At 60.7% G+C, this 57671-nt stretch carries 42 protein-coding genes, 3 tRNA genes, 1 other RNA gene and 1 pseudogene (2 of these 47 running past the window's edge); 30 read left to right on the plus strand and 17 right to left on the minus strand.

Annotation, left to right across the window (positions count from 1 at the left end):
- A protein-coding gene (locus I6J26_RS06670; protein WP_070538445.1) for a CsbD family protein crosses the window boundary here: on the plus strand, positions 1-187 show its 3' portion. It extends 11 nt beyond the left edge of the window; 187 of the gene's 198 nt are visible here — the last part of the coding sequence; its start codon lies beyond the left edge, outside the window; the stop codon is at positions 185-187.
- A 91-nt stretch (positions 188-278) separates the two neighbouring features.
- Positions 279-369: transfer RNA gene (locus tag I6J26_RS06675), tRNA-Ser, on the plus strand.
- Positions 370-414: 45 nt separating this feature from the next.
- Here I6J26_RS06675 and I6J26_RS06680 read toward each other — a convergent pair.
- A complete protein-coding gene (locus tag I6J26_RS06680) occupies positions 415-582 on the minus strand; it encodes a hypothetical protein (protein WP_181815323.1) in 168 nt (55 codons plus the stop codon).
- Positions 583-763: 181 nt separating this feature from the next.
- Between I6J26_RS06680 and I6J26_RS06685 the strand changes: the two genes are divergently transcribed.
- Both I6J26_RS06685 and tgt read left to right on the plus strand, forming a co-directional pair.
- On the plus strand, positions 764-3196 hold the full coding sequence (locus I6J26_RS06685) for an MMPL family transporter (protein WP_115020995.1): 2433 nt from the start codon (positions 764-766) through the stop codon (positions 3194-3196).
- Positions 3197-3202: 6 nt separating this feature from the next.
- Entirely contained in the window at positions 3203-4486 is a 1284-nt protein-coding gene (tgt, locus tag I6J26_RS06690) for a tRNA guanosine(34) transglycosylase Tgt (protein WP_115020996.1), read from the plus strand.
- On the opposite strand, the gene I6J26_RS06695 is transcribed toward tgt, so the two are convergent.
- The 3 genes from I6J26_RS06695 to I6J26_RS06705 form a co-directional block, all read right to left on the minus strand.
- Complete coding sequence (locus I6J26_RS06695; protein ID WP_115020997.1) at positions 4474-5199, minus strand: sortase; 726 nt, start codon at positions 5197-5199, stop codon at positions 4474-4476. The genes tgt and I6J26_RS06695 overlap by 13 nt on opposite strands.
- Complete coding sequence (locus I6J26_RS06700; protein ID WP_181815324.1) at positions 5192-5356, minus strand: DUF6290 family protein; 165 nt, start codon at positions 5354-5356, stop codon at positions 5192-5194. The genes I6J26_RS06695 and I6J26_RS06700 overlap by 8 nt, the downstream gene beginning before the upstream one ends.
- 119 nt (positions 5357-5475) lie before the next feature.
- Positions 5476-6210 carry a queuosine precursor transporter gene (locus I6J26_RS06705; protein WP_115020998.1) on the minus strand — a complete coding sequence of 245 codons (735 nt, stop codon included), beginning with the start codon at positions 6208-6210 and terminating at the stop codon, positions 5476-5478.
- 436 nt (positions 6211-6646) lie between these two features.
- On the opposite strand from I6J26_RS06705, the gene I6J26_RS12905 reads away from it, so the two are divergent.
- From I6J26_RS12905 to I6J26_RS06750, 9 genes are read left to right on the plus strand one after another with little or no spacing between them, the layout of a single operon-like run.
- On the plus strand, positions 6647-7291 hold the full coding sequence (locus I6J26_RS12905; RefSeq protein WP_239121739.1) for a hypothetical protein: 645 nt from the start codon (positions 6647-6649) through the stop codon (positions 7289-7291).
- Positions 7291-10362, plus strand: a complete 3072-nt coding sequence (locus I6J26_RS06715) for a VWA domain-containing protein (RefSeq protein WP_239121740.1) — start codon at positions 7291-7293, stop codon at positions 10360-10362. The genes I6J26_RS12905 and I6J26_RS06715 overlap by 1 nt, the downstream gene beginning before the upstream one ends.
- Before the next feature lie 58 nt (positions 10363-10420).
- The gene (locus I6J26_RS06720) at positions 10421-14089 is read left to right on the plus strand and encodes a tubulin-like doman-containing protein (protein ID WP_115020999.1); all 3669 of its coding nucleotides are present in this window, start codon (positions 10421-10423) and stop codon (positions 14087-14089) included.
- A complete protein-coding gene (locus I6J26_RS06725) occupies positions 14089-16968 on the plus strand; it encodes a hypothetical protein (RefSeq protein WP_115021000.1) in 2880 nt (959 codons plus the stop codon). The genes I6J26_RS06720 and I6J26_RS06725 overlap by 1 nt, the downstream gene beginning before the upstream one ends.
- 9 nt (positions 16969-16977) lie before the next feature.
- Positions 16978-19359 (plus strand): hypothetical protein, encoded by a 2382-nt coding sequence (locus I6J26_RS06730; RefSeq protein WP_115021001.1) that lies wholly within the window; start codon positions 16978-16980, stop codon positions 19357-19359.
- Positions 19360-19361: 2 nt separating this feature from the next.
- Positions 19362-21041 (plus strand): hypothetical protein, encoded by a 1680-nt coding sequence (locus I6J26_RS06735; protein WP_220182054.1) that lies wholly within the window; start codon positions 19362-19364, stop codon positions 21039-21041.
- 57 nt (positions 21042-21098) lie between these two features.
- Positions 21099-22061 carry a hypothetical protein gene (locus tag I6J26_RS06740; protein ID WP_115021002.1) on the plus strand — a complete coding sequence of 321 codons (963 nt, stop codon included), beginning with the start codon at positions 21099-21101 and terminating at the stop codon, positions 22059-22061.
- Positions 22058-23068 carry a TRAFAC clade GTPase domain-containing protein gene (locus I6J26_RS06745; protein WP_115021003.1) on the plus strand — a complete coding sequence of 337 codons (1011 nt, stop codon included), beginning with the start codon at positions 22058-22060 and terminating at the stop codon, positions 23066-23068. Before I6J26_RS06740 ends, I6J26_RS06745 begins: the two co-directional genes overlap by 4 nt.
- Positions 23065-23589, plus strand: coding sequence for a hypothetical protein (locus tag I6J26_RS06750; protein WP_239121741.1), 525 nt, complete (start codon positions 23065-23067; stop codon positions 23587-23589). The genes I6J26_RS06745 and I6J26_RS06750 overlap by 4 nt, the downstream gene beginning before the upstream one ends.
- A 34-nt stretch (positions 23590-23623) precedes the next feature.
- Here I6J26_RS06750 and I6J26_RS06755 read toward each other — a convergent pair whose 3' ends face one another.
- Positions 23624-24967 carry a hypothetical protein gene (locus I6J26_RS06755; protein WP_115021004.1) on the minus strand — a complete coding sequence of 448 codons (1344 nt, stop codon included), beginning with the start codon at positions 24965-24967 and terminating at the stop codon, positions 23624-23626.
- A gap of 53 nt (positions 24968-25020) precedes the next feature.
- On the opposite strand from I6J26_RS06755, the gene gluQRS reads away from it, so the two are divergent.
- Both gluQRS and I6J26_RS06765 read left to right on the plus strand, forming a co-directional pair.
- Positions 25021-25962, plus strand: a complete 942-nt coding sequence (gene gluQRS / locus I6J26_RS06760) for a tRNA glutamyl-Q(34) synthetase GluQRS (protein ID WP_115021005.1) — start codon at positions 25021-25023, stop codon at positions 25960-25962.
- Between the two features lie 11 nt (positions 25963-25973).
- Positions 25974-26309 carry a hypothetical protein gene (locus tag I6J26_RS06765; protein WP_115021006.1) on the plus strand — a complete coding sequence of 112 codons (336 nt, stop codon included), beginning with the start codon at positions 25974-25976 and terminating at the stop codon, positions 26307-26309.
- 302 nt (positions 26310-26611) lie between these two features.
- On the opposite strand, the gene I6J26_RS06770 is transcribed toward I6J26_RS06765, so the two are convergent.
- Positions 26612-26700, minus strand: a tRNA-Ser gene (locus I6J26_RS06770).
- Between the two features lie 166 nt (positions 26701-26866).
- On the opposite strand from I6J26_RS06770, the gene ffs reads away from it, so the two are divergent.
- The 6 genes from ffs (at position 26867) to recR (ending at position 32596) form a co-directional block, all read left to right on the plus strand.
- An RNA gene (ffs, locus tag I6J26_RS06775) (signal recognition particle sRNA small type) lies at positions 26867-26965 on the plus strand.
- A gap of 86 nt (positions 26966-27051) precedes the next feature.
- Positions 27052-28323: an aminotransferase class I/II-fold pyridoxal phosphate-dependent enzyme gene (locus I6J26_RS06780; RefSeq protein ID WP_115021007.1), complete on the plus strand. Its 1272-nt coding sequence runs from the start codon at positions 27052-27054 to the stop codon at positions 28321-28323.
- Entirely contained in the window at positions 28286-28885 is a 600-nt protein-coding gene (locus I6J26_RS06785) for a suppressor of fused domain protein (RefSeq protein ID WP_115021008.1), read from the plus strand. Before I6J26_RS06780 ends, I6J26_RS06785 begins: the two co-directional genes overlap by 38 nt.
- Positions 28886-28959: 74 nt before the next feature.
- The gene (locus I6J26_RS06790; RefSeq protein ID WP_115021009.1) at positions 28960-31386 is read left to right on the plus strand and encodes a DNA polymerase III subunit gamma and tau; all 2427 of its coding nucleotides are present in this window, start codon (positions 28960-28962) and stop codon (positions 31384-31386) included.
- 57 nt (positions 31387-31443) lie between these two features.
- Positions 31444-31824: a YbaB/EbfC family nucleoid-associated protein gene (locus tag I6J26_RS06795; RefSeq protein WP_039673213.1), complete on the plus strand. Its 381-nt coding sequence runs from the start codon at positions 31444-31446 to the stop codon at positions 31822-31824.
- A 115-nt stretch (positions 31825-31939) separates the two neighbouring features.
- Positions 31940-32596: a recombination mediator RecR gene (recR, locus tag I6J26_RS06800; RefSeq protein ID WP_039673215.1), complete on the plus strand. Its 657-nt coding sequence runs from the start codon at positions 31940-31942 to the stop codon at positions 32594-32596.
- On the opposite strand, the gene I6J26_RS06805 is transcribed toward recR, so the two are convergent.
- The 5 genes and pseudogenes from I6J26_RS06805 to leuA form a co-directional block, all read right to left on the minus strand.
- The gene (locus tag I6J26_RS06805; protein WP_115021010.1) at positions 32593-33372 is read right to left on the minus strand and encodes a type 1 glutamine amidotransferase; all 780 of its coding nucleotides are present in this window, start codon (positions 33370-33372) and stop codon (positions 32593-32595) included. The genes recR and I6J26_RS06805 overlap by 4 nt on opposite strands.
- Positions 33365-34651 (minus strand): Mur ligase family protein, encoded by a 1287-nt coding sequence (locus I6J26_RS06810; protein WP_115021011.1) that lies wholly within the window; start codon positions 34649-34651, stop codon positions 33365-33367. The genes I6J26_RS06805 and I6J26_RS06810 overlap by 8 nt, the downstream gene beginning before the upstream one ends.
- A 404-nt stretch (positions 34652-35055) precedes the next feature.
- Positions 35056-36237 (minus strand): annotated as a pseudogene (locus I6J26_RS06815) (DNA polymerase III subunit epsilon); the annotation flags it as partial.
- Between the two features lie 112 nt (positions 36238-36349).
- Positions 36350-38560 carry a hypothetical protein gene (locus I6J26_RS06820; RefSeq protein ID WP_115021013.1) on the minus strand — a complete coding sequence of 737 codons (2211 nt, stop codon included), beginning with the start codon at positions 38558-38560 and terminating at the stop codon, positions 36350-36352.
- Between the two features lie 445 nt (positions 38561-39005).
- Positions 39006-40820 carry a 2-isopropylmalate synthase gene (leuA, locus tag I6J26_RS06825; RefSeq protein WP_115021014.1) on the minus strand — a complete coding sequence of 605 codons (1815 nt, stop codon included), beginning with the start codon at positions 40818-40820 and terminating at the stop codon, positions 39006-39008.
- A gap of 238 nt (positions 40821-41058) precedes the next feature.
- On the opposite strand from leuA, the gene I6J26_RS06830 reads away from it, so the two are divergent.
- Positions 41059-42240 (plus strand): mannosyltransferase family protein, encoded by a 1182-nt coding sequence (locus tag I6J26_RS06830; RefSeq protein WP_239107327.1) that lies wholly within the window; start codon positions 41059-41061, stop codon positions 42238-42240.
- 18 nt (positions 42241-42258) lie between these two features.
- On the opposite strand, the gene I6J26_RS06835 is transcribed toward I6J26_RS06830, so the two are convergent.
- Entirely contained in the window at positions 42259-43131 is an 873-nt protein-coding gene (locus I6J26_RS06835; RefSeq protein WP_115021016.1) for a DMT family transporter, read from the minus strand.
- A gap of 147 nt (positions 43132-43278) precedes the next feature.
- Here I6J26_RS06835 and I6J26_RS06840 point away from each other — a divergent pair, with 147 nt between their 5' ends.
- On the plus strand, positions 43279-44544 hold the full coding sequence (locus I6J26_RS06840) for an aspartate kinase (RefSeq protein ID WP_115021017.1): 1266 nt from the start codon (positions 43279-43281) through the stop codon (positions 44542-44544).
- Between the two features lie 19 nt (positions 44545-44563).
- Positions 44564-45601 carry an aspartate-semialdehyde dehydrogenase gene (locus I6J26_RS06845; protein WP_115021018.1) on the plus strand — a complete coding sequence of 346 codons (1038 nt, stop codon included), beginning with the start codon at positions 44564-44566 and terminating at the stop codon, positions 45599-45601.
- Positions 45602-45689: 88 nt separating this feature from the next.
- Here the strand turns inward: I6J26_RS06845 and I6J26_RS06850 are convergent, their stop codons facing one another.
- Both I6J26_RS06850 and I6J26_RS06855 read right to left on the minus strand, forming a co-directional pair.
- The gene (locus tag I6J26_RS06850) at positions 45690-47012 is read right to left on the minus strand and encodes a YkvI family membrane protein (RefSeq protein ID WP_115021019.1); all 1323 of its coding nucleotides are present in this window, start codon (positions 47010-47012) and stop codon (positions 45690-45692) included.
- A 260-nt stretch (positions 47013-47272) separates the two neighbouring features.
- Positions 47273-47821, minus strand: a complete 549-nt coding sequence (locus I6J26_RS06855) for an RNA polymerase sigma factor (protein ID WP_070671468.1) — start codon at positions 47819-47821, stop codon at positions 47273-47275.
- Between the two features lie 165 nt (positions 47822-47986).
- On the opposite strand from I6J26_RS06855, the gene I6J26_RS06860 reads away from it, so the two are divergent.
- The 3 genes from I6J26_RS06860 (at position 47987) to I6J26_RS06870 (ending at position 52890) form a co-directional block, all read left to right on the plus strand.
- Positions 47987-49543, plus strand: a complete 1557-nt coding sequence (locus tag I6J26_RS06860; RefSeq protein WP_115021020.1) for a catalase — start codon at positions 47987-47989, stop codon at positions 49541-49543.
- Between the two features lie 126 nt (positions 49544-49669).
- Positions 49670-51121: a hypothetical protein gene (locus I6J26_RS06865; protein ID WP_115021021.1), complete on the plus strand. Its 1452-nt coding sequence runs from the start codon at positions 49670-49672 to the stop codon at positions 51119-51121.
- A gap of 263 nt (positions 51122-51384) precedes the next feature.
- Positions 51385-52890, plus strand: coding sequence for a hypothetical protein (locus tag I6J26_RS06870; protein ID WP_115021022.1), 1506 nt, complete (start codon positions 51385-51387; stop codon positions 52888-52890).
- 47 nt (positions 52891-52937) lie between these two features.
- Here I6J26_RS06870 and I6J26_RS06875 read toward each other — a convergent pair.
- Positions 52938-53014 (minus strand) — tRNA-Pro (locus tag I6J26_RS06875).
- Between the two features lie 100 nt (positions 53015-53114).
- Positions 53115-54029, minus strand: a complete 915-nt coding sequence (locus tag I6J26_RS06880; protein ID WP_115021023.1) for a metallophosphoesterase — start codon at positions 54027-54029, stop codon at positions 53115-53117.
- Positions 54030-54071: 42 nt separating this feature from the next.
- Here I6J26_RS06880 and I6J26_RS06885 point away from each other — a divergent pair, with 42 nt between their 5' ends.
- Complete coding sequence (locus tag I6J26_RS06885; protein ID WP_115021024.1) at positions 54072-54536, plus strand: GatB/YqeY domain-containing protein; 465 nt, start codon at positions 54072-54074, stop codon at positions 54534-54536.
- A 13-nt stretch (positions 54537-54549) separates the two neighbouring features.
- Here the strand turns inward: I6J26_RS06885 and I6J26_RS06890 are convergent, their stop codons facing one another.
- Complete coding sequence (locus tag I6J26_RS06890; RefSeq protein WP_115021025.1) at positions 54550-56979, minus strand: transglycosylase domain-containing protein; 2430 nt, start codon at positions 56977-56979, stop codon at positions 54550-54552.
- Between the two features lie 174 nt (positions 56980-57153).
- On the opposite strand from I6J26_RS06890, the gene I6J26_RS06895 reads away from it, so the two are divergent.
- On the plus strand, positions 57154-57489 hold the full coding sequence (locus I6J26_RS06895) for a WhiB family transcriptional regulator (RefSeq protein WP_174519871.1): 336 nt from the start codon (positions 57154-57156) through the stop codon (positions 57487-57489).
- 27 nt (positions 57490-57516) lie between these two features.
- Positions 57517-57671: the 5' portion of a DUF4177 domain-containing protein gene (locus tag I6J26_RS06900; RefSeq protein ID WP_010189965.1), read on the plus strand. The gene runs 7 nt beyond the window's last position; only the first 155 of its 162 coding nucleotides appear in the window; its start codon is at positions 57517-57519; its stop codon lies off the right edge, out of view.

Below are 57671 nucleotides of genomic sequence, written 5' to 3' on the forward strand. Positions count from 1 at the left end.
CGAGAATAAGAAGGACGAGTTCGTCGGCAAGGCTAAGGAAGCCGCTGGCAACGTAAGCGACAACGAGAAGCTGGAGAACGAGGGCAAGGCCGACCAGGTCACCTCTGAGGCCAAGCAGAAGGCTTCCGACGCCGTTGAGGGCATCAAGGATAAGGCCAACGAGGTCATCGGAAACCTCAAGGACTAATTCCTCGCCTTTATATAGCTGAATCGCTGTCCCGCCGCCTGGCGTGGGCAGCGATTTTGTCGCTCGGGACGACTCCCGTAATCTGGAACGCGGTGGCGTGTCCGAGCGGCCGAAGGTGATCGCCTCGAAAGCGATTGTTGGGTAACCCCCAACCGCGGGTTCAAATCCCGCCGCCACCGCCAGATCCGGCACTCCAGTTTTTAGCTCTGGGGTGCCGGTTTTATGTTTTAGAAGCCAGCCCGCCCTCTATCAACATCTCTTTGGAAATCCAGCGCGGCTTGGCGTTCCTCGGGGTCGTGGTCTTCCGTACGCTTGTGAATCCGCCGGCTCATCATGCCTGCTGGGATGGCAATGAGAAGGATGGCCGCGACGACGACAATGACGAAAGTAGACATAGCAGAGCCTCCTATAGTGTTGAGTAATCGCGTATTGTAGCGTAGATCACATCGCGGAGGATTGTTCGAGCTCTTACGGGACCGTTAGGGCTTCGAAGCCCAACTGGTTAAACTGGTGCACATTCGTGTCCACCACCAAAGCTGCCGTGACTATTAATCACGCATGTGAAGGGGAATTTCCGTGGCAAAGCTGCTCTACCACCTAGGCCGCTGGTCTTACATCAATCGATGGAAGGTCATCATCGCCTGGATCTTCATCGTGGCGGCCGCGGGCGGAGCGACCTTGAGCTTGATGAAGCCGATGACCACGGAGTACTCCATCAGCGGCACGCCCGCAATTGACGCCACCCGGCGTGCGGTGGAGCTCTTCCCGGAAAACGGTAACCCGGCCAATGCGCCGACGGTCAACCTCGTCTTCAAGGCCCCGGAAGGGCAGAAGCTCAGTGACCCGCAGAATGAAGCGGCAGTCGGGGACGTGGTGCGCCACATCGCAGAGGGCTTGGATATCCCGGAGGGAAGCCAGCAGCGTTGGGGCAATCCGCTTGAGGTATCGCCGGCGTTGCAGCAGCAGGTCATCGAGCAATTCACCTCCATGGGATTGCCGGAGGAGACCGCGCGGGCGGATGCCGATAACCTGGCCATGGTCAATGCCGATGAGACGATTGCTTATACCACCTTCGACTTTGACGCGGAAAGCCCCTACTCGGTAGACCCCGCGGATAAAGATGTGGTCCACGAGGCCATGGATATTGGCCGTGCAGCTGGTCTGGAAGTAGAGGCCGGCGGCGCGGGCTTCGGTGATGAAATCCAGGTCAACTCGATTTCTGAGGTCATCGGCCTGGCAGTGGCGTTTATCGTCCTTATTATTACCTTCGGTTCCTTGGCCTCCGCGGGCATGCCGCTTATCTCCGCGGTCGTGGGTGTGGGGCTGGGCGCGATGGGCGTCATGATCGCCACCCACTGGATGGAGCTGAACAACCTCACCCCGGTGCTGGCCGTCATGATTGGCCTGGCCGTGGGCATCGACTACGCGCTGTTCATCATGTCGCGCTTCCGGCAGGAGCGCTCCCGCATGGACGGACCAGACGCCGCCGGCATGGCCGTCGGCACGGCGGGATCCTCCGTGGTCTTTGCCGGCGCGACGGTCTTCATCGCGCTCTTTGCTTTGCTCGTGGCGCGCATCAGCTTCCTCACTGCCATGGGCCTGGCGGCCGCGGGCACGGTCTTCATGGCCGTGCTTGTGGCGCTGACCTTGGTGCCCGCGATGCTGGGGCTGCTCGGTGATAAAGCCTTCGCCGGGCGCATCCCCGGCGTGGCCGGCAACCCCACGAAGCGCCGCCCGCGCCGCACGAAACCAACGATGGGTAACCGTTGGGTGCGCACGGTGCAGCGTGTCCCCGGTGTGGTTATGGCCTTGGTGGTGCTCGGCCTCGGAGCGTTAACCGCCCCGGTTCTGCACATGGAATTAGCGCTTCCGGCGGATACCACCTCCAACCCGGATACCACCCAGCGCAAGGCGGCGGATCTTCTGTCCGAAGGCTTTGGCCCCGGCATCAACGGCCCCTTCCTGGTGATCGTGGATGGCGCCAACGCCAACCCGGACTCTGCAGCCTTGCAGCCCTATATCCAGGGCCAGGAGGGTGAAGAGGACGAGCAGAAGAAGGCGGCCCTTTCTTCCTTCATCTATTCCGTGCAGCGCCTGAATCAAGTGGGCGGTGTCAAGCACGCCCAGCTGGTGGGGGTGAGCAAAGACATGAAGTCCGCGCAGATCATGGTCAGCCCTACCACGGCGCCGACGGATGATGCCACGGTTGGCACCGCCTCCGCCCTGCGTACTGCCGGTGCGGAGCTGGAGGATGCCACCGGTGCCGAGATCGGCATGACGGGCCTGACCGCGGTGCAGCTCGACATCACCGAGCGCCTCGAAGAAGCCATGGGGCCATACCTTGCCATCGTGGTGGGCCTGGCCATCTTCCTGCTGCTGGCGGTATTCCGCTCCATCTTGGTCCCGCTGGTGGCCGGCTTAGGCTTCCTGCTCTCCGTCGGCGGTGCCTTCGGTCTGACCGTGCTGGTGTGGCAGGACGGCTTCACCGGACTGGTGCCCGCGCCGGGCCCGCTGATTTCCTTCATGCCCATCTTCCTCATCGGCGTGACCTTCGGCCTAGCCATGGACTATCAGGTCTTCCTGGTCACCCGCATGCGCGAGCACTTCTCCCGCTTCCCGCAGGGCAGCGGTGGCAAGTACAGCAAGTACAACGCCAACGATGAGGCGACTATCGCTGGCTTTACCGCCGGTGCCCGCGTGGTCACCGCCGCGGCCATCATCATGATTTCCGTTTTCGTGGCCTTTATCAGCCAGCCGCTGCCCTTCATCCAGATCTTCGGCTTCGCGCTGGCGGCGGGCGTGCTTTTCGACGCCTTCCTAGTCCGCATGTCCCTCGTTCCCGCCACCATGTTCCTCATGGGGCACACCACCTGGTGGATGCCGAAGTGGCTGGACAAGCTGATCCCACAGCTGGATATCGAGGGCACCGCACTCGAGGAAGAATGGGAGCGCAAACACGCGGCAGCGTCTCGTGAGGCAGAGGATAAGGCAGCGCAGCCCGTAGAATAGTTCCCTATGACCCACCCTAAGCCGCAGCTTGAGACCGACCTGTCCTTCGATGTGAAGAAGGAGCTGGACCTAAGTGGTCCAGCACAACCGGGAAAGCACGGCCGCACCGGCGTTATCCATACGCCGCATGGAGATATCCAAACCCCGGCCTTCATCCCGGTGGCCACCAAGGCCACGGTAAAGACGCTGACCCCGGAACAGATCCGGGCCACCGGCGCGCAGGCCATCTTGTCCAACGCTTATCACCTCTACCTGCAGCCGGGCCACGACATCGTGGATGAGGCCGGTGGCGTGGCTACCTTCGAGAATTGGCATGGGCCGACGTACACCGACTCGGGCGGATTCCAGGTCATGTCGCTCGGCGTGGGTTTTAAGAAGGTCCTCGCCATGGACGTGGCGGACCTGACGGAGTCCGATATCCGTGCGGCCAAGAAAGAGCGCATGGCGCAGGTGGATGAGGACGGCGTGGACTTTAAATCCTTCATCGATGGCTCCACGCATCGCTTCACCCCGGAGGTCTCCATGCAGATCCAGCATGGCTTGGGCGCGGACATCATGTTTGCCTTCGACGAGCTCACCACGCTCGTGGATACCCGCACTTACCAGGAGGAATCCGTGGAGCGCACGCGCCGCTGGGCGCAGCGCTGCTTGGATGAGCATGACCGCCTTACCCTCGCCCGTGGCCCGCAGAAGCCACGCCAATCCCTGTGGGGTGTGGTGCAGGGCGCGCAATACGAGGACCTGCGCCGACAGGCTGCGCGCGGGCTCGTGGAGCTGTCTGATCGCGCCGAAGCGAATGGCCGGCGCGGCTTCGGAGGCTTCGGCATCGGTGGCGCATTGGAGAAGGAAAACCTGGGCACGATTGTGGGGTGGGTATGCGATGAGTTGCCCGTCGATAAGCCCCGGCACCTGCTGGGTATCTCTGAACCCGATGACATCTTTACCGCCGTTGAGGCTGGTGCCGATACCTTCGATTGCGTGGCGCCGACCCGTCTGGCGCGCCGCGGTGGCGTGTACACGCTGGATGGCCGCCTCAACCTCACCAATGCGCGCTTCAAGCGTGACTTTGTTGGTGTGGACGAGGAGTTCGGCGGTTACGTCTCGGAGAACTACTCCCGCGCTTATATCCACCACTTGCTCAAGGCCAAGGAATTCCTCGCCGGCACGCTGTGCACTATCCACAACCTGGAGTTCATGATTCGCCTGGTGGATAACATCCGGGAGTCCATCGATGGCGGCTATTACGAGGCTTACCGCGATGAGTTTATGGGGCGCTATTACGCCAAGTGACCGGTGACGATGACGTTGTACTCCAAGTCCGAGGCGCCGTCCACCGCACACGCAATGAGTACGATGCGCCCGGGAACCTCGGTATTCATGAGGTCGGCGTCGCTGCCGAGCTGATTCTTGGGGATGAGGAAGGCGTTATCCACGATCCACTCGCGGCCCTCACCACCCTCGGAGGTCATGCGGATGTGGGAGCCGTTCAGGGTGGACGTCGCAAAGCGCTGCACATCCACGCCGTCGAGGCCCTCCACGGAGGTGGGGTTGCTCAGATCGACGTTGGCTGTGACCACCTCGGAGAAGGGGTTGAATACCAGTTTCTGTTGGCCCCAGGCATGGCCCAAGACGTAGGTGGTGCCCTGTTCTGCCGTGGCGGGGGACTCACCCCAGTCTCGGACCCAGCGCACCATGGTCTCCTGCGGACCGGCCGGGTTGAGGGGCACGACGAAGGGCATCGAGTCATAGGTCGCGCCCGTGATTGCGGCCGGGCCATCCATCTCAAACGCACCGGTCAGGGCTGGCGCCGGGCCCTCATTGAGTGGGGGAGGAGTGGGCGCTGCGCTTGACGACGCCTCACTGCTCACCGCCGTCGTTTCCGGTGCCGCGTGGCTCGTCGTTTCAGGCGACGGGTCTTCTTTCGTCCCCGAGCATGCAGCAATACTCAGGACCGTGGCCAGGTTAAGGATAAGGAGGAAGGAGGCTCGAAGATGCTTATGCATCGTAGATGTCCTTTAAGACCTCATCGAGGTTAAAGCGCTCGCCGGAATCCTCTGCCATTGCTGCGCGCAGTTCCTGAAGGTCGTAGTAGTCTTCGACCCGTTCCAAAAGCGCTGCGCGGGCAGGATCAGATATCGGACGGCCTTCACATGCAGCCATTATTTCTCCTTTGTCACCGTGAATGCATCGTATTACGCAAGATGGGTGAAAGGAAGAGAGAAATAGACCCCCTCAGCACAGTGCGTGCCAAGGGGGTGAAAATTCGGGAGAGGTCGCTGCTACTTAGATGGCGTTGCCGTAGGGGTTTCGATCTCGTCGATAGGTACGTAGTCTTCGCGGCGCTTGACCCAGGAGATAACCAACGTGGTCAGCGGAAGCATGATGACCTCGCAGGCGGTCTTCCACAAGAAGCCCACGATGACGTAGTTCAGGAAGCCGCTGAAGGAATCGATACCGATGACGGGCGCTGCGATGGCGCAGAACAACAGGGTATCGCCGAACTCGCCAACGACGGTGGAAGCGACCAAGCGAGCAATGAGGCCCTTCTCGCCCGAGCGGGCCTTCATCTTCACCAAGGTGAAGGAGTTGAGCAGCTGGCCCACAACGTAGCCGACCAAGGAGGCAGCAAGAATTTGCGGAACCAGTCCGAGAGTTGCTTCGAAAGCTTCCTGGCCTTCATAGAAGTCCGCGGCAGGCAGCCAGATGGCGATGTAGAAGGAGAGCGCGGCAAGGATAGCCATGGCGAAGCCGATGTAGACAGCGCGGCGGGTGGACTTGAAGCCGTAGCACTCAGAGAGAACGTCGCCCACGATGTAGGCAAGAGGGAAGAGGAAGAAAGCACCATCGGTAATGAGCGGGCCCAGCTGGACGCCCTTCGTGGCATTGATGTTCGAGATGAGGAAGGTGACGACGAACACCGTGACCAGCCACGGGTACAAAGTGGAATGTACCGGGATGAATCGGATGCTCTCGCCACCGGGTTTGGTGGTTGCGGTTGCCGATTGAGTTGTCATAACACAGCATTTTTCCATGAAGATGGGGGAACTAGAAATGGGGTGGATCTAGCGCTACTACCGGGGAGTAATCCCTGTGGTGTCATTGTGAAACAAAACTGCAGATGAGCAGCTTGTTTTCGGGATCCATTAAGAGGATAGTAGCCAGAAAGTTATCTGAACTGGGCAGAAAAGGTGGCCATACTATGGCATTCTTTTGCTTGCAGTGTTGTCGTGTTCCCTGCACGTTTCTTGTCTGCTGTGCTTGCTGAGCGCTCGAAGAAATTCGGGCGCGTTCGAATTTTTAGGTCAGCACGAGAAGAACGTGTCCGAGACTGCGACTACCTTATATCTCAATGCTCTCAGCACTCCGGCTGATTCTTTGTCTTCCACGCACTTATGCAGGGAGGAGAGGGAGGTCGGTCGGGGCAAACACCGTTATAGAGAAGGTATCGCTATGACATTTGGTTCCCCAGGTTCGTCACCACAGTTTGGCGGGCGCCCTCCACAAGGTGCGCCCACGCCGAACCCCGGCGCAGGACACAACGCCGGCTCTGGGTTCGGTGCGCCCGGTGGATCCGGCGGATTTGGTGTTCCCAATCCGGCGCAGAACCCGAACCCTAACCCCAGTTCAGGACAGAGCGCAGACACGGGCCCAAGTTCCGGCTTTGGTTCCGGTTCGGGCTTTGGCGCGCCGGGCTCGTCGGATGGCTTTGGCCAGTCCTCCCCAACCCCAGATTTCCGCCGCCAGGTCGCCACGCCGAGCGAGCCGACGAAGGGGCCGTGGTCACTGCTCATCGCAGCAGGTGTCTCTGCAGTTATCGCGCTGATTCTGCTTATCGTGGCGCCCCTCGTTGCCTCCCCGACGCAGGGCCTGTACTTTGGCCTCGCGATTTTTGGCTGGCTGCTGGCGGGCATCGTTACCTTTGTTCTTTTGGGCCTATACACCTTGAAGAACACGCAGCGGCAAGCAGAAACCTTCTACATTGAGGACACCACACAAACCTTGCTCTACCGCGTCATTATGGGCGGTAGTTTCCTCCTCGTCATCGTCGCTGCGGTCGAAATCGCCTTCTATGTAGGAAAGGCGGTTGGCGCCTAATGAAGAAGTTCACTCGTGCACTAGCTTTGTCCGCAGCAGCGATGATTGCCGGTTTCGGCGGTAGCTTGGGAGCTGTAGCGCAAGAAGCCCCACCGGCTCCGGATGCACCAGCTCCTGAGGCGCCGCCGGCACCGGATGCACCCGCGCCGGATAATCCGGAAGGGAATCCGGACGATAAACCTGAAGACCACCCAGAGGACAACGGCGACCACAATCCTGACGAGCACCCAGAGGACAAGCCTGCTCCGGAGGAACACCGCGAAGGTATCGGTTCTGAGTCCAAGCTTTCTGAAGTCTCCCAAAAGAACCTGTCTGACTTCGGCTCGTGTATCGCGAGTGAGAAATCTGCGGACCTACTTTTTGTTCTGGACCAATCGGCGTCGCTCGTCGGCTACGAAGGCTCAACGCCTACGGATGCCGACTTTTTCCGCGTAGATGCTACGGCGGACATTGTGAAACAGCTGGCTAACCTCGGCGAGGATAACGGCGCCGACATCAACGTCAAGCTCGCTGGCTTTGGTTCCGAGTACTACAGCGATCCAGCCGAGTATGGTGGCTGGACCAACGTTTCCGGTAAGGAAGACGCCTTAGATGGGGAGCTGGAGAAATTCCGCCAGGATGACCGCGTTTCTGATCTAGAGACCAACTACGGTGCTGCGTACTCGGGTGCGCTCAAGGAATTCGCATCTCATGAAAGCAGTAATTGCCGTGCCATCGTGTTCTTTACCGATGGCAAGTACTACACCGATGCCGAAGCAAATAATCTGAAGGGCGCACAAGACAAGCTGTGTGAGGTCAACTCTTCAGTAACTGCTTTCCGCAACTCGAACATTCGCCTCTTTAACGTCGGCCTTGTTCCTGCTGCTGAGGCCCAGGACCAGATTAGCCAGCTGACTCGCATGGCAGAAGGTGAGGACTGTGGCCAAGGTGCCCCGAACGGTGCGTTCTTTGATGCTGGTGAGGACCCTGCGGCACTCTTCGCTGCCTTCCGAAATCTCATTCCGACCTCGGGTGGTGTGACTAAAGACGGCAACCTGAAGGACCAATTCGACTTCGTTCTGGATGACTCCGTCTCCCCAGTGCGCCTGTCCGCAGTACCGAAGAATTCGGTGGATGAAGGCACTCTTATTCCTACGTTGACCGGCCCCAATGGTGAGGTGGTTGAGCTCCACACTGATACCACCAAGGTGGCTGGCGCGAAGGTCTCCGTGACCGAAAACAATAAGCTGCCGGGCATGGTGGACATCGCTATGGAAAAGGATGGCGATGACTGGGCGGGCGCATGGACCTTCGGCTACAAGGTGGCGGAGGGCACTGATGGTGAGTACCTTGCGTCTGTCGTCATGGTCCCCGGTCTCACCCTTGACCTCAAGCGTGAGGATGGCACCAAGGTTGAGGGAGGCATTAACTCCGACCAGATACTCAAGGGCCAACTGGTGGACGGCAAAGGTGAGGCCCGCACGCTAGAAGGCGAGGGCACACTGCACGCAGAGTTCGTACCGGAGGAAGGTTCCCCGGTCACTCTCGTGGACAACGCCCCCATTACCGATGGGCAGCCTGTCGATATTCCGCTCGATCAAGTAGAAAACGCTGCCTCTGGTCAGCTGGTCACTCGCGTGGACATCACCACGAAGGGCACGGAGGATCGTCCGGGTTCCAAGCTGGATCCCATCAATGCCGAAACCCCGCTGACTATTACTCCGGTGAACATGCCCACTGTTGGCTCGGCGCAGACAATCACGATGACGGAAAAAGAAATTACCGTCGACGTCCCTGTGACCGGCCCGGGCAAGGTGTGGGTTGCAGACCAGACAGTGAATACCGAAGATGCCATGCTGCCTGCAGGAGTGTCCTCCATCGCTGTGTCCTCCAAGAATAACTCTGAGGACTCTGCACTGGAGCTGTCCAAGGACGAGAAAGCCACCATTCCGGTGACGTTGAGCGTGGAGAATATGGCTGACGGTCCGCTGCGCGTGGAGCCGGTAATTAATCTCCAGTCAGCAGAAGACAACCAGCAGATAGAGTTGCCGTTGACCTTGCAGGGCTCCATGAGTGCTCCTCTGAGCAAGTCTGCATTTGGTTTGGCATTTGTCCTTGCAGTGCTGCTTGCACTGCTCATTCCGCTGGCCATCCTGTACTTCATGAAGTGGTTCTCTGGCCGTATTCCAGAAAAGCCACGCATGTTCGTTAAGACGATCCCGGTCAAGCGCGACGGGGCCAACCTGGTTCGCACCGATAATGGCCGCCCATTTGCAGTCAGCAAGGATGAGTTCCAGGGCGCGGTACCGGTGGAGACCTCGGCACGCTCAGCTCAGCTGGGCCGCAATGAAGCCAAGGTGAAGATGGGGCTGAGCCCCTTTACCGCCGCGCACGTAGAGATTCAGCGTGACGGCACAATCTCCGGCAAGGGCAAGAAGTCCGGTTACCGCGCAGTGCTGCCGCTGGCCATTCAGAATGAGTGGTTCTTTGTTGGTAACCAGAAGGACCGTGATTCCGGTGAGATCGTTATGACCGTCGATACGCTGGCGCAGGCCAGCCAGTACGACGAAATGTCGAAGGAAATCAGCCGACAGGCACTGCCGCTCTTTGACCAGGTAGCGTTCCCTGCTGAGAAGGAGCCGACACCGCCGCCAGCAGGGCAGCAGACCCCACCTCAGCAACCGGGTGGTCCGTCTGGCCCCACCGGTCAACCAGGACCATCTGCTCCACAGGGCCCGTGGGGCCCGCAAGGTGGACCACAAGGAGCTCCGTACCAGGGCAGTCAACCACATACCCCGCAACGCGGTGGCTTTGGTTCCTCGCAACCTGCGGGACCGTCCCCGCAGACCCCGCCTCAGCACGGCCAGCCGGGCCGTCCGAATCAGCCTGGCCAATCTGGATTTGGTGGAGGGCCAGGATTCGGTGGTGGACAGGGCTTCGGCCAGCCACAGCGTCCGAATCAGCCAGGCGGTCCAGGACAGCCTGGTGGCTCCGGGTTCGGTCAACCGGGACAGCAACGTCCGAACAATCCTGGTACCCCTGGTAACAACGGCGGCTTTCCCCCGAACCCCGGGTTCGGACCCCGGAACTAAGTCGGTTTAGCACCACACAACAGCACAGAAGCGAAGCCCCTTCGAAAGGTAGTTAAAGATGAAGAAGTTCCTCGTCGTCGGTTGCGGTGGCTCCGGCGCCAAGACCCTGGCGTTCATGATGGACCAGCTCAAAGCAGAGCTGCGCAGCATTGACCCGGACATGACCGAACTGCCCAAGGCGTGGCAGTTCGTCAACATCGACGTGCCTCTTGAGGAGGAAGCCGGCCCGCAGAAGCTGCCCAACGTGACGCAAAACGGCGGACAGTACGTCGGCATTGGTTCGCGCCAGAACTACAACACCTTCGACGAGGGAGTCTCCAGCATCCTCGGCCGCTCCGGCAAGCTTGGTGAGATCGCCACTTGGGCTACTCGAAACCCGGCGTCCAATGATGTCAAGCTTGCTGATGGTGCCGGCCAGTACCGCGCTATTGGCCGCATGCTGACCCTGCCGCACCTTAAGGAGATTCGCCAGTCTCTCAAGGCAGCGGTGGATGAGATGTTCACCCAGGAAGCAATCCAAGAACTCAACCGCTTGAATTACAAGCAGACCAAGTTGGACTCCGATACTGGTGACTCCCAGCCGGTCGTCCTCGTGGTCTCCTCTATGGCGGGCGGTGCTGGTGCCTCGATGTTCCTTGATGTGTGCCGCGTGCTTACCACTATTCCGAATGTGAACCCACAGGGCACTCTCGTCTTCATGTACACCCCGGAGATCTTCTCCGATAACAAGGCCGATGACATGGCTGGCGCGTGGCCGAACTCCTTGGCCATGTTTGGTGAAGTCGTGGCAGCCCAGATGGGTAATTCCAGCAAGCATGACCGCGCCATCTTCGAAGCCTTCGATATGGGCAACCCGCCGGAGGGTCAGACTTTTGGCCGTATTTTCCCAATCGGCTCCAAGATGGGTACCACCAGCGCGCGCTTCGGTGACGGCTCTGCGATGTCCATTTATCGTGGACTTGGCCGCGCGCTGGCCGGTCTGATGGCCTCCACAAAGGCCAGCGATAACCTTGTCTCCTACGCGTTGACCAATACTCCTGCGGGTGACGGCGGCCGCCGCTTCTTCGGTTGGGATAGCCCTACCGGTGGTACTCCGTGGGGCCGCCTACCCTGGGGTTCTCTTGGTTATGCCCAGGTATCCATGGGCCGCGACCGTTTCGCCGAGTACTCCTCTCAGCGCCTTGCCCGCAGCGCCTTTGAGCGTCTCTTCAACGGTCACCTCGATCCGCAGAACCCCGAAGCCGGTGAGATGCAGATTGCCAAGAAGCTAGAGGAGCGCCTGCCCAATGCTTTTAGCTCCATTACTCTTGATCCGTCCTGGGCGCACGGCGGTCAGATTGATAGCGGCAGCGTCTGGAACTGGCTCAACAGCGTTTTCGGTGGCCAGGCTCAGCAGGCTGCGGATAGCGCAACGAAGTACCTGCAGAACTACATTCCGGTAGGCCAGGGCCGTAACGTCAACGAGTGGCGCGACGAGTTCGAAGGCAACATGGCTGACCCACGCAACGAACAGGCGATTGCCTCCGTGCTGAACAATGCTGCGTATGACATTGTCTACCGCTACGCCAACTTCTTCACTGACAGCGTGCTGGCTACCGTCGAGGGCGAGCTGGCGGCCGTGGGCGTGCCCTATGTGCGCGAGATGCTTTCGAAGATTACGGATGTGTTGACGAACTCCGACCGCCTCATGCCGGTCTTGGGAGAGTACTCGGGTTACTACCAAAACACCCGCGTGCTGACGAAGCCGGAGGGCGCGGATCCCATCCTGAGCCCGCTGACTGGTAAGGGTCAGATGACGGATCCGACGCCGACGGTTAATGCGCTCATGGGCTTGTACTACAACCAGTTCTACAGCTACGCGCTCATGGCCATCGCACACCTGCTCAAGGATGTTCTCCAAGATTATGCTGACGAGAACCTTTTCCACCTCAAGCGCGAGCTGGCAGATGCCCACGCCGTGCTAGAGAAGGCAGTGTCCAAGCGTGCTGAAACCAACAAGCTCGCGGATGTGCGCACCGATGAGGTCAATGCGTGGCCGACGGAAATTGATGAGGTTGTCGAAACCCGCTTCAAGGGTGCCGAGAACGAAATCATGCTCACGGACGTCAACTCCTTCATCGTTGACTACAAGGATCAGATGCTGCGCACGATCCAGGGCCAGCAATCCACGGCGGACGTCACGAACTATGAGCAGGCTTATCCTTTCGCAGTGCGCTCTGTCATCCGCGGTGAGTGGGAATCCCTCGACGCAGCCCAAGCACCGAATGACACGTTGGCACCGCAGAAGCGCACGAACGATGCTTATTCCAACCGCGCTGGCTGGGTTTCTAAGTACCTGTCACGTCACCCACAGACTGGTGAGTCCCGCGAATCCCAGCGTGCGCACTACCGTGCCAAGATTCGCCCAACGGATCTGCTGGAGCGCTCCCGCCAGTGGATTAACCGCCGCGATTATGAGTTCCAGAAGTTCAACTCGGTGGATCTTCGCCGCTACCTCACGCTGACCCCGGACATCAACGAGGTTGAGCACGCCGAGCGTCAGCGCCGCTTCGTCGAGGCCTTCCAGCTGGCACTAAGCTATGCCCGTCCGCTGGCGGCCGTCAACGACGACATGGTCCAGCGCATCCATGGCAAGTCAGTGCAGTACACCTACTCTTTCTCCGATATTCCGTTTGCTGAGCTCGGCTCCGCAGAGAGCGGTATCGCTGCGCAGTTGGAGTCCGTGCTCAACCGCCCGGAAATTGACGGCCCGTCCTCGGTTGCTCTCCGCAACTCCTTGAACATGTCGGATCATGTTCAGCACATCGAGATTTTCGGCTCCTACCCGAACTACTCGCCGATTGTCTTCTCCTCCATGTTCAACTACATCGCCAAGGACATTGAGAAGCAGGACAACTTCGATGGTTCCTGGTGGTCGGAGCGCCGAACCCGCCCGCTCCCGGCAGCGTTGCCGCTCACGGAGACCGAGCGCCAGGCCATGGTTGCCGGTTGGATCATTGGCCGCATCACCGGGCGCGTGTACATCTCTAACCCAGACACCAGCAACGCCGCGGCCCATATCTTTGATGACACTGATGGTGGCGTGAACAATTGGGTCGACTTCCCGAACCCCATGCTCATCTCGCCGCGCCGCATGATCAAGAAGTCGGACTGGATGTCCTCGGTACTGGAATCCATCTTCATCGCATACGCCAAGGTGCAGGAGAACGGTCCTCACGGCTTCGCATCATCGCTGTATCCGTACCAGTTGCTGCGTGGGCTTTTCGACGACGGACTCGACTTCGCTCACTCCGGCGCATCAACGCACCCGGTTGTCCACCGTTTGGCGCAGTTCCTTTCGTCCGGTGAAGTTCCGAACCGCGGCACGGTGGGCACGTCCATCCAGGATCGCTACGAAACCTTCGTCGCGGAGTTGGACAAGTTCGCACGCGGTGCTGATCACTTCGTTCCGGGCCACACCAACGCCTTGCCAGGCCAAGGCCGCGCGAACAAGCCATTCGCAGAGATTCGCTCCCGCGAGGTGGCGTCCATGACGCCGTACTACCGCGACTTGGCCGAGGACGTTATCGCTATGGTGCCGGTTATCCGCAACTACCTGGACCAAGCCAAGACCGTAGCCGAGAATCCCGTGGCGCAGCCGAGCCCGCAGGCACGCACCTCAGAGTCAGATTTCGGGCAGACCACTTCACCGGAATTCAACCTCAACGATCTGGATGACACCTTCTAATGACGAACGTAATTATCTTCGGGCACGGCGCGACTGCGGATGATATCCGCTCGCGGTTGAGCGATTTGCGTGCCGTCGGCCTCCTGCAAGACTTCGTATGGATCGACTACGCGCACCCCACCAACGGAGCGGTTGTGCGTTCCTTCACGGAGGACGGCACTGTGCGCTTGTCGACGCTTGATGATGCCCTCCGCGGCTTTTCCGGTGACGTCCTCCTCGCCACCATTGATCCGATGGATGCCGAACAACCGCAGGACGCCAACAAGCTCACGGAGTGGGTCAGTGCAGTCGACCAACGCCTGATTCAGGCCTCCAACCTGCGCGTTCGTCTGCTGCTGTCCGCCTTGCCGATGGACAACGTTGAGGTAATGCCGCTGCAGGGCTGGAGCAACCTCGTGCTTTCCCCGGAAGAAGGCGGAACCCCGGCCTCCTCACGGATTCGCCCCATTAAACGGACCAAAGATGGTTTCGAGCTCGCACAGTTTGCCGCCCCTGCCGTGGCCAGCATCTTCGGCCTGTGGCGCGGCATGCCGGAGCCGGCCGTGCTGGACCCCGATACACACCGAGTCATCGAAACCGGTGACCGCCAGCGCTTCCGGCTTGTGCGTGCCTTCCACCGCACGATCGACGCCAGTGACATTGAGGACAAGGTCAAGAAGGCCGTCTTTGACCCCACTCAGCGTCTTCCGCAACCGCAGGTCAACAACATTTCCCGTGCTGTGCACTACGCAAACCCGGAGCAACTCACGGATCAGTGCGCCAAGATGTTCATTGACCAGCAGATCTCCCCATTGGTGAGCGCGCCTACCGCTTATGAGGAACTACAGTCTCACAAGGTCAGTGGTTGGGCAGCACTTAAAGATAATCTGCGTCTGTACTGGTCAACGGTCGTCGGCAAGCCCCAGGATTGGGTCGAAGGACAGCGCGGTGCCATGAACAAGAACGCCGCCACGTTCCTCCAGAAGATGCTGTACGGCGAGAATTCCAGTGTTGAGGTTGTGCTGGCAGGGCACTCTGGCAAGGGGAGCGGTGCCACCAGCGTCGATGAACTGCGCCAAGCCAGCGAACACACGATGCGCGTGGCAAAAGAACAGCACTTTTCGCTGGGCCAAGAGCCGCAGTTGTCCCACACCTGGGAGGCCTATCACGATTACGCGCTCGGATTGGTTGACGGTTCTTGGCGCGAGAGCATTGAAACCCAGGGACTGCGCAACAACCAGGGCAACATGTACATCGTGCAGTATGGCGGCCAGTCGGTACAGGATGTTAGCGCTTCCTTCCACGGCTTCCATCCGCTCATGACCAGTACCTTGGGGTACACGCATGAGTCACAGGCAACGGTGGCTCCCTTCGATCCGGTAGGCGCAGAGCGCTTCGCCGCCGACATCGAGTACACGAGTCAGCAAACCCGTAACGAGGCTGTCAGCCGCAAGAAGCATGAGTTTGCTTCCTGGCGTGCGAAGAACAGCACCACCTTCGCATGGAAGGTGGGCCAGGGACTGTGGGATAAGTTGGGCCATGCTCAGCAGAAATACCGTGAGGCACACGCTATGGCCCGCGAGCTACAGGAGCTGGCCAACAGCTTCCAATCGCGTGACTTCAACGCAGAGAACAAAGCTCTTACCGGCAAGCTACGCACGATGTGGGTTGTCCTCTTCGTGTTCCTTGCGCTTCTGACCTACATGGTGGCTGGCCGCTACAACCAGGATCTGCCGCTTGGTGAGTACCTGCAGTGGTTCGACTGGCCGTGGTACGTAGTGGGCATCATTGTGGCGATTCTGCTTTTCCTCCTGTGTTCGTGGGCGGTGTTCACCAAGGCCCAGCGAGACATTTTTGACTACGTACAGCGTCGCAAGCTACTCGCCCGCAACCAGGAGATTGCAGCGCAGAACCTGGCGACATCCTCGGCGGAAATCGCGCGCATTTCCAATGCCTACAACCAGTTCTTGAGTTGGTCGGCGTTGTTGGGCCGTGCTATCTACGCCCCATTCGGCCGCAAGGAAACCTCGAGCGATCACCTGCGTACCCCGCAGTCGGGTCTGCCGGAGAACGCTCGTATTGCCCAGGCCGTGCTCAACCGTGACGATGCTGTGCGCATGACGGATGAGATTCGTTCCCATATTTTCCAAACGGAGTGGGCGCACCGGTCGCTGAAGTCCATGTTGGATGACATGAATAACACCTTTGAGCGCAACCGTACTGGCCACACGGCCGTGGCGCTTAATGAGATGTGGGGAATGGCCGGTCTGGGTTCGAGTACTGCGTTGGATAACCTCTCGCGCAACCTTGACCACCCTTATATGAAGGACCGAGACTTGAAGCAGCAAGAGTGGCAGAAGGTCATTACGGACCCGCGCATGTCGCGCAGCTTGCAGCAGTACTTGGGCCACGTCACCTTCCGTGAGGAAGGAGGCGCACGGAGCCAAAGCACGAGCGAGTTCCTCGCCGGCATGAATCAGGAAAAGGGCGCTTTGCAGGCCTTCAGCCCCAATGCGTTGACAAGTGCTGGCGGCGCTGAGGGCTACACCGAGATTGATGGCTCCCGCACTCGCATTGTGGAAGTGGATAGTCAAACCGCACTGACCAGTCAGCTTTCCCGTTCGGTCACGGTGGTGCAGTACGGCAAGATCACTGATTTCAAGTACCTCATCCCCGATTCCGTCCCTGGTGCGCATACCTTTGACAACACCGCGGACTTGTCCCTCGATGAGCTGGATGACACCAGCCACATGGGTTTCGGGGTGCCAACACAGACCGATGCGCCAAGCGACTCCCGTGGTACCCAGGAGAGCACCCCGTGGCAGCCGGGCTCGAATGCTAACCCCGTGTTTGGTCAGCCGGGGACTCCGGACTTGTCGGACCTCGATGAAACCTTCTAAGGAACGTTGATGACACACACCCCGAAACCCTCAATCAAGGATGTTCCGTTTAGCGAGCTCACAACGTTGCATGAGCTGAAGCGTGTGAGTGCTGACGATGTCCGTGAGGCTGTCTCCGCCCCGTTTAGACAGTTTGCTGAGCAGATTGCCGCTGCATTTAACGGTGAGGAAGTAGATCACCCAGAGCTGAGTGCGCAGTCCCTCAACGCAGCGGCGGCACAGGCACGCGCTGCCGACCACAAGGCTGCGCAGCAAGCAGCCAACGAATGCGCAGCGGCAGAACGGGCAGCCGCAGAGCAGGCACGGCGTCAGCAGCACGAGCAGCAGGCCGCCGCTGTTCAGCAGACGCAGCCTCACGTGCAGCCAGGGTCGGAAGCGCCGGCTGCCGCGGCGCCGCGCGACTTCTTTGCTGAATGGGCAGAGCTCCAGGCGGAAGAAGAACAGAAGACCCAGGTCAACGAAGAGGACTACATCACCATCCCGGGCTTCGGTATCCGGGCAGAGTACCAATACCGCCAAGACCCCAACTGGGTTGCACCAGGCATTGAGTTTGAGGTTGAAGTACCAGATACCACCTCAGCCGAGGATGAGTCCGGTGATGAGTTGGGCTATGGCGTAGAACCGGAGCCAGAGGAAGAATCCGACCAGCGCCACCCAGTACGCCTGTGGTGGCCGGAGCTTGAGCATGAGCCGAACGAGGTCGTGTTCTATCGCGTGGTGGCTGATGATTCCGAGATGGTTGCCTCCCCCGACGCTGGCGATACCCTTGTGTACACCAAGGGCACTGCCTACCGCGATAACAACCCGGGAGAAGCAGGACTGCGGCACTACGCCGTGTGGGCCTATAAAGGTACGGACCTGCGTGAACTGGTCAATAGCCAGCCAGTCTTCATGGGTGACACCGCTGTGGTATTCCCACCGGTCAACGTGCGAGTCTCAACCATCAAGGGGGCTATTCAAGTCTCCTGGGACCTGCTGCCAGGCCATTCCAGCGCCATGGTTTATGCCTGCCGTGATAGCGAGAAGGAGCTGCTTTCCCCGCGATTTGAGCAGGACGTGGACAGCTCCGGCCGCAAGGCCACCATCCCGGTCCAAGAATCCGGTCAAACCATCGTCATCTCCCTGCTGGGCCAAGCAGAGTTCCACGGTGCTACCGAGCAGAGCCAGGATGAGGTTGCGGTGCAGCGCTCCGTGAAGCTGGCCAGTGAGTTGGAAAAGCTGGAGCTGTCGCGCTGTGAGCGCCGCAGCGAGTACGGCCACGATTCCATTGAGGTGGATTGGTATTCACCGAAGTCAGGTGAGGTGAATATCTACCTCACCCCCACAGCTCCACCAGCAGATCTAACTACCTCAGCGGTACCAAAGACGTACGTCGAAAGTGCGCTATCGAGCGCCTTTACTGAGACTCGCGGCATTTCTGAAGCGGGTTCCTTCCAGACCGTCACTATGACGTGGCCACCGGACTGGTACGAGGTGTACATCACCCCGGTGAACTTCAACGACGCCGATGCCTGGGTAGGCGAATCCAAGGTGTTGCAGCGCGTGCAGTCCATTGAAGATGACCAGTTCCGTCTCATCGAGCGTGTGGAGAGCCAGCTCATCACCTTCGATTGGCCAAAGGGCGCTACCGCGGTCGAATACTTTACAAACCGCGAACATGACCAGATTCGTGAAGAAGACTATGACCTCCAAGGCGGGATCCGCCTGCACCTCGACCAGCACGGCGATACCGTACGCCTCAAGCCTTATGCGGTGTTTGCTGGTAAGCGCACTGAGGGCGAGGAGCGGGTCATTCAGTATGAGGGGCTGCGCCCCGTGACGTATGACTTTGACGTCGATGTCTACCAAGGCCAGGTCAAGGTCTACCTGTGGAGCCTGGGCAATGGCGATAAGCGTCAGTTCTCCTGCCAGGTCGTGTACCGAGCTGACCGCCTGCCACTCTTCCCGGAAGACGGTGAGGCACTCGGCATTGTGGAAACCAACCTGCAGAGCACGACCCACGTGGCACAAGGCTTGGGCCCTTCACGCGGGCAGTACCCAGACTTCACGGTGTCGCTTGGCCAGTACGCACAGCGCGGTGGATTCATTCGTTTGTTTGCTGTGGAAGGGTTCGACACCTACGTTGATTCTTCCTTCGACAGCTTCGGCGGTAACGATGCCTTCAGCGGATTTGCTGAGAGCTATAGCGAGGCATCGCCGACTCTGAGCGCATCAGATAAAGCCGTGGTCGTGGAAGGAGATGTGGCGAACCGCTTGATGTTCTACGCCGCTGGCCCGAATGGTGGCCCGCAGTATTCTGAGCAGTACACCGAGCCGCAGCCCGGGCAGTACTACGACCAGAGCTATGGCCAGAATTATGGTCAGGACCAGTACTTCCAAGGAGGCCAGTAGCTATGGGCGGCGCATTTAGCTATGCATCTTTCTCCCGCGCCAAGGGCCGTGCTGGCGGTTGGGGAGTGGGCCAGAAAGTTGGTGACCTTACTCAAGAGGAGCTCGCGGAGCTGGTGTCTTTCGTGCCCACCTCGCTCAACAACGGCACTGCCATCCCGGATTTTCCTTCCGCGCAGCAGCGAGCTGAGCTTGTTCGCCGTACAGCAGTTTTCGCTCTGACACCGGAAGCGGATAAGTGGGTAACCATGGTGTCAGTCCCGGCTGGTCTCGATGCCACTGGGCGCGGCGGCAATGTTTTCACCTACACCACCGTGACGCGAACTGGCACCCCGCCGGCTCCCTCCACGGTGCTTTATTCCCCCGATGTACCTGCTCCTTTTTCCATCTATGAGGTGGATAAGGTGCAGATTCCGGAGGGAATTTCGGCGCGCGGTCCGCTGCATTCAGATGTTTTGCTCGACGAGTTCCTCGACGGGGAATTCCGCCAGCCGGAGAAGCTTCCGGCACCGTTTAAGTCCGTAACCCCGAACCCAGATTCCACGTTCAACCGTGACTTGGTATCGGCGATGGCCACGGTGCTTAACTCTCGGAACGGCCTGGTCATTCTGGTGGCGCCAGACAACCAAGCGGCATTGTGGATTGCCGCCACTGCCCGCGAGGTGGGGGAGGACGGTTTTGGCTTCTCTACTTTTGAACGAGCCGCAGCCATCAATGAATTTCCACTGAGCACCTCCACCATGATCGTGGTCCCGCCGAGCGAGAAGCAGCGCTTGGCAGACACCACCATTTCCGGAAACCCAGTGGTGTTTGTGCTGGGTGAGACCCTGCCTGATGTCAGCGCGTACGAACAATCTTCTGCTGAAGAGGACACGCGGAGAGCGGAGCCGGAAGCCCCAGCGGCGCAGGAGGAAGCACCGTTTGGCGCACCTTCTTTCGGTTCCTCGCCTTTTGCTGGTGGCGGCGATCCCGCCGCGCCATTCCCGCCGAATCCTCTTGCTGCGTCGCACCCACGGGAGGAGCAGCTTTCGCCGAGCGATGATGGGCTGCCACTGAACGCGGCATCGGATAATCCTTTTGCAGCTGGGGCAGCTGGCGCGCCTATGGCGTCGGCAAGTGCGGGGCTGGAAAAGGAGACGTCGACAAGCGCAGCCCCAAGCTTCAACCCGGCAGAACCAACTCCTGAACCATCCGCAGCAACGGCCACAGATGGCGCGCAGCCGGGGGTGAACGCGACTGTCCCAGCCTTGAGTGCGGAGGAATACCAGAAGCTCACCACCTTTGATGCGCGCTGGTGGATTGAGTACCTCGATACCCATCGCGGCCGCTCAATCCAGTTGGCGTACCTGGACAAATCCACGTTGGGTGACGGGCTGGACAAGCTACTCATGTCAGCGATTATTGCTTCGTGGGTCTTTTATTTCCCTCGGGATTTCACTCTGTTGGCCGAGGACGCACTGCGGCCGTGGGAGAACCGCGACCTTGAACACATCGCGCACCTCACCGCTGATCATTTTGTGAATGCGTTCCACCTTGAAAACTGCGAGCGTTATGCCACTGGTCGCGTCGCCATGGTGCTCGATGCCGTGGCGCAGCTTCTCGCAGAGCGCTCCGTGCGGCACCAACAGCACCACCCAGGTTGGCAGAACCGCGGACAGGGGCAGGGCAGAGGCCCGGGGCTGTGAAGCGATGGATGTTAGGCAACACACGACTAGGGAATATTAAAGAAGGTAAGAAGCGTCATGGCTAAATACACATTGCGGGACGGCGAGTCCCGCCGCATCGGCTCAGACGGCATCCTGCGCGTCGAAGCCTTCGAGATGGGCAGCGGTGGTGCATCGATGGAGCTGGCCATCGTCGGTGAAGGCGTCGATGCCGTCCGCGTGCACGACCTATCCCTGATGGTTCACTCCCTTCCGGAGCGTGCCACCATCGTGGTGCAGCCCAAGCGCGGCGGCACCTTTGGCCAGCGCAGCGAGGTGCGCCTCACGGTGAGCAACGCGGGCGATTCGGTGACGTTCCCGCGGGTGCTTATCGACGCCGCAGAGGACTCCCCCGAGCGCCTCGCCGAAGTTACACCCGAGTCCGGCAGCTACCGCCTTGACGCCTTCGGCACGACCGAAGGCGCTGGCATTACAGATTCTGCCCGCGAGGTGCGTTCCAAGATGCGGCGCGCCGAGCTCGATGCCTCCGGGCTGGATGATGTCACCGTCGTCGTCGATGGTTCTGCGTCCATGCAAGTGAACGTCACACCAAAGATTGTCGAGGCAGCCGCCAAGTACATCGATGCGCTCTCGGATGCTTTCAAGCGCTTCCGCGCCACTGATGGCCAAGACAGCATCCAGACCCACAAGGTGGATGAGCTTACTCGCTTCATCAGTGGGGTCATTGAAAACGGCGCGGAGCGCGTGGGGCAGCGCCCGTGGCACGGGCCGAACATCGTATCCACGTCGTCGTTGGCTATTTACGTTACCGACTCCCCGGTAGCGTCCATGGTGGATACCGGCGTGCCCACTGTCGTACTCATCACGAGCGCTATTGGCCGCCAAGAGCTGGAGCTCGCCCACATCAATGGCACGCCACGCCAGGTGGCGTATGCGGTGATTGATGAGGACGTCGTCAAGCAGCTCGACAGCGGCGCCAACACTGAGCTTTCCGAGCTCACCGACCGAGTCACTGCCATGCTGAAGGAGAGGAACTCATGACCCAGGCACGTTGCCCATGGACGTTCAAGCCGCTAGAGGCGGGCGTGACTGTGAGCCCGTACACGAACCGAGAACTGCCGGAAGGGTGGACCGATGCGGTTACGCATTGCGTAGCTATGGCCGGTGCCCGTAACTCCGGCAAGTCGCTGTATACGGCGGTGATGATTAAGCAGCTCAAGCAGTTGGCCCACAAGCACGATAGGTCCGTGCAGCCAGCGGATGAGTCGACGCGCGAGCGCTACGCGGAGGTCTATGAAAAGCCTCTCTTCGAGGAGATGCGCGCCATGGATCCCACGCCGAGCGCTGTGGCGACGGACGCCTACCAGCGTGACCCACTCATTTTCGAGCTGGGCGTATGGCCGGATGAGCAGGGACAACCGCGCATGAATTACTTGGTCTTCCGCGATGTGGCGGGCGAAGACCTGGAAAACCCGCCGGAGAACGAAGCTGATCGCGAGAATCTCGCGTTCTTTTCCCACGCAGACCTCGTAATTTTCCTTTTCGATCCGCTGCGCGTAAAGCAGATTCAGGATTTTATACACGGTCTTATTCCCAACATTGGTGAATTGGGCGCGGATTCGCTGAGCGTGCTGGATAACCTTCTGGATCTTCTCGACACGGATACCCCGCCGCCGCTGGCTGTGACTATTTCCAAGTTCGATACCGTGCAGAAGCTTGAGCAGGTTGATGATGTGCGGTGGAAGAAGCTCATGTCCAACCGTGGTGCGGCCTTCCGGCGCGATACGGGCTGGAATTTCAACGACTCGGACCGCTACATGGTTCACCTGGAGGCCGAGTCTCTGTTGCGCTTCCTTGGCGCGAATGATCTCATCAACAAGCTGTACTCTGCGGCGCCTCGTGAGGGAAGCTTCTTCGTTGTGTCTGCTCTCGGTGAGGCCCCGACGGGGCGTCAATTAGCGCGCAGTGGCATCGCGCCCTACCGCGTGCTCGACCCCATCCGCTGGCAGCTGAACCAGCGAGGCGTGTTTGCGGGGGACGTCTCATGACCTTCGGGACTCCGCAGTCCGGGCCTTCGCAGCCGGGGCACCAGCATCCTGCCCCAGCGCCCATCCCGGCTGGCCCGAATGCCGCACAGGACTATCGCTATGGGCACGTCACGGATTCTGCCCGGGAATCGCGCCGAGCAGCGGATATGAAAGCCCAGTGGGCGCCGTGGCCGTTGAAGGTCGCAGCAGTCATTGAGCTGTTTATCTGCGCCTATGCGGTGTTTAATATCTGCAAGCTCGTGGCCTTTGAGAACAGCCCGGAAGCAGTGACCCGCACGGAACAGCTATCGACCGAGTTGGGCGTGCTGCTTGGCGTTCTGGTGCTTCTCGTCTGTGTGCTCACCACCTACGTGCTGCATGCGCAGCAGTCAGCGCGCATCGCGCTTACCGCTATCAGCGCAGTGCTGGTGTTGCTCATCCCCGTAAGCTCGGTTATGCCGGTGTCCATCGCCTCAGCCGTGGTTATCGTGCTGCTGTGGTTGCCGGTGAACCGGCAGTGGTTCGGTGGCACTAAGACCTAAGACTTAAGCCCTCGCTCAAGCTCTAGCTTGAGCCTTAGGCCTTCTTGCGCAGCTCCTCCAGCGCGCGCGTGTTGCCGGCGGCGTCGAAGAGGTTGTAGGCGAAGTGGTACATGTTCCGTGCGCGTTCGGCTACGTTGCCGGCTGCATAGCGGTCACCGAGGAGTTCGGCTACTTCCGCCAGCGCGCTTTGCTCAGTCGGGGTGGTGGCGGCGGAGGCGGTGTGCTTCTCCAAGAAATCAAGCAGAACCTGCGTGGACTTGAACATGTCCTCGGCCTGCGTGCGCAAGCTCTCGGAGTAAAGCACCGTCCACTTGGCGGCCACCGGCAGGCTCTTCAGCTTTGTAGAATCCACATAACGGGAGGCCAGAATGTCATAGGCCTCTTGGGGGTCGGTGGGAAGAACATGTAGGCTTACCCGCTTGAGGATGGCTTGCAGTTCGTTGTCGACATCACCGAGGCGGGCGTACTCCCGCTCGGCTGCCTCCAAACATGCGAGGCGCTGGGCTTTATCACCGCTTGAGTTGGCTGCGGCATCGCTGTAGAAGCGCGCCAGCATCGCCGGTGGCAGCTGCTGGTATTCTTCCTCGCGGCGGGCGTTCGACAGGATGGCAAAGGACTGCGCGGCTACACGGGAACAGTCGTCCTGCGAGTTTGATGCCCAGAGAGCACCGACAGCGGATTCAAGGATGACCGTGAGGGCGTCCACAAACGAGGTTTCGGAGCCATCAAAATTCCCGGAGGTCACCGCGTCATTGATGGTGACAAACTCAGCGGCGTGGGCTCTTGCATCGCCGTTCTTGGCCGCGTCGAGGCGCGTGCGCAGTTCAGCAAGTGAGGACGGGCTGCTATCCCCACCAGAGGCAGCAGACGCAGCCGAAGAATCGGCAACGGGCTGGGACATTGATGCAGTGACGGCCTCAGAAAAGTCCTTGTGGCTAGCAGCGGTCTGTGCGGCAGCAATCTCATCGAGCACGGAGCGATCCCCCGCAGCAGCGGCCTTGGCGGCGAACTTCTCTGCTTCTTCTTTAAAACCGTTATCCAGCCAGGCGCGCGCAACTCGGGCGTAGCCGGTAGCCACCAGATCCGGCTGGCCGGTCAGTACGCCGATGGAGGCAATGGTGAAAGAGTCGTTGGCATCTTCGATGGTGCCGGCGGCCTGGCGGAGAGTCTCGCGGGCTTCCAGGTAGAGAGCAGCGGGATGCGCATCCTCGATGCTGCCCAGGAAAGAATCCTTCGCGATGACCCGGTTAATTTGCTTGTCAATGTGCGCTGACTCCGTAGTGGGCAGCGTCAGACCAGAGCTCTGGGAGCGCGCATAGGCCAGCATGCGCTCGGCGTCGGCGGAATCAAGCAGGGGATAGGTCGCGTCAGAAGCCATGGGGGCGATTCTAGTGGAGGACTCGCCTCCGCGCGGCCCCTAGACTGGACTGCATGGATTCTCTTTCTCCCGCCGGCCGCTATGCCCCGAGCCCGTCTGGTGATTTGCACCTAGGCAACCTTCGTACGGCGCTCCTCGCCTGGCTCTATGCGCGCAGTAGCGGACGGCGCTTCCTCGTTCGCGTGGAAGACATTGATACGCAGCGTTCCTCGCGCGAATCGGCTAAGCGCCAGCTGGAGGATCTCGCGACCTTGGGCCTGGGCTGGGACGGGGAGGTCATCTACCAGCAGGATCGCTACGCCGCCTACGAGGAAGCCTTGGCACAGCTGCCCACCTACGAGTGCTACTGCTCGCGCAAGGACATCCAGGAAGCCTCCCGCGCACCGCATGCAATTCCGGGGCAGTACCCGGGGACGTGCCGGGCGCTTAGCGACGATGAACGGGCCGCCAAACGCGCCGAACTCGCCACCCAGAACCGCGTGCCAGCCATACGCCTGCGAGCTGGGATGGCAACGTACACCATCCACGATGCCGTGGTGGGCGAGTACACGGGTGAGGTGGATGACTTCATCTTGCGCCGCGGCGGCCAGCCGCCGGCAGATCCGACTCAGGGTATGGACTGGGCCTATAACTTGGCGGTTGTCGTTGATGATGCCTTCCAAGGGGTGGATCAGATTGTGCGCGGCGATGATCTCCTCTCCTCCGCGCCACGCCAGGCATACCTTGCGCACCTTCTGGGCTATCCGGAGCCAGAGTTCGTCCACGTGCCGCTCGTGCTCAACTCTGAGGGAGTGCGCCTGTCCAAGCGCGATGGGGCAGTGACCCTGCGTCAACTACTCGCCGAGCCAGAACGAGAAGTGGGCGACGTCATCCGCCTGCTTGCGGGCTCCCTAGGCTACGACACCGAAGGACTGTACACGCCTACGGATCTTCTCACGCGCTTTAAACCCGATAAGCTTTCGCGTGAACCCTATGTCTGGGATGGAACGGTGTAGATCGGAGGAGCATGGACGCCTATGAGTACGCCCAGCTGGAAGACAGCCTGGATTATCTCTATGACTTCTTCGACACGGATCTAGAAGAACGCGTGCGCGCTGGGCGTGAGCTCCTGCCAGAAGGCATGGAAGACATCTTGGGTGACCATACCTTGGAAGACTACGTCTGGCTGTGGATCAAAGAACCTGGTCCCCACGGCTTCCGCCGCTACCTGCGTGACGGCGGCTATGACGAGGCCGAGGTGGAAGAGGCTTTCTTGCTAGCTCGCACTGAATGGGGAATGAATACCCCGCCGCACGTGGAGTGGCTCAAGGAAGACGGTTTCGAGGCCCCCAAGTTCGAGTAGGGGCGGTTGACCATGGGCGTTCGATGGAAGCGCCCAGCTCGAGTGCCCAGCAGTAAAGAAACCAAAGGATTGGCACCTTATGCGAAATCTAGCATTCAACCACCTGCGGTTTTACGTGCTCAGCCCCGCAAACGGTGCCTTTACTTTGGTTCCTTTGCCCAAAAGGCTCAAGCCTCGCCCGCCCTCTAACCGGCCAGGCCCGGATTGACGGGCGGTCAACACCGACTCCGGCGTAGGCGCTAGACGCAGAATGCGAAAAATCCCGGTTCACAGCGTGATGCCGGTGAACCGGGATTTCCCAGTGGCGGAGGATAGGGGATTTGAACCCCTGAGGGATGTGACTCCCGCACGCGTTCCAGGCGTGTGACATAGGCCGCTAGTCGAATCCTCCGCTGGAAAACATTACATGAGCCCCCTAATGAAGCAAAATCGCCAGGTCAGCGCGAAAAACTTGGGGATGGGAGGCGGTAGAGGGGAAGCCGGGCTGGGAGTCAGGGCGGGAGCTGGGTGGCGAGGGTGCGGTTTGGCGTCGGCAAGCACGGCACGCTAGGCTGGACCACAGGATTCCGCGTGGCGTCCATCCTCTGAACTCCCCCAGGGCAGGAATGCAGCAAGGGTCAGGAGGCTCTGGCGGGTGCGCGGGGTCCCCTTTTTTATTTATATGTGGCCTTGCACACGGGGGAAGCGTGCGGCAGTTACTATGGGTGCCATCTGTCCGCCACATGTCCCGGAAGGAAGAGGGATGTCGCTTTCCAATCTCGACGCATCCGAGCTCAAGGAGCTTGCTGCTGAAGTACGCAAGGACTACGAGGCTCTTAAGGCTGAGGGTCTCAACCTAGATTTGACTCGCGGTAAGCCGTCTAAGGCTCAGCTGGACCTGTCCAACGATTTGCTCGTGCTGCCAGGCCGCGGCCACTACACCGACGCTGCCGGCAATGACCTGCGCAACTACGGAAACCAGAAGGGCATCAAGGAGCTGCGTGACCTTTGGGGTGAGCTCACCAACATGGAGCCGGAACTGCTTGTTGCTGCGGATTCTTCCTCGCTGAACATCATGTATGACCTGATCCACCTGTCCTACACGTTTGGCAACAACAGCTCTGATCAGCCGTGGAGCAAGGAAGAAACCATCAAGTGGATCTGCCCTACTCCGGGGTATGACCGCCACTTCACCATTACGGAGTCCTTTGGCTTCGAGCTCCTGTCGGTGCCGATGGAAGAGGATGGCCCGGATATTGACGCCGTTGAGGAGCTGGCGAAGGACCCGCAGGTCAAGGGCATGTGGGTGGTGCCGATGTTCTCCAACCCAACGGGTGCGGTTATCTCTGAGGAAAAGACCCGCCGCCTTGCCGCGATGGAGACGGGTGCGGCAGATTTCCGCATCGTGTGGGACAACGCCTACGCCGTGCACACTCTTACCGAGGACTTCCCAGAGGTTCTGCCGATTCTGGAGATCGCGGAGCAGGAAGGTAACCCGGACCGTTTCTGGGCCATGTCTTCGTCGTCGAAGATCACTTTCGCCGGTTCTGGTGTGAGCTTCTTCGGCTCCTCTGAGGACAACCTTGAGTGGTACCTCGAGCATGCAGGTATTCGCGGCATTGGTCCGAACAAGATCAACCAGTTGGCGCACTACGAGTTCTTCAGTTCCGCTGAGGGCGTGCGCGCGATTATGCGCCGTCACGCTGCACTGTTGGCACCGAAGTTTGAGTCCATCCTGCGTATCCTGGACAAGCGCCTGACTCAGTACGACATCGCGGAGTGGACTCAGCCCAAGGGCGGCTATTTCATCTCCTTGAACGTGCCAGATGGCACTGCTACTCGCGTGTGGGAGCTGGCTCGTGACGCCGGCATTCTCCTCACCCAGGCAGGCTCCGCCTTCCCCTATGGTGAGGACGCCAAGGACCACAACATCCGCCTTGCTCCGTCCCTGCCGCCGCAGGAAGAGGTAGAGGCCGCGATGGACGGCGTGGCTACCTGTGTCCTGCTGGCCGCCGTGGAGAAGCTGGGGGCATAAGGCTATCAACGCTGACGAGACGGCCTATTGGCTCGATGACGTCATCCCCGTTGACCTCGAGTTCAAAAACATCGAGGGGCACCGTGTGGGCTTAGCCGTGCTTGACGACGATCAATCGCTCGCCGTCACCTGCGACTTCGCCGACGTGGATACGGGGTTGGCCCACGCGGAGCAGGGTATCGATGTTCGTTGCGAGCTTCTCGCGGTTGCTCGCATCGGCCAAGCAGAGGTGGCTGCCGCTGTGAGCGCCGCGTCCAGCCTTCTCGCGAAGGCCGCCGGCGTTCTGCCGGCGCAGCCGGGCCTCCTGTTACCGAATCTCTTTGGTGAGAACGATGAGCGCTTCGCGTACCTGTCAGTGCGCCACGGCATGCTCATCGCTCCTTACCTGTGGGGCGGGCAGACCCCACAGGTAGCGGAGGATAAACGCCTGACGTTGGTGTGTCAGCTGCTCATGCTGACTGATGCCGAATATGCCTTCGCGGTTGAGGAAGGTGTACCGGCCCTGCAGAACGCAGTGGCGGAGCATGGCATCGATCTGTTGGACTGGCAGCGCTCGGGGTAGCTGAAATATCGCCTCACTCGTGGGGCTTCCATGTGTGATCCGTGTGTCCGAGCAAGGCGCTAGACTGACTAACCGTGGCTCTTTACCGGAAATATCGTCCAGCAACGTTCGCGGAAGTGGTGGGCCAAGAGCAGGTCACCACGCCGTTGTCCGCCGCCCTCGACGCGGGGCGCATTAACCATGCGTACCTCTTTTCCGGCCCGCGTGGCTGCGGAAAGACCTCGTCGGCACGCATCATGGCACGCTCGCTCAACTGCGAGCAGGGCCCCACATCCACGCCGTGTGGCGTGTGCGATTCTTGTGTTTCCCTAGCCCCTGGCGGCCCCGGCAACCTGGACGTGACAGAGCTTGACGCCGCCTCCCACAATGGTGTGGAGGATATGCGTGAGCTGCGCGACCGCGCCTACTACGCGCCAGCCGAATCGCGCTATCGCATCTTCATCATCGATGAGGCGCACATGATTTCCGCCTCCGGCGCCAATGCCTTGCTGAAGGTGGTTGAGGAACCACCGGAGCACGTTATCTTCATCTTCGCCACGACGGAGCCGGAAAAGATTATCGGCACCATCCGTTCGCGTACCCACCACTATCCTTTCCGCCTGCTGACCCCGCCGGCTATGAAGGGCCTGTTGGAACGCACCGTAGCTTCAGAAAATGTTCACGTGGATGACACCGTCTACCCCATGGTGATCCAGGCTGGTGGCGGTTCTCCCCGTGATACCTTGTCCATTTTGGATCAGCTCCTTGCGGGTGCTGGCCCCGATGGCCTGACCTACGACGTTGCACGTCCGCTACTTGGCGTGACGGACCTTGGATTGCTTGATAACACCGTGGAAGCCTTGGCCAACCAGGACAAGGCTGGGTTGTTCAGGCTGGTCGATGATGTCATTGAAGCCGGCCACGAGCCGCGCCGCTTCGCCATTGACCTGCTCGATCGCCTGCGTGACCTCATGATTATCCAGGCCGTGCCTTCCGCCTTGGAGGAGGGGCTCGTGTCTGCGCCGACCGACCGCGGGGAGATCCTTACTGCCCAAGCGCAACGTTTCTCAGGCCCGCAGTTGGCCTACTTGGCAGAGACCGTTAACGAACGCGTGTCCTCACTGCGCGGTGCTACCTCTCCACGCTTGCTTCTGGAGATTCTCTGCGCCCACCTCATTGTGGGCACAGCCCCGGCTGCTGCCGCTGCCGGTCAAGTTCCTGCAGCCGCGCAACCAGCTTTGGGCGCATCCTCCGGCGCCTCCGCTTCTGGTAGCCAGTCCGGAGCTCAGGGCCAAGGCCCGGGCGCTGCAGCGACCCAGCGTCCGCAGTCTGCAGTATCTAGTGCCCAGGACCCTGCCGCTGCTGCTGCCGCCATCATTGCGCAGCGCCGCAGCCGCCAGGCAGCGAAGCAGAACGCTCAGCAGCAAGAACCGCAGCAGTCCGAGCAGCAATCGGCACAGCAGCCTGAGCGTGAGCCAGTGCAGCCTCAGCAGACGCAGCCGCAGCAAGCTCAGCAACAGCAAGAGCAGCGACAGGACACCGCACAGCAGGATCCGGCTAGCGACATCCGCTCTCGCTGGTCTGACCTGCGTGCCACCATTGGCCACCGCAACAAGGTCGCGGAGATCATGCTTGCTGAAGCCCGCGTCCTGGGCGTGCGCGACGACACCCTTGTCCTTGGCCACACCACGGGTGCTCTGGCAGAGCGCATCAATTCGCCGGGTACCAACGAGGTCATCGTCGCGGTCCTCAAGGAGGAGCTCAACCGCGACCTCAAGGTGGAGTGCGTCATTGGTACTGACCCCAAGGCCCACGGCTTCACTGTGGAGAAACCCGTCCAGCGCACTCAGTGGAACCCCAACCAACCCCAGCGTGAGGCTTCCGAGCCTGAAGAGGAGGCAGAGAGTCCGGAGACGCCTAGCTCCACCGAAACCTCCGATTCTGGCCAAGCGGAAACGAGTGAACAGCCGGCCACCACTGACACGTGGGGCGCGCCGCGCCGCATCGGTGGACAGGAGCCGTCGTCTGACACGACGGAGCAACCCCAGCCGACACCGCAGCGACAAGAGACGTCGCCGCAGCGACAGGAGACACCTCAGCGCGGTGCGACAGTGCCCCCAAAGAGGGAGGCTCGTGGCAGCCAATGGCGATCACGCATTGCTCAAGCGAGTCAGGTAGCAGCCCAACGCGATGAGGAGTTTGCCAAGGTTCCGCAGTTTGGAAACGGTGTTCCGTTGCCGCCGGAGCCAGGTCCGGATGAGGGTGAGTACGAGACGCCACCGGAGCAGTATGCACCGCCGGCGGGAGCGGATGGAGCGCCGGAAAGTGCAGGGCACAGGCCTGAAACACCGCCGCAGCCGACTCCACAGCAGGTCTCTCAACCCCAGCCGGAGTACTCACGCGACGACGAGGAACGCGACATGATGGAAGCCGCGCAAAACGCCGGCGAGATGGATCATCGCAACGCCACGGAAGTTGCCATGGAGCTTCTCGCACAAGAGCTAGGGGCGCGGCGACTATAGCGCGGCATCTGTACACTTGTCGCGTAGTGAAAATAACCGTGTGAAAGGACTTTTAGCATGACTGAGAACGACCCGATGCAGCAGGCCAACGACATGAACGACATCCTGGCGCAGGCTGCCCGTGTCCAGGCTGAACTGCAGAAGGCACAGGAAGAAATCCTGGCCGCCACCGTGGAGGGCACCGCAGGTAATGGCCTGGTGAAGGTCACCATGACCGGTGGCGCTGAGCTGCAGGACATCACCATTGATAAGTCCGTGGTGGACCCAGAAGACATTGAGACTCTGCAGGACCTCATCGTGGGTGCCTTCAAGGAGGCTCACGCTGCTGCCGGCCGTCTTGCACAGGAGAAGATCGGCCCGCTGTCTCAGGGCATGGGCCAGTCCCAGCAGAACTACGATGGTCCGTCCATCCAGGATGTCTTCGGCGGCAACCAGTAAGTCGCGCGATACACTAAAAGGCCGTTGTTGCTCTCCTTTGTGGGGAGAGCAAGGCGGCCTTTTGTGTACCCGTGCCCACTCTGGGTTCGGGATTATGAAGTAAGGGGAGCATCGCGTGTTTGAAGGACCACTGCAGGATCTCATTGATGAGTTCTCGCGCCTGCCCGGAATCGGGCCGAAATCAGCACAGCGCATCGCTTTCCACGTGCTGCATCAGGATCCGGAGGACATCGACCGGCTGCAGAAAGCCCTCGGCGCTGTGCGCGATGGCGTGACCTTCTGCCGAATCTGCTGCAATATTTCCCGCGAAGAAGTGTGCCGCATCTGTATCAACTCACAACGCGATGCTTCCACCATCTGTGTGGTGGAAGAACCGAAGGACATTCAGGTTATCGAGCGCACTGGCGAGTATGAGGGTCGCTATCACGTGCTCGGCGGTGCGCTGGACCCGCTGGCGAATGTGGGGCCGAAGGACCTCAATATCTCGCAGTTGCTGCAGCGCCTCGGCGGCGTGCTGCCGGACCGCGAGCTTGCGGATTCCACTCCGGAAGAGCCGCTGTACGACGACACCCCGGAAATCACCGAGGTCATCCTCGCTACTGACCCGAACACTGAGGGCGAGGCTACTGCCGCTTATCTCGTTCGCCTTCTCCGGGATTTCCCCGGGCTGAAGATCACGCGATTGGCTTCAGGTATGCCGTTGGGAGGCGACCTCGAGTTCGTTGATGAGCTGACGCTTTCGCGTGCTTTGAGCGGCCGCCTAACGGTTTAGCGCTGCGAGCGCGGCGGCTCGGAGGCGTTGAAGCGCTCGGTGCGCAGGCGCTCGATGGCGGGGATGTCGAGCGGTACGAGCTCACTGAGGGCAACGCCCATGGCTTTGGCCAGCAGGAGATCTGCCAGCTGTGGATTGCGGGCGAGTACTGGGCCGTGCATGTAGGTGGCGATGACGCTGCCCTGAACGGCGCCCTCGGCGGCGCGCTGGGCAGTAGTGTCGGACAAGTCGTAGGTGGCAGCGGTATCAGCATTGCCGGTGCCGCGAGTCAGGGTGCCCAAAGGCTGGGCGGCCGGGCCCAAGATGGTCGCGCCCATGTGGTTCTCAAAACCGGTGAGTGGCTCGGTGAGCTCGGCGGTGATGCCCGCCTTGGTGGGCTCGGAGGCCACTTCGCCGATGGCGCGCTCGGACAGGGAGGCGGTGGTGGCGTCGAGAAGCCCCAGGCCGTCCACGACGCGGCCAGACGCCCGGAAAGATTCGCCGAGTACCTGCAGACCTGCACAGATAGCCATAATTGGACGGCCGTTAGCGGCCGCACGAGTGAGGCCGCCGTCAGAAATAAGGTGCTCAGCCGCGAGGATCTGCGCAGTGTCCTCGCCACCGCCGAGGGTGTAGACGTCGAGCGAATCCGGCACCGGCTCACCCAACTTGATGGGCACAATCTCTGCCTCGTAGCCGCGCATGCGAGCGCGCTGGCGCAATACGAGTGCATTGCCATCATCGCCGTAGGTGCCCAGCACGTCCGGCAGGATGAGGCCAATCTTAAGGCTAGTCATTGGAGTGCTCCTTTACTGCGGCGGTGAGTGCCTTCTTGAGGTCGCGGAAGGCGGTGTAGTTGGCCAGTACCTCGATGTGGCCTTCGGGGCAGGACTGAATGGCGGTCAGGGGGTCGTCGATAAGCTCATGCGAGATGTCCGCATAGACCAGACGCACCGCGAGGTCCGTCCCGCGCTCACCGGAGGCTTTAACCGGGATGTCCTCGAAGTCCTCAAAGCGCACGTCCCACAGCCAGGACATATCGATGCCGTCAGCCACGTGGCCATTGGTGGCGATGACCAGGCCATCGGCGTCACGGTCCACCATGGACAGTGCCTCTTGCCAGCCGGCCGGGTTCTTGGCTAGGAGCAGGCGAATCGTGCGCTTGCCCAGCGTGATGGTGGAGTAGCGCCCAGCCACATCATCCACGCCCTCAGCGGCGGCGATGGCCTTGTGGCGGTCGACGCCGAAGGCTTCTACCGCGGCGGCGACGGCTTGGGCGGCGTTGCCACGGTTGGCACGGCCGGGAAGGGAAAGACGCAGCTTATCGACGCCACCCGGACTCACCAAGCTCTCCTCCGTGACAGCCCAGGTGGGGGTGGGGCGGCGGAACTCGCGGCCGTCGGCAAGCTGCTTGACCGCGTGCCAGTCCTCGCCATCACGCACAATGTGGCCACCGGTGCGCGGGCAGGTTACGGACTCGCCCATCCAGCCGGCACCTGCGGAGACCCAGATGACGTTCGGCGCGTCATAGGCCACCGAGGTCATGAGGACGTCATCGCAGTTGGCGATGACGAGCATGTCTGGGTGGGCCTCCACGGCGCCGCGGAGAGCACGCTCAATCTTGTTGATTTCGCCCACGCGGTCGAGCTGGTCACGGGAGAGATTAAGCAAGACCAGCGCGGTGGGGTCGAGGTTATCGGCTACGTGCGGGACGTGCAGCTCGTCAACCTCAAGGACGAGGTGGGAGGCTTCCTTGCCCGCAAGAAGCGCGGAGATAATGCCGGCGTCCATGTTGTCACCGCCATCGTTGGTAGCCACGCTGTGCTCAGTGCGCACAGCTGCTGCCACCATGCGGGTGGTGGTGGATTTACCGTTCGTTCCGGTCACCAAGACGGCCGGGCGCTTCTTGGCCAGGTTCTGCATGATGGTGGGGTCGATGGCACCTGCGATGAGGCCGCCAATCATTCCGCCGGCGCCGCGGCCAGTGGCGCGCGAGGCGGTGGTGGCCAGCGAGGCGGCAGTCGTAGCCACCGCGGTACGCGCCGAGCTCAGCGCGTTTCGGAAGTTAAAATTCATGTTCCCCAGGGTAGTCGGGGAGGCTAGTTATCTGTGGTGCGGGAGCGGTTGTGTCCCGAGTTTTGCTGGTTCTGCTGGTGCTGGTTGCCGTTGCCGCGCCGACCGCGTCCACCGCGGCGTCGGCGCCGACGTCCATTGTTGTTACTACCCTTGTTGGAGCCGCCTTTGGCGTTACTCTTATTCGGGGAGCCGTTGTTGCCGGAATCGTCCTGCGTGTTCTTGTGGTTCTGGCCCTGGTTGGCGTTGTTCTTTGAGCCTTGACCGTGGTGGGAGGATTTCCGGCGGGAGCGGCGGCGATTCTTGTTGTGGGAGGAGCGGTTGCGGTTGTTCTGCCCGCCAGAGGCACCGCCATGGTTGCCGTGATTCCCACCGTTACCTGCGCTGGAGCCGCTGGTTTTGTCTGTTTCCTCCGGCTCCTGAGCGTCCTCGATGCGCTCAAGTGCAGCGAGGAAGGCCGTATCGGACATCAGTGGAATGTCCTTGCGGTGAGCGTGCATAGGCTTGCCCACGAGGTCCGTGGTGATACTGCAGACCACCAGGGAGGTTTCCCGCGTGAGTTTTTCAGAGTAGTTAAGCTCCTCACGGGTAAGTGCCGCGATGATGGTGTCGGGGTCCTCAGTGATTTCTGGAGCGACCACGATTTCCATGCCGCGGATGAGCTCCTTGCCCGGAACGTAGGGGCCGGGGTTGTGGTGCTGGCGGGGAGCTTCGGCGGCATCGACACGGACATGAGAGCGCTGCAGCCCGAAGCGGTCTGCGCGCAGATCCTCTGGGGAGGCTGTGCTCAGCGTACCTTCACGTTGTGCGCGGTAGAGCTCTATGAGGAGGCGGGTGGCCTCACGAGAGGTGTCCTTTTCCGTGCGTTGGGCGCGCTCCACGGTGGCCTTGGGGGAAGGTGCGTCGAGGCCCGTATCGCGAGCGACGGCGGCGAGGCGAATGTCGGTGCCCCACACTCCCTGGCGGCGGGCGGTGGCAAGCGTATCGATAATGCTGACCGGGGCCGGCACGTGGCCTACCTTGACGCGGCGGCGACGTCCTTTGTTGTTGCGGTTCCGATTGCGCGCACGGTTCTGGCGGGCAGCTGCGGTCATGGCGCGGCGGGCCTCCGCCACGATGAATCCCCAGGTGTAGGTGGTGTCGTGGACGATGAGTGTGCGGCCGTCGATGAGCCTGTCCAGCGGCTTGAGCAAGGAGGAGAAAGCCTGACCAGCCTTGATCTCCTCTGGGCTTAGGCCATGCAGGTGACGCGGTCCCGGGTCGCCATCGGGACTGATGACGGCATGGAATTCTTGGCCAACCTCCCCTGCGTCATTCAGCGTTAGCGCATCGACGGTGAGCAAGCGGCCCGTCGAGGGATGAATGCCGGTGGTCTGGATGGTGAGCGCCACGTAGGGGAATGCCGTGAGGGCTTCCTCGCGCGCCGTGTCCCTAGAGTGCTTGGAACCAGCATGCTTGGAATCAGTGTGTTTGGAATCCCGCGTGTTCGGGGAGTCGTTTGCCCCGCTGGTGTCCTTCGGGGACGGGGACGTGTCGGTGGATGTGGGGCGTGGGCCGGGCTTGGGGGCGCCAGTGCTTGGCGACGCCACAGCTGCCGCTACCTCAGCGCTCTTGTGCGCTGTGGGCTCGGTGGGGCTGGGTGTCGTCGTCATTGTTCACAGTTTAGTACTCCGTCCCGCGGAACCAGGCAAGGGCACACTCTTAGCGATTGTGCAGGGCCGGTGCCCGTCCGTTTTCCCGTTCCATCTTCTTGAGCTGGCCCGGAGGGATGTGCGAGTTGCGCTTGTTCTTTTCTCGTTCATCCCGTTCTTCAAGGGACGTGGTGGGCTCAGTAGCTTCCGCTTCTGGGAGTGGCTCGACGCTTGGCTCTGCGCTCGGCGTCGTGCTTGGCTCCACGCTCGGCTTGTCTTCTACTGCGAGGTCGGCCTCTGATTCAAGCTCTTCCTCGGAAGTCTCGGAAGGCTCCGTCTCCGTCACGGGAGCGGGGTCAGTGGGTTCAGTAGGTTCTTGAGGTGCGGTGCTTTCCGCTTCCGCCTCAGGGGTCGGTTCCTGGGGGATGTCGGTCGTTGTGCCTGGTAGTGGTTCCAACAGCTCAGGCGGAAGGAACGGCAGGAAGGGAACGATAATGAGGCCTTCGATCCGAGGCGAGCGCTCTTGGCCGGCAATTGCGCGGTCTTGGTCCGTTGCGGAGCGATTCTGGCCAATGGGAGAGCGATCTTCGCCGACGGCTGCACGATCTTGTCCGATAGGGGCAGACGGGGTGGGTCGTGGTGTGCGCGGCTCGTAGGTGGGGCGCGGGTCCGGAAGGTAGGTCGGACGTGTTGCCGATGGCTTCGCAGGAGTGGGCTCAGCCTGGGGCTTTGTTCGCGGCGGTGTGACTGTGTTCTTCGCCGTCGGTGCCGCAGCTGCCGTTGGAGCGGCCTTCGGAGTTGTAGGACGCGGTTTCGGCTTAACCTGGCGCGACGGTGTCGAGCCACTAGCGGCAGTGTCGCGTTCCGCTGGGCGTAGCGGCGAAGAATCAGAATTCGACGTTGAGCGGGTGCGGTTGCTGGGCGAGGGACGGTGCTTTGGTGCTGCGTCGGTGTGTTGTGGTTGCTTGGGAGGTGTGGTGGCCTCGTGGTGTTCGCCGGCGCGGCCAGCGGCAGTGCTCTCACTAGGTGCCTCGTTAGCCATCGCTGCGGCGGGGCCAGCACCGCTAGAGCCGCCTAGAGTGTCCGGCTCATCGTCAAGCAGGGGAGAAGTCGCATCCCAGAAGTGGCCTTGCTTCGTGTTCTGGGTGACGTACTGGTCGCGGTACTCCGAGGCGTCAGAATCGTTGGTAGCTTCGGTTTCGTCGGGGTCTTGTGCGCCTGCCGCACGCGGGATAGTAAGTGGGTCCTCGTAGGTCTCCAAGGCAGAGCCGGTGACGACCTCATGGGACGAGCTGAGTGAGACTACTGAGGCGGCAAAGTTCGCGGTGCCGCCAATGATGATTGCAACGCTGGCGGCGCACGCGAGCTTTAATCCGGTGCTGGCACCAGCGGCCTTGGCGCCAATTCCTGCCTTGGGTGAGGCACCGTCGAGGGAACTGAGCGAAATTGTTGGGGAATCTGAGCCTGCAGAGGTTCCGATGAACGGGGTGGGAGACGTCGCGCCGTGCGCTTCAGAGTGGACAATGGCCGCTGTAGCGCCGGCGGTGGTAGCCGCTGCGATAGCTCCCATGGTGCGCAACGCGGGAACGCCGGTAGGGGCGTCGTGGCCGGCAAAGATCGTAAGTGTTGGTGCGTCACCCTCCACCGAGTAGTACGCGCGCGACACGGCGACAAGACCGTCGTCGTTAAGCGCGGCGATGGAATCAGCCAGCCACGTGGCCTCCCCGCGGGGGATGGAAGCAATGTGAACGTTATCGAGGGAGAGCTCAATGTGGCGATGGGCGAGGCCGCGCTTGTTATCGACGCGCACGAGCAGGTGAGCGGAATGGTCCGGAAGAGCCTCGTGTGCGGCGTCGAAATCGGTGATGTGCAGGGCACTATTACCCTCCAACAATCCCCAGCGCTCAGCCGGAGGGATATTGCTGGGAACGCACAAGCCGGGTTCAGGGAGGAGGACTTCGAAGATGGGGGTCGTATCGTCGTTGCCATCCGTGCTCAGGCCTACCGTTGCCGTAACTTGGGGGCTCAAGCCCGAGCTCATCATCCAATCGAGTTCGCTGTACTCTTCCGATTGCTCGGCGGAGATCATTCCCACCACAGTGTCCTCGTGGCGAACGCGGAAACCTGAGCTCGAGTGGCCGCACAGAGTTACGGTGAGCTGTTGGTTATCGCCTTCTTCCTCCAGAAGGCTGAGGAAGAGGTCTGGGTCAACGTTGCTGACGCTCAGACGGCGGGGATCACCAAAACCCTCGTGGGGGACCACATAGTTGGTGACCATCATATTGTTCGCCTTTGGGACTGGCTTTGGTCTACAGCCGCGGTTGATGTGGGGTGAGAGAGCACATCAGCGCGGGTAGATAGAACTGAGCCTTAGTCTGAGAGTGTCATTTAAAAAAATAGTAAAAAAGTTTGCAGATTATCGCGCTATGTGCTTAGCCTACAATGCCCGCTGTGTGGCTACAAGCTAGTGTGTCCAGCATAATGTTACCCCCAGTAACCTAGCAAAAAATCTTGCATTGTCGACGTGTGTACAAGTGGTTTTCTTATCTCGGGTGTATATACAATGCGATGACGCCCGGGGATTTCAAAGGGGTAAAGGTGCAATGCCCGTCACGCAATTCGTGAAAAGTGGGGTAGCGTGACGGGCAGTGCGCGTGGAGACTGCAACTAGTGTGTACTAGTTGTAGTTGCGTACGTGGTGCAGCCCTGCGGCTGGTGTGGGGGGACTAGGCGGCGCGGTTGATTGCTGAGGTGATGGCGTTGATGGAAGCGCGAGTGGTGGAGCCGGCGATGCCGGCGCCCCATACCCGAGTGCCGTTGACCTCTGCGGCGATGTAACAGGCAGCTTCAGCATCGTCACCGGAAGTACGGGACTGCTGGGAGTAATCGATGACTTCAAAGTCGATGCCAATGCCTTCCAGCGCGTTGGCATAGGCGGCGATGGGGCCGTTGCCGCTACCGGAGACGACGTGCTTCTCACCGTTGTAAATGATCGAGGCAGTCACCTTGGCGTCCTCCGTTTCCGTCGTTGAGTTATCAACGTGGAAGGTTTCCAGCTCCAGCGGGGTAGTGCGGTCGAGGAATTCGGCGGCAAAGATGTCCCACATGTTCTTGGAGTTGACCTCGCCACCCTCGGCGTCAGTGACGGCCTGGACAACGGAGGAGAACTCTGCCTGCATGGCGCGCGGCATGTTGATGCCGTGGTCGGTCTTCATGATGTAGGCAACGCCACCCTTGCCGGACTGCGAGTTCACGCGGATAACGGCCTGGTAATCGCGGCCCACATCCTTTGGGTCGATAGGCAGGTACGGAACTTCCCAGGTGGTCTCACGCAGTTCTTCCCAGGACACGTCGGTGTTGTTTGCGCCGGGGCGCACAACTTGGGCCAGGGCATCCAAGCCCTTGTTGATAGCGTCCTGGTGGGAGCCGGAGAACGCCGTGAAGACCAGCTCGCCGCCGTAGGGGTGGCGCTCAGGGACACGCAACTGGTTGCAGTACTCCACCGTTTCACGTATCTTAGGCAGGTCGGAGAAATCGATCTGTGGATCTACGCCCTGGGTCAGCATGTTCAGGCCCAAAGTGATGAGGTCGACGTTACCGGTGCGCTCACCATTGCCAAACAGGCAGCCCTCAATGCGGTCCGCACCGGCCATGTAGCCCAGCTCCGCAGCGGCGACACCTTCACCGCGGTCATTGTGTGGGTGCAGGGACATGATGATGGAATCACGCTTGGCAAAGTTGCGGTGCATCCATTCGATCTGGTCGGCGTAGACGTTCGGGCTAATCATCTCCACCGTGGATGGCAGGTTGATGATCATCGGATTGTCCGGGGTTGCCTCCATAATGTCGACGACCGCATCGCAGACCTCGACTGCAAAATCCAACTCGGTGCCGGTAAAGGACTCCGGCGAGTACTCCCACCGCCAGTTGGTGTCCGGGTAGTCCTGGGCAATGGACTTGATGAGCTCCGCAGCATCCGTCGCCAGCTTCTTGATGGCCGGGCGGTCCTTGCGGAAGACCACGCGTCGCTGTAGCTTCGACGTTGAGTTGTAGAAGTGAACAATGACGTTCTTGGCACCCTCACAGGCCTCAAAAGTGCGGCGGATGAGGTGCTCGCGCGCCTGCACCAAGACCTGAATGGTGACGTCATCGGGGATCTTGTTGCCTTCGATGATTTCGCGTACGAAGTTGAAGTCCGTCTGGGACGCGGAGGGGAAGCCCACCTCAATTTCCTTGTAGCCCATCTTGACCAGCAGGTCGAACATGCGGTGCTTGCGTTCCGGGCTCATCGGATCGATGAGGGCCTGATTGCCATCACGCAGATCCACCGCGCACCACTGAGGAGCGACGGTGATGGTCTTATCCGGCCAAGTACGGTCGGTCAGTGTGACGGGTTCTACTTCCTGAGCAAAGCTCTGGTAGCGGTTTACTGGCATGGAGGAGCCGCGCTGCTTATTCCAGGCTGGCTGGTTGTCGTTGCGCGGGCCGTTCGGGGTAGTGATGTCACGCGGAGCGGAGATGAAAGAATCGTTGGGGGACATAAGGTGTTCTCTTCCTTGAAAGGTGGTGGCTGTGTGGTGGGGACGGCCAGCTGCAGTGTCAGCATCACTACGCTCCGCGACGGGGCGCTGGCCGTGGAGTCACGAACCTAAATCCCGCCGCGGCTACTAAGGAGAAGGGTGCGCCGCAAAGTCATGTGAGCCACAATACAGGGCTTCCCATACTGTGGCAAGCAATTTCACATGCTGAGATTCGTTCGGGGTGGTTATGATGTCCCACGTGCTTTCAAAGAAAACCGAGCCGATGCCCCCTGAATCTGTCGACACCCCTGCGGGTGGTGTCGCGCTGGACGACGCCTCCCCGCAGCCCCGCAGCGCCTTCATCGTGAGCGCTGTTGCCGTCGCTGTTATTGGGGCAGCGGTGCGTATTGGCGTGCTGAACCTTCTGAGCGCGGTGAATGACAGCGAACTGTGGGACCAACTCTTGGCATGGGATGCCAAGTATTACTTGGAGATTGCGAGTGTTGGCTATTTTGAGGCCGATATCAGTGCTGATGGCCCGGTGTACGAAAAGACGATGGCCTTCTTCCCTGGCTTCCCCATGCTCTTGCGGGCGGTGGGCTGGACAGGGCTTGACCTTGGGATCGCCGCGCTGATCCTCAATACGGTGCTCACTGCGGTCATGGCTGCGGGCGTTATGGTGCTTGCGCGACGGCTCGGCGCTGGTCGCGCCGGGCAGATTGCCGCCGCGGTTGTGGTGACGAGTGCGCCGATGTCCATTGTGTTTTCCATGCCGTATACCGAGGCACTCTTTGGTGCCCTCGTAGTCTGGGGGCTGGTAGCGCTGGATGAGCGTGCGTGGTGGTGGGCCGGTGCCGCGGGCTTCGTGCTGTCGTTGACGCGCTTGACCGCGGTGGATTTCCTTGCCGTATTTGGCCTGTGGGTGCTGCTGTATGGCCGGCGGGAATGGCAGGCCTGGCTAAGCCTTGGTATTGCCGCACTTCCGTTGCCTGCCTATCTCCTGTGGACGCAACGCTACCTAGCGGATGTCGGGGGCTATTTCGGCATTCAGACGAAGCATTGGAACTCGACCTTTGATGGTGGCGCCGCCACTTTGACGTTTGTATGGGACACCCTGACGAAGAATAACGACGTGGGCTACCTGCTGACCGTCCTTGTCATCCTTGGTGCTGTGGTGCTGCTCGTGGCGTCGTGGGGCAAGGCTAACCCAGTGGCGTGGTGGTTTAGTGCCGCGCTCATGGCGAATGTGTTGCTCTCAGACGGAATTTTGCATTCCCGCCCCCGCCTTCTTCTGCCGGCAGCGCTCCTCTTCGTGCCGTGGGTAATCCGTGCGGTCAAGGAACTTCCGGCCCGCATTGCCTGGTCTGGCATTGCAGTGTGGGTGCTGTGGTCGGCATGGTTCTCCGCCTACATGATTGTCGTCTTTGAATGGGCCATTTAGCGCGTTTGAATGGGCCTTTTAGCGCGGCGCTTGGTCTGTACGTTTCGTCGTACCCGTGTTTACCGGGATTCGGGAAAGCACGATGGTGGAGATGATCATGATGACGAGTGAGCCGCCCATAACGCTCCATCCCACGGCGGACTCTACTTGGAATTTCTCGCCCAGCACCCAATAACCCAAGCCAAAGGCCACGATCGGTTCCATGATGGTCATGGCCGGCAAAGAATGCGCCAGAGCGCCGGCATGGAAGGAATACTGCTGGATCACCGTACCGCCGGCTGCCAGCCCGATGAGCGCATAGAGCTCCCAACTCCCCAGCGTTGCCAGGGGACCTTCATTGCCAAAGATGTCTACCACGGCTTTCGCCACGAGTGCCACGTAGCCATACAGAATGCCGCAGGCCGTGCCAAGTGCCAGGGCTGATTCTTCCGGGCGGTTGAAGGCAGCCAGGAACAGTGCAACAAGGGCTAGGGCGCCAACGGCGAAGGCGGGCCACCATTGGGACCACGTGGGCGTCGTCAAGCCGGCTGTGGGGCGCCCATACACAACCAGAATGCCCACGGCAATAGTCAATGCCATGCACCACACAACCTCACGGGTAGCCATGGAGCGGCGCGAGTACCAAGCCGCGAGAGGCAGTGTGAACATGAGGGAAAGGACGAGGATGGGCTGCACGATGAGCAACGTGCCGAAGTGAAGCGCAAGGAGCTGCAGTGCGTAGGCGATGACGGCAGCGGCCGTGCCTATCCACCAGAGAGGGGTTCGCAGTGCGGTGCGCATCACGCTGGTGGAGCTGGCGTCCAAAACGATACGGTGGCGTATGACTGTGCCCCAGGCAATGACCAGTGCCGAGGCCAGCGCAAAAGCAACGGCAACCACGTTAGAAAACATCGAGTCCACCCTACCTGGAATTAATGCGTGCCCAGTGTTTCGGTCGGGCCGGAAGAGCGGTACTCTAAAAAGAGTTGACTGCCGATCTATAGGTATTGGGCGGTGGACAGGTATTGGCCCTCGCGAAAACGAAAGGTGGGACCGTCAGTGGCCCTAGTCGTACAGAAATACGGGGGATCCTCCCTCGAAAGCGCTGAGCGCATCCGCGCCGTCGCGGAGCGAATTGTGGCGACGAAAAAGCAGGGCAACGACGTGGTCGTCGTGTGCTCCGCCATGGGAGACACCACCGATGAGCTCCTTGACCTCGCCGCCCAGGTCAACCCTGTTCCGCCGCAGCGCGAAATGGACATGCTGTTGACTGCCGGTGAGCGCATCTCTAACGCGCTCGTTGCCATGGCGGTGGAGTCTCTCGGTGCGCAGGCTCAATCCTTCACCGGCTCCCAAGCCGGCGTGCTCACCACTGAGCGCCACGGCAACGCCCGGATTGTTGACGTCACCCCGGGCCGCCTTACGGAAGCTCTTGAGGCGGGCAAGATTTGTATTGTTGCTGGTTTTCAGGGAGTCAATAAGGAATCCCGCGACGTCACCACCCTGGGTCGCGGTGGCTCAGATACCACCGCGGTCGCTCTCGCCGCAGCACTCAAGGCCGATGTGTGCGAGATTTACTCGGACGTTGATGGTGTCTACACCGCCGACCCCCGCATCGTGCCTAATGCCCAGAAGCTAGAGAAGCTCTCCTTTGAGGAGATGCTGGAGCTGGCCGCAGTAGGCTCCAAGATTTTGGTTCTGCGCAGCGTCGAATACGCCCGCGCGTTTAATGTACCCCTGCGAGTTCGCTCGTCTTATTCAACCGACCCCGGCACACTTATTGCCGGTTCAATGGAGGATATCCCCGTGGAAGAAGCAGTACTTACCGGCATCGCTACTGATAACTCTGAGGCCAAGGTTACCGTCCTCGGTATCCCGGACCGCCCGGGGGAGGCCGCCAAGGTCTTCCGCGTCATTGCGGACGCGGAGATTAACATCGACATGGTTCTGCAGAACGTCTCCTCCCTGGAGTCTGGTACTACCGATATCACCTTTACCTGCCCGCGTGCCGATGGGCCGCGCGCGATGGAGTTGCTGGCTAAGCTCAAGGAGGAGGGCCACTGGACCAATGTGCTGTACGACGACCAAGTGGGCAAGGTCTCCCTCGTTGGCGCAGGCATGAAGTCCCATCCAGGTGTGACCGCGGACTTTACCGAGGCGCTGCGTGACGCAGGCGTGAACATGGAGCTCATTTCCACCTCCGAAATCCGTATCTCCGTGCTGACGCGCGAGGCAGACCTGGAGAAGGCCGCTGTGGCCCTGCACGAGAAGTTCCAGCTTGGTGGCGATGAAGAAGCCACCGTTTATGCTGGTACTGGACGCTAGAGTTTAAGGAGTTAAGGTCATGACCACTGTTGCAGTAGTTGGCGCCACCGGACAGGTTGGCCACGTGATGCGGTCCATTCTGGAAGAGCGCAACTTCCCGGCTGACACGGTTCGCTTCTTCGCCTCTGCGCGCTCGGCAGGGCAGGAGCTCACCTTCCGCGAGGAGAAGATCGTCGTGGAAGACCTGGCAGAGCAAACTGTAGAGAGCCTCGCCGGTATTGATATCGCGCTGTTCTCCGCGGGCGGTTCCACCTCCACGCAGTACGCACCGCTCTTCGCTGAGGCGGGTGCCACCGTGGTGGATAACTCTTCCGCGTGGCGCAAGGACCCGGACGTCCCCCTCATCGTTTCTGAGGTGAACCCGCAGGACAAGAACGCGGTGACGAAGGGCATCATTGCGAACCCCAATTGCACCACGATGGCGATTATGCCGGTCACCAAGGCGCTTCACGACGTCGCCGGGCTCACCACCCTGCGTGTCGCCTCCTACCAAGCGGTATCTGGTTCCGGTCTGGCAGGCGTGGAGACGCTGGTAAAGCAGGTGGCGTCCATTGGTGATCGCAACGTGGAGCTGACGCACGATGGCTCCGTTCTCGAGGTTGAGCCGGACGAGCTCGGCCCCTACGTTGCCCCGATTGCCTACAACGCGGTGCCGCTGGCCGGCAACCTCGTGGACGATGGCACGGAGGAGACCGATGAGGAGCAGAAGCTGCGTAACGAGTCCCGCAAGATTCTGGGCCTGCCAGAGCTCAAGGTATCCGGCACCTGTGTGCGTATCCCGGTCTTTACTGGCCACACCATGGTGGTGCATGCGGAGTTTGAGCAGTCGATTACCCCGGAGCAGGCCCGCGAGGCGCTGTCCAATGCTGCAGGCGTCAAGGTCGTGGACGTTCCCACCCCCCTTGCTGCTGCCGGCATCGACCTGTCTCTGGTCGGCCGCATCCGCCAAGACCAGACCATCGCGGACAACAAGGGCCTTGTCTTTGTTGTGTCCGGCGATAACCTCCGCAAGGGCGCAGCCCTGAACACCATTCAGATTGCGGAGCTCTTGGTCTAAGGGCCGCATATAGTAAAAGTCCGCCCCAGAAGGAAATCTGGTGGCGGACTTTCGCTGGTTTTAAGGACCTAGGCCTTTAGGCAGGTCTTTAGTTCTTCGGAACCTCAGGCTTGGTGTGCTCCACGAAGGTTACGGAAGGATCCGGATCCTCGCGGTCGTACTCAATCTCTTCGTCTGCCTCAAGCTCCTCGTGGATCTCATCGGCGACGGTCTCGACGAACTCCTCGGTCTCCATGTTGGAGGCTGCAGCAAGCTTGCGTAGTTCGCGCTCGTTCTTCTTAGTGAAGTGCTCGCGCGGGTCTAGGCGGCGCTTGACCAAAGTACGGGCGCGCACGCGGCGGTCAGACTCGGAGGAGATCTTGTCGCGCTGGGTAATCCAGGTGATGACCATGACGGCAATCATGAGCAGGCCGATGTAGCCCAGAATCGGGTAGACGCTGGAGACCAGCTTCTTGAAACCGACGAAGGAGAGGATGAAGCCGATAACGCAGGCGCCCGCGTAAACGGGGTAGAAGAGCTTCGGCTTCTTACGGGTTAGGCGCTTGCCCATGGCATAGAACATGCCGATGGCGGTGTTGAAGACCATGCCGTAGATGATGAAGGTCATGAAGTAACCCAAGACTGGGTTTACGTTGTTGATCAGCGTGAGGACCGGAAGGTCTTGGCCGTTGACCTCAGGCGCCACCATGTACAGCGAGACCACGAGAAGGGTCAGCAGAATCAAGTAAATGATGCCACCGAAGAAGCCGCCGATGCCCACGGCGCGGTTATCCAAAATATTGCCGCCAATAACGATGGACATGGACACTGCACACATCACGTTGAGGCCGGTGTAGTTCAGCGCAGCGAGCCACCAGCTGTGGATGGGCGTTTCAACGTTGTCCACGGCGTAGGCATTGATCGACGACCAGTCCACGTCCGTAGTGATGATGGTGTAGCCGGTAGCGAGGACGACGAAGATAATAATGAAAGGCGTAATCGCGCCGATGACGGAGGTTACCTTGTCTACGTCGAGCAGGCCGACGAGGAGAACCAGTGTGAGCATCACTGCGCCGCCGACCCAAATCGGTACGCCTTCGAACTGCTGGCTAATGGTGGAGCCGCCACCGGCGAACATGACGAAGCCGATGGAGAACAGCGTTGCTAGCGTGCCGTAGTCCAGAACGCGGGAAATGATGGGGCCACTGATCTTGTCGTAGACGGCAGTGTGCTCATCTGCCTGGAAGTAGGAACCCAGCTGCAGGATCGAAATACCGGTAATCAGCATGAGGGCGGCAGCAAGCACAACGCCCCACAGGCCCCAGTTGCCAAAGGCTACAAAGTACTGCATCGCTTCCTGGCCGGATGCAAAGCCGGCGCCGACGACGACGCCGATAAAGGCCATGGAAATGGCCACTGCGCGTTTCCACATTTGGTTTAGAGGTCTCTCAATCCCACACGAGCCGGGGTCGTCACAGAACTAAGTGTGGTGCGGGCGGTCGGAAGCCGCGCGGCCCGGTTCGACTATCGATTTGTCACGTGTGCCTCGTGAAACATTAGGCGTGGTCGACAGGTATTTGCCAGCTGAAACGGTGTCCACACTGTGTGATACGTGTGACAGCACTGAAAAGTTACCCGTGTCTGCGCAGGTGCCCATGCTCAGCGCCACAGATTATAACGGGTCGGTAACGATTACCCGCGATGATCAATAAGGTCTTTTCGGGCGCGGGCAACCCTAGAGCGAATGGTGCCTACGCGCACACCGGCGATCTTAGCGGCCTCCTCATAGGTATAGCCCAGCACTTGGGTAAGGATGAGGGCTTCGCGGCGGTCCTCCGGGAGGGCGTCGATAAGCGAGCGCGCGTCGATCCACTCGCTCCACGTGCTGGCGTTCTCCGGGGCGGGTGCGAGTGCTGCGGCATCCTCATACTCGGTGGCAGACTTGCGGGGCCGGGCCATGTCGTGGCGAATATTATCCACCCACACGCGGCGCGCGAGGGACAGTAACCATGTGCGGGCAGAGGAACGCGCAGCAAAACGGGGAAGCGCGCTGATGACGCGCAGGTAAGTCTCTTGGGTGAGGTCGTCTGCGATATCCGCCCCGCCGAGGTGGGCAAGCAAACGCCAGACGTCATCTTGGGTGGATTTGATGAACTCCGTGAGAGCTGCGCGGTCGCCGCGTCCCGCCTTGAGGGCGAGGTCGGTAACGCGCGCATCATCGCGCTCGGAGTGGACTTTCACCTCCCACAACTTACCAGTAGCGGTAGGTCACCTTACCTATCGCTGTGAGCTCCAGCCGGAATTCTAAAAACTGTTGCGGGGGTCATTTTTCGCCGGTAGGCTATGAAACGTCCGAGATTGATAATGAACCCCAAATTATCAGCGAATCCAGGAGGCATTTTCCTAATGACTAACGCTTCGAACGAGTCCGCAGCAGACAAGGTTCTGGACAAGGGTCAGCGCGCCCCGGGTGGTCCGAACACTACCCGCCCGTCCGGCCAGCCGGTTGCTACCGAGAACACCAGCGTCACCGTGGGCCAGAACGGCCCAGTTGTGCTCAATGACATCCACCTTATTGAGAAGCTCGCACACTTCAACCGCGAGCGCGTGCCGGAGCGTACCCCGCACGCCAAGGGTCACGGCGCCTTTGGTGAGCTGCACGTTACTGAAGACGTATCCGCATACACCAAGGCCAAGCTCTTCCAGAAGGGCACCGTGACCCCGATGATGGGCCGCTTTTCCACCGTTGCCGGTGAGCAGGGCTCCCCGGATACCTGGCGTGACGTCCACGGCTTTGCACTCCGCTTCTACACCGAAGAGGGCAACTACGACATCGTGGGCAACAACACCCCGGTGTTCTTTATCCGTGACGGCATCAAGTTCCCGGACTTCATCCACTCCCAGAAGCGTCTGGGCACCAACGGCCTGCGTGATGCCGATATGCAGTGGGACTTCTGGACCCGTAACCCGGAGACCACCCACCAGGTGACCTACCTCATGGGTGACCGCGGTACCCCGAAGACCACCCGCCACCAGAACGGCTACGGTTCCCACACCTTCCAGTGGGTCAACGAGCAGGGCGACGCTTTCTGGGTCAAGTACCACTTCAAGACCCGTCAGGGCGTGGAGAACTTCACCGACGCTGAGGCAACTGAGATCGCCGGCCAGAACGCTGACTACCACCGCGAGGACCTCTACAACGCCATTGAAGAGGGCAACTACCCGGTTTGGGACGTCAAGGTCCAGATCATGCCGGTAGCAGAGGCTGAGGACTACCGCTTCAACCCATTCGACCTCACCAAGACCTGGTCCAAGAAGGATTACCCGCTGGTGGACGTCGGATACTTCGTGCTCAACCGCAACCCGCGCAACTTCTTCGCGCAGATTGAGCAGGTGGCTTTGGACCCGTCCAACATCGTCCCGGGCATTGGCCTGTCCCCGGACAAGATGCTGCAGGCACGCGTCTTTGCCTACTCCGATCAGCAGCGCTACCGCATCGGCCCGAACTACAAGCAGCTGCCGGTGAACCAACCGCTCAACCAGGTCAACACCTACGAGCACGAGGGCCCGATGCAGTACCTGTTCAACGCCCCGGAGGACCCGGTGTACTCCCCGAACCGCCACGCTAAGGGCGGCGGCTACCTGGATGGCGACGAGAACCTGCGCTTCAAGGAGCAGGAGACCACCACCGCACCGGATCTCTACGTCAACCCGGACCCGGCCGGCATCGACCTGGTCCGTGCGCCCTACATCCACCACGCAGAGGACAACGACACCGTCCAGGCCACCGACCTGTACGAGAATGTCTACGACGATGGCGCCAAGGAGCGCATGGCGGACAACATCACCAACGCTATGGCTGGCGTGTCCCCGGAGACCGAGGAGCGCGTCTACGCCTACTGGGATGCCGTTTCCCCGCAGCTGGGCAAGCGCGTGCGTGAGCTCTTCGCGCAGAAGAAGTAACGCACTAGCGCGAGAGCGCTAAGGCAGTGCATTAAGGCCCCGATAGTTACCGAACAGCACGGTACTAGCGGGGTCTTTCCGCGCGCCTGATGCTTTTTGCCCAGCGTGGGCGATAGTTTCTATACCATGACCTCACGCCTCGCTTCTTCTGCTGATGCCGACCGCCCAGTGGGTACCCGCTCGCTGTTGATCGCCGCCCTCCTCCTCGTGCCGCTCATCGTCGGCGCAATCGTTGCCACTGCGTCCCAGTGGCAGCCGGCGCAGGCGTGGTCGCAGGAGCAAGCCGGTGCCCCCAGTGACGGCACAATTGACCCCGCTGAGCTTTACGACGTCGCTCGTGCCCTCACCGAGGCCAACGCCCAGGCGGGCTTCTTGGCCAACGGTACGCAGCAGCTTGCGGACGGCACGGGGCAGCTCAAGGACGGAGCTGGCGAGCTGGGTGGTGGCGTCGACCAGCTGGCGGGTGGCTCGCAGGAACTCTACGACGGTCTCGTGCAGCTCCAGTCAGGCACCGCGCAGTTGGGCACTGGTGCCACTGAGCTTGCCGACGGTGTCGGCGGCGCCGTCGATCAAGTCGTCGGCCTCGGCGTAGTCCGCGGCCAAATCCTCGAAGCCATTGACGGCACCGTGAAGGACCTCGACGGCAACAACTCAGACGAGGCGAAGGAGATCCGCTCACAGCTCGGTGATCTGCGCTCCCAGGTGGAGAACTTCCAGTTTGACCAGTCCGTCCAGGACCAGCTCATCCAGCTCAAGGATGGTTCGCGTGAGCTGTCCAATCAGCTCTCCGTGAACGGCTACGCCTATCACGATGGTGTGTACCAGGCAGCGGAGGGAGCGAAGCAGCTCAATGCCGGAATTGGTGAGCTCAACGCCAAGGTAGATGAGGCGCTCAAAGGCGTTGACGAGTTGGTGGCCGGTGCCGAAAAGGTTGACGGCATGGCCCAGCAGAATAGGAACAAAGTCCAAGGCGCCCAACGTGCCCTGCCCACCGTAGCTGGACCCGCAGAGGCGCAGGATGGTCCCGCGCAGCTGTTGAGCCCCATCGTGGCGATGCTGCTGGCCGCACTCGCCGTCCTCGGCGGTGGTGTGCTGGGCGCGCTGCTGACCCGCGTGGAGCGCCGCCTTCTGGCTCTCATCGCGGGCGGGGTAGTCATCGGTGTGGTGGTTGGGCTCTTGACCGCTTTGCTGGCCACCGGCGTGACCGTTGCTGCTGTGGCGTGGGCGGCACTTGCGGCGGTGGGGGCCGGGGTGGCGTCGGCAAGCGCGGTGTATGCCCTCGTGCGCGGCCTGGGTCTTCCCGGCTGGGGTCTGGGGATCCTGCTGGGTCTGGTCCAGGTAGGAATCGTAGGCTGGGCATGGAAAGCGGCCTCGACCGGCACGGACCTTAACGCCGCGATGAGCGCGCTCGTGCACCTCTTTCCCATGCAGTGGGCAACCTCTGCCATCACTGTGGCGGGCAACGGGGGAAACTCCCCGCAGCTTTTTGCCGCGATGGCGATTTTGGGGGTAATTATCGTCGTATCCGTCTGGGTTGTGGGGGCACCCGTTCGCCGCCGCAGCGAAGCAAAAGCCTAGCTCAAGGCCTCGCGTTATCGACGCAGACTGAGCAGGGCGCTAAGATACTACGATTTTATTGATTTTCGTATTGCTGCGAGGGGAAATAGTGCTAGAGTTGGAATTGCTCACAAAGCCTACTTAGGGGGTAGGCAAACGGTTTCTCCAATCCGTTGTGAGTGATAGGGAATAGGGGCGACGCGGCTGCTGTAGGGGCACCGCGTCGTTTCCCGTTGTGGGGGTAAAATTGGCGGCACTGAATGCTGAAGAATTGGAGAATCACCGTGACTGACTCTCGCGATATCAAACCTTTTGCCGCCAGCTGTGGCCCCAAAGTAACGTCGGTCGACGCCATCGTCGGTGCGGCCATGGTGGGCGGTCTGTTGCTCGGGGGAATCGGCGCGGGTGCGAGCTTGGCGGCCTTCGATGCGCCTGAACGCTCCGACTACGTCATGCAGCCCGCGCAGCGTGAGGTGCAGGCTGACATCATGGACCCAGACGATGTGCTCACCCAGGAGGAAGAAGAGCGCATGCTTCGCGACGTCTCCCGGATCGCCGCCCCCGACGTGGTCCAAGGACTGCACTACGTGGTCTTTGCTAAGAACAAAGAAAACGTCAACGACTCCGTGGAGGAGTACTTGCGTGATAATCACCCGGAGCTCATCGGCAAGGACAAGTTTGCTGATGGCCAGGTCTTCGTCGGCGTGGGCCTCGACCCGCGGCAGGCCTTCGTCTTCGCGGGTGAGGACGTGGCCGGGCAGATGAAGCTGCGCAAAGGTGACGGCCATTTGGAGCGGTCCATCGAAGCTATCAAGCCGGGCGTGCGGGATGACAACATTCCTGCTGGTCTCTTTGCGGGTGCGGCGGCTGCTATCGACGTGGACCGTGCTGCGGATGCCCAGTACGAGAGCGCGAAAGATGGGCGCATTGGGGCGGCCATTGGCCTCGGCGTGGCGGGCCTGGGCGTCGGTGGCGCGGGTGCAGGCATCGCGGCCGGCGCACGCCGCAGCCGGCAGAAGAAGACACAGCAGGCGCGCGAGGATTGGGATTATGTGTCCCAGACCTATACCGACGTGGCACAGCGCCTCGAATCGATTGATATCCGCGCAAACTCGCTGCAATCCGGCCTTGTGGATGAACGTTTGCGTGAGGATTGGGAAGGGCTGCGCGATGACTTCCTAGCCCTTGACCGCACCGTCGGCTCCTTCATGTCCATGCCTGCGGATGCTCCCGACGAGCAGTTCCGAGAGCGTGCGGAGGAACTTGCTCATGCGCGTTTGCTGTGCGAGCGCGTTGATACGGCGGAGACCAACATTGAGAAGCTGCACCGCATCGAAAACGCCGATGCTGATGCTCGCCGCTACGAGCTTTATGAGCTAGGCAAGGATTTGGCACAAGCGTCGTACGTCGCGTCCGATATTGACTCGCAGGCTGAGCGCCATGCCAAGGAATTAGAAGACGCCGCCATGGCGCTGTCCAACGAACCCAACCACCCGCAGTTTATGGAGCGCTACCTTGACATCCTTGACCGCTCTGCGCTGCTCTCGGAGCACCTGCAGAGCCAGCTGCAGAAGCGCAACGAGGCCGATGAGCGCCCTGAGCGCACGCATATCTATGACTCCACCTTCTTCGCCGGTGCCGGCTACAACGGCTATGTGCCGTTCTATACCGTGAGCACGTGGGACAGTGACGCCATCTCCGCGCGCGACTCTTCCTCCGGCAGCAGCGGCGGCGTCAACAGCGGGTTTAGCTCGGGCTTTTCCGGTTCGGGTGGTTCCTCTAGCTTCTAGCCCCGACAGAGAAAACGAAAAAGACCCGCAGTTTCCTGCGGGTTTAGTGGTCGGGATAACAGGATTTGAACCTGCGACCTCTTCGTCCCGAACGAAGCGCGCTACCAAGCTGCGCCATATCCCGGTGTCTCGCTCTAAGCGGTACCGGATTACTGTAACGCACCCCGGGTCGAAAGGACAAAACGGCAGCGTGTTTGGGCTTTCTCAGGTGGCCTTTAAAGGTCTTAGGTTGCTGAAGCGGACTTCTCGGTAATGCGCAGCAGCGTGGCCGATGGGCGGCAGAACACGCGGAAGGGAACGAACTTGGAGGTGCCCAGGCCGTTGGAGACGTGCATAAACATGGGGCCGAACTGGTGCAAACCTTGCGCGCGGGCACGGTCGATACCGCAGTTGGTCACGATGGAGCGCGAGCCCAGCACCTTAAACGGCAGGCACAGCTGGCCGCCGTGCGTGTGGCCAGACAGTGACAGCTGGTAGCCGTCAGCGGCGAACTTCTCTAGGACCCGCGGTTCCGGGGAGTGGAGCAGCGCTAGGGAGAGGTCAGCGTCCTCGTTCGGGGCGCCGGCGATTTCCGAGTAGTCATCCAAATCATGGTGCGGGTCGTCCACACCGGCGGCAGCCAGGCGGACGTCGCCGACCTTGAATTCCACACGGGCCTGGTTGGCGTCGTGCCAGCCGTGCTCGAGAAACGCCGCGCGCATGCCCTTCCACGGCAGGTTCACGTAAGAAGGTTCGTTCTTCTTTCCAATCAGGTAGTTGAAGGGATTCGGGATGCGCGGTGCCCAATAGTCGTTGGTGCCAAAACAGAACATTCCCGGGCGGCTCAGCAGTGGGCCCAGGGCGCGGAGGACCTCGGGGACCGCGCGCTCGTCGGAGAGATTATCGCCGGTGTTGATCACCAGGTGTGGGTCGAGGCGGTCAAGGTCCGATACCCACTCGATTTTGGCGCGCTGGCCCGGAATCATGTGGAGGTCGGAGACGTGCAGGATGCGGAATTCTGGCTCCTCGCGCAGCGTGCCGGGCTCCAGCAGAGGCAGCGTGTACTCCTTGAGCTCAAACTTGGTGAGCTCCGAGTGCGCCCACGCGGCAGCACCCAGGCCTGCGGCGGCGAGTCCGCCAAGGATGGGGAAAATCTTCACCCTCCCCACCCTACCTGGGAGAGCTAGCGTAGATTGAAGGGCATGAGTGAGTTGAAAGAAACTATCCGCGCCGACCTCAAGACCTCGATGAAGGCCAAGGACAAGGCCCGCACGTCCGCTATCCGTTCCCTCCTGTCTGCCATTCAGGCGGAAGAAACCACCGGTTCCCGCCACGAGATCACGGATGAAGATGTACTCAAGGTCATTGCCCGTGAGATTAAGAAGCGCCGCGAGTCCGCTGAGGTGTATGCGGAGAATGGCCGTCCGGAGTTGGCGGAGGCCGAGCTTGTCGACGTCCCCTTTTTCGAGGCCTACCAGCCCGAGCAGCTTGACGACGACTCCCTGAACGCCCTCGTCGCCGAATCCATCGCCGAGGTGGAAAAAGAGTCCGGCGAGCCGGTCACCATCAAACAGATGGGCAACGTCATGAAGGTTGCTAACGCGAAAGCTGCTGGCCGCGCCGACGGCAAGCGCCTATCTACCGCAGTCAAGGCTGCTCTGAACTAACGCGCTCATTGCGCTAAAGCCCGAAGAAATCCCGCACATCGTTGGTGAAGCGGTCCACGTCATCTTGATTGATGAGCGGCTCTGGCTGTTCGGGCTGCTGATCGCCCTCACCGCCGCCGTTGTTAGCAGGCGGCTGGTAGTTGGGGGCGCTCGTCGTGGAGCCATCCTCTGAGGTGGTGGCCGAGGAGCCGTCGGAAAGCTGCAGCGTTACTTCCGCACCTTTCTTGGTGCCGGACGCGCCCGTGATGACGCGCACCACCTTGCCGTAGCCCACACCAGGGGCGGCCACTTCTGTGGTTTTAACCGTGTAGCCGGCCTTCTCCAAAGCAGAGCGGGCTTGGCTTTCGGACTTGCCCTTCAAACCGTCGATAAGCGGCGAGACCGTACCCGAATCATAGGCGCGGTCATAGTCCGGCACCGTGCCCTGTGCTGCCTCCGGCACGCGTACCGCCATGGTGTAGAACGTCGCTGCCGGCTCAAGGCCACCGAAGAGGTTGCCGCTCCCGCACTGACGCACCGGGCCGGTACACAGCGGGGTCGTCGTCGTGCCGTCATTGTAGATATACGGCGCGGCTGCCACCGCCGAGTTGAAACCCAGGAAAGCCGAGGACTGGTTGGACTCCGTGGTACCCGTCTTGGCTGCTGCCTGGCCGCGGAAGCCCGCCGCGCGTGCCGATGCCGCCGCCGTGCCCTTCTCCGTATCGGCCGTCATGTTGTTCTCCAGCGCCTTGGCCACTTCCTTGCCCACCGCGCGCTCGCAGGGCGTGTGTTTGAGGTAGACCTCGTTGCCGTGGGCATCCGTGACTTCCTCGATGGGGTTCGGCTCGCACCACATGCCTTCTGAGGCCACCGTGGCGCCCACATTAGATAGCTCCAGCGCATTGACCGCCGTGGGGCCCAGGGTGAAGGAACCCAGGTTGGATTCCTTGATGTGATCCGCAATGGAGGAATTTCCGTCATAGCTGCCCGGGTCTTCGTAGGAGCGCAGGCCCAGTTTCACGGCCATGTCCACCACTTGTTCTACTCCGAGCTGCTCGATGAGCTCGATGAAGGGGGTGTTGGGGGAGTAGGCCAATGTATCCTGCAGCGTCATCGTGGAGGCATAGCTGCCCGCATTTTCCACGCAGTACTTGTTTGGCGGACAGTTCTCCGCGCCGCCGAAACCAAGGCCTTCTGCTTCGTAGCGCTTCGGAACGGCGAGGCGGTCTTTGATGCCATAGCCCGATTCGAGCGCGGCCGCGGCCGTAAAGAGCTTGAATACGGAACCTGCGCCATTGCCCACGAGTGAGTTCGGCTGTGGCAGCAGGGTCTCATTGTTCTCCAAATCCAGGCCGTAGGTGCGGGAAGACACCATGGCTAAGACCTTGCGGGAGTCAGTGCCGGGCTTGACGACGTTCATCACTTCCGCCACGCCCGCCGCATCCGGCGCCGTGTGACTACGCACTGCGTTCAGTGCCTGGTCCTGAATATCTGGGTCTAGCGTGGTCTTGACGGTGAGGCCACCGCGAGCCAAGTGCTCACGGTCGATGCCTTTGTCGGCGAGGTAGCTCAAGACATAGTCGCAGAAGAAGCCGCGGTCACCGGCGCCGATGCAGCCGTTGGGCAAGGTGGCCGGGCTATCAAGCACGCCGAGGGGCTGCTGGGCAAAGTTATCGGCGTCCTCCTGAGAGAGGGAGCCGTTGTTGACCATGGCCTGTAGGACGACGTTGCGGCGGTCCCGTACTTCTTCCTCATTGGTATAAGGATTGAGGTATTCGGAAGACTGCACCATTCCAGCCAGCATGGCGGACTGGGGCACGGTGAGGTGCGCGGCATCGGTGCCGAAGTAGGTACGGGCAGCCGCCTCTACGCCGAAGGAGTGGTTACCAAAAGGAACGAGGTTGAGATAGTTCGTGAGGATCTCATCCTTGGAAAGCTTCGCATCAATATCGGTTGCCATGCGCATCTCGCGTAGCTTGCGGGCCACGGACTGTTCCGTGGCGGCCTGGCGCTCCTCGTCGGTGGTGGCGTTGACGAGCAGGAGGTAATTCTTCACGTACTGCTGGTCGATGGTGGATGCGCCCTGGGAGACGCCACCTGCCGCCAAGTTGGTCCACAGCGCACGGAAGTTACCCTGCAGGTCCACGCCTTCGTGCTCGTAGAAGCGGCGGTCCTCGATGGCCACCATGGCCTGCTTCATGGCATCCGAAATCTCATCGGGCTGCACCGAATGGCGGCGCTGCTCAAAGATATAGGCCAAGGTGTTGCCTTTGGCGTCCAGGATAGTGCTCACGCCCGGTGTGTCGCCGTCGGTGAGATCCTGAATATCCGATTGCATCGTCTCGTTGGTCCTGGCTACGGCCACACCGCTCACACCCGCGATGGGGGCTAGTGCGAGGGCGATGAGGAGGCCCACCAGTGCTGTGGAGAAGATGAGCTTTCCCAGGGATTTGATGACAGTCACCCTCCACACACTACGTGCTTTGAGGCTAATCCGGGAGACCCCCCTAAAGTGTGACCTATTAGACAGGCATACCGGTTAGTGAATAGACTAACGGTGAGTACATAATATTCCGTCTTGTTGAGGGTTATTCACTTTGATGGGGCGGGATGGGAGCTTGGAAGGAGTTACCTAGCCATGACAGTCAGTGTAAAAGGTGCAGGACGGTCCGCAATGGTAAAGAATGCCTCTTCGACCACCGAACGTGGTGAGTGGGTTACCCAAGCCAAGTGTCGCAACGGCGACCCAGATGCCCTGTTTGTGCGCGGCGCTGAGCAGCGCAAGGCAGCAGTTATTTGCCGTCACTGCCCGGTGCTCAATGAATGCCGCGCGGACGCCCTGGATAATCGGGTCGAGTTCGGCGTGTGGGGTGGCCTGACGGAACGTCAGCGCCGCGCTCTTTTGCGCAAGAATCCGCACATCACCAGCTGGGCGCACTACCTTGCAGAAGGTGGCGAATTAGTCGGGATTTAAGCGCCGGATTTTAGTAGCATGGGACCCATGACTAAATGGGAATATGCCACTGCGCCGGTCCTTACTCACGCAACCAAGCAAATCCTGGATTCCTGGGGTGAAGACGGCTGGGAGCTCGTCACCATCACCCCGGGTATGAACCCGGAAAACGTGGTTGCTTACTTTAAGCGCCCGCTGGAGGA

The organism is Corynebacterium minutissimum (assembly GCF_016889765.1).
Lineage (GTDB): Bacteria > Actinomycetota > Actinomycetes > Mycobacteriales > Mycobacteriaceae > Corynebacterium > Corynebacterium minutissimum_B.

What these genes read in the sequence shown, in the direction of transcription:
- I6J26_RS06765 (WP_115021006.1), top strand. Translation starts at nt 25,974, where the DNA reads ATGGACGCCTATGAGTACGCCCAGCTGGAAGACAGCCTGGATTATCTC.
- I6J26_RS06725 (WP_115021000.1), top strand. Translation starts at nt 14,089, where the DNA reads ATGACGAACGTAATTATCTTCGGGCACGGCGCGACTGCGGATGATATC.
- I6J26_RS06850 (WP_115021019.1), bottom strand. Translation starts at nt 47,012, where the DNA reads ATGTGGAAACGCGCAGTGGCCATTTCCATGGCCTTTATCGGCGTCGTC.
- I6J26_RS06730 (WP_115021001.1), top strand. Translation starts at nt 16,978, where the DNA reads ATGACACACACCCCGAAACCCTCAATCAAGGATGTTCCGTTTAGCGAG.
- I6J26_RS06865 (WP_115021021.1), top strand. Translation starts at nt 49,670, where the DNA reads ATGACCTCACGCCTCGCTTCTTCTGCTGATGCCGACCGCCCAGTGGGT.
- leuA (WP_115021014.1), bottom strand. Translation starts at nt 40,820, where the DNA reads ATGTCCCCCAACGATTCTTTCATCTCCGCTCCGCGTGACATCACTACC.
- I6J26_RS06755 (WP_115021004.1), bottom strand. Translation starts at nt 24,967, where the DNA reads ATGGCTTCTGACGCGACCTATCCCCTGCTTGATTCCGCCGACGCCGAG.
- tgt (WP_115020996.1), top strand. Translation starts at nt 3,203, where the DNA reads ATGACCCACCCTAAGCCGCAGCTTGAGACCGACCTGTCCTTCGATGTG.
- gluQRS (WP_115021005.1), top strand. Translation starts at nt 25,021, where the DNA reads ATGGATTCTCTTTCTCCCGCCGGCCGCTATGCCCCGAGCCCGTCTGGT.
- I6J26_RS06740 (WP_115021002.1), top strand. Translation starts at nt 21,099, where the DNA reads ATGGCTAAATACACATTGCGGGACGGCGAGTCCCGCCGCATCGGCTCA.
- I6J26_RS06805 (WP_115021010.1), bottom strand. Translation starts at nt 33,372, where the DNA reads ATGACTAGCCTTAAGATTGGCCTCATCCTGCCGGACGTGCTGGGCACC.
- I6J26_RS06680 (WP_181815323.1), bottom strand. Translation starts at nt 582, where the DNA reads ATGTCTACTTTCGTCATTGTCGTCGTCGCGGCCATCCTTCTCATTGCC.
- I6J26_RS06720 (WP_115020999.1), top strand. Translation starts at nt 10,421, where the DNA reads ATGAAGAAGTTCCTCGTCGTCGGTTGCGGTGGCTCCGGCGCCAAGACC.
- I6J26_RS12905 (WP_239121739.1), top strand. Translation starts at nt 6,647, where the DNA reads ATGACATTTGGTTCCCCAGGTTCGTCACCACAGTTTGGCGGGCGCCCT.
- I6J26_RS06715 (WP_239121740.1), top strand. Translation starts at nt 7,291, where the DNA reads ATGAAGAAGTTCACTCGTGCACTAGCTTTGTCCGCAGCAGCGATGATT.
- I6J26_RS06750 (WP_239121741.1), top strand. Translation starts at nt 23,065, where the DNA reads ATGACCTTCGGGACTCCGCAGTCCGGGCCTTCGCAGCCGGGGCACCAG.
- I6J26_RS06745 (WP_115021003.1), top strand. Translation starts at nt 22,058, where the DNA reads ATGACCCAGGCACGTTGCCCATGGACGTTCAAGCCGCTAGAGGCGGGC.
- I6J26_RS06810 (WP_115021011.1), bottom strand. Translation starts at nt 34,651, where the DNA reads ATGAATTTTAACTTCCGAAACGCGCTGAGCTCGGCGCGTACCGCGGTG.
- I6J26_RS06820 (WP_115021013.1), bottom strand. Translation starts at nt 38,560, where the DNA reads ATGATGGTCACCAACTATGTGGTCCCCCACGAGGGTTTTGGTGATCCC.
- I6J26_RS06780 (WP_115021007.1), top strand. Translation starts at nt 27,052, where the DNA reads ATGTCGCTTTCCAATCTCGACGCATCCGAGCTCAAGGAGCTTGCTGCT.
- I6J26_RS06860 (WP_115021020.1), top strand. Translation starts at nt 47,987, where the DNA reads ATGACTAACGCTTCGAACGAGTCCGCAGCAGACAAGGTTCTGGACAAG.
- I6J26_RS06705 (WP_115020998.1), bottom strand. Translation starts at nt 6,210, where the DNA reads ATGACAACTCAATCGGCAACCGCAACCACCAAACCCGGTGGCGAGAGC.
- I6J26_RS06885 (WP_115021024.1), top strand. Translation starts at nt 54,072, where the DNA reads ATGAGTGAGTTGAAAGAAACTATCCGCGCCGACCTCAAGACCTCGATG.
- I6J26_RS06795 (WP_039673213.1), top strand. Translation starts at nt 31,444, where the DNA reads ATGACTGAGAACGACCCGATGCAGCAGGCCAACGACATGAACGACATC.
- I6J26_RS06845 (WP_115021018.1), top strand. Translation starts at nt 44,564, where the DNA reads ATGACCACTGTTGCAGTAGTTGGCGCCACCGGACAGGTTGGCCACGTG.
- I6J26_RS06835 (WP_115021016.1), bottom strand. Translation starts at nt 43,131, where the DNA reads ATGTTTTCTAACGTGGTTGCCGTTGCTTTTGCGCTGGCCTCGGCACTG.
- I6J26_RS06700 (WP_181815324.1), bottom strand. Translation starts at nt 5,356, where the DNA reads ATGGCTGCATGTGAAGGCCGTCCGATATCTGATCCTGCCCGCGCAGCG.
- I6J26_RS06895 (WP_174519871.1), top strand. Translation starts at nt 57,154, where the DNA reads ATGACAGTCAGTGTAAAAGGTGCAGGACGGTCCGCAATGGTAAAGAAT.
- I6J26_RS06695 (WP_115020997.1), bottom strand. Translation starts at nt 5,199, where the DNA reads ATGCATAAGCATCTTCGAGCCTCCTTCCTCCTTATCCTTAACCTGGCC.
- I6J26_RS06735 (WP_220182054.1), top strand. Translation starts at nt 19,362, where the DNA reads ATGGGCGGCGCATTTAGCTATGCATCTTTCTCCCGCGCCAAGGGCCGT.